This window comes from Gemmatimonadales bacterium (assembly GCA_019637315.1).
In the GTDB taxonomy this organism is placed as follows: domain Bacteria; phylum Gemmatimonadota; class Gemmatimonadetes; order Gemmatimonadales; family GWC2-71-9; genus SHZU01.
On sequence record JAHBVU010000013.1, the window covers coordinates 57,672 to 104,375 of the forward strand.

At 65.8% G+C, this 46,704-nt stretch carries 49 protein-coding genes (1 of these 49 cut by a window edge); 5 read left to right on the plus strand and 44 right to left on the minus strand.

Annotated elements, in window-relative coordinates; all coding sequences use genetic code 11:
* From KF785_12590 to KF785_12680, 19 genes are all read right to left on the minus strand, one after another.
* Nucleotides 1–509, minus strand: partial view of a chemotaxis protein CheC gene (locus tag KF785_12590; GenBank protein ID MBX3147594.1) — the 5' portion only. 112 nt of this gene lie to the left of the window's left edge; 509 of the gene's 621 nt are visible here — the first part of the coding sequence; its start codon is at nucleotides 507–509; its stop codon lies beyond the left edge, outside the window.
* A gap of 48 nt (nucleotides 510–557) precedes the next feature.
* The gene (locus tag KF785_12595; GenBank protein ID MBX3147595.1) at nucleotides 558–2,126 is read right to left on the minus strand and encodes a chemotaxis protein CheW; all 1,569 of its coding nucleotides are present in this window, start codon (nucleotides 2,124–2,126) and stop codon (nucleotides 558–560) included.
* 10 nt (nucleotides 2,127–2,136) lie between these two features.
* Complete coding sequence (locus KF785_12600; GenBank protein MBX3147596.1) at nucleotides 2,137–2,499, minus strand: response regulator; 363 nt, start codon at nucleotides 2,497–2,499, stop codon at nucleotides 2,137–2,139.
* A gap of 30 nt (nucleotides 2,500–2,529) precedes the next feature.
* Nucleotides 2,530–2,871, minus strand: a complete 342-nt coding sequence (locus tag KF785_12605) for a chemotaxis protein CheW (GenBank protein ID MBX3147597.1) — start codon at nucleotides 2,869–2,871, stop codon at nucleotides 2,530–2,532.
* Nucleotides 2,872–2,890: 19 nt separating this feature from the next.
* The gene (locus KF785_12610; protein MBX3147598.1) at nucleotides 2,891–3,955 is read right to left on the minus strand and encodes an RluA family pseudouridine synthase; all 1,065 of its coding nucleotides are present in this window, start codon (nucleotides 3,953–3,955) and stop codon (nucleotides 2,891–2,893) included.
* Entirely contained in the window at nucleotides 3,900–4,427 is a 528-nt protein-coding gene (lspA, locus tag KF785_12615) for a signal peptidase II (GenBank protein MBX3147599.1), read from the minus strand. Before lspA ends, KF785_12610 begins: the two co-directional genes overlap by 56 nt.
* On the minus strand, nucleotides 4,411–4,794 hold the full coding sequence (locus KF785_12620) for a TraR/DksA C4-type zinc finger protein (GenBank protein MBX3147600.1): 384 nt from the start codon (nucleotides 4,792–4,794) through the stop codon (nucleotides 4,411–4,413). The genes lspA and KF785_12620 overlap by 17 nt, the downstream gene beginning before the upstream one ends.
* Nucleotides 4,795–4,812: 18 nt before the next feature.
* Nucleotides 4,813–7,962, minus strand: a complete 3,150-nt coding sequence (gene ileS, locus KF785_12625) for an isoleucine--tRNA ligase (GenBank protein MBX3147601.1) — start codon at nucleotides 7,960–7,962, stop codon at nucleotides 4,813–4,815.
* A gap of 16 nt (nucleotides 7,963–7,978) precedes the next feature.
* Nucleotides 7,979–8,530, minus strand: coding sequence for a DivIVA domain-containing protein (locus KF785_12630; protein ID MBX3147602.1), 552 nt, complete (start codon nucleotides 8,528–8,530; stop codon nucleotides 7,979–7,981).
* Nucleotides 8,527–9,213, minus strand: coding sequence for a YggS family pyridoxal phosphate-dependent enzyme (locus KF785_12635; protein MBX3147603.1), 687 nt, complete (start codon nucleotides 9,211–9,213; stop codon nucleotides 8,527–8,529). The genes KF785_12630 and KF785_12635 overlap by 4 nt, the downstream gene beginning before the upstream one ends.
* 21 nt (nucleotides 9,214–9,234) lie before the next feature.
* Nucleotides 9,235–11,601 carry a DUF2723 domain-containing protein gene (locus KF785_12640; GenBank protein MBX3147604.1) on the minus strand — a complete coding sequence of 789 codons (2,367 nt, stop codon included), beginning with the start codon at nucleotides 11,599–11,601 and terminating at the stop codon, nucleotides 9,235–9,237.
* 96 nt (nucleotides 11,602–11,697) lie between these two features.
* Complete coding sequence (gene ftsH, locus KF785_12645) at nucleotides 11,698–13,689, minus strand: ATP-dependent zinc metalloprotease FtsH (protein MBX3147605.1); 1,992 nt, start codon at nucleotides 13,687–13,689, stop codon at nucleotides 11,698–11,700.
* On the minus strand, nucleotides 13,690–14,244 hold the full coding sequence (gene hpt, locus KF785_12650) for a hypoxanthine phosphoribosyltransferase (GenBank protein ID MBX3147606.1): 555 nt from the start codon (nucleotides 14,242–14,244) through the stop codon (nucleotides 13,690–13,692).
* Nucleotides 14,228–15,553, minus strand: a complete 1,326-nt coding sequence (gene tilS, locus KF785_12655) for a tRNA lysidine(34) synthetase TilS (GenBank protein MBX3147607.1) — start codon at nucleotides 15,551–15,553, stop codon at nucleotides 14,228–14,230. The genes hpt and tilS overlap by 17 nt, the downstream gene beginning before the upstream one ends.
* The gene (locus KF785_12660) at nucleotides 15,550–16,428 is read right to left on the minus strand and encodes a cation transporter (protein MBX3147608.1); all 879 of its coding nucleotides are present in this window, start codon (nucleotides 16,426–16,428) and stop codon (nucleotides 15,550–15,552) included. The genes tilS and KF785_12660 overlap by 4 nt, the downstream gene beginning before the upstream one ends.
* Before the next feature lie 95 nt (nucleotides 16,429–16,523).
* Nucleotides 16,524–17,159 carry a pyridoxamine 5'-phosphate oxidase gene (gene pdxH / locus KF785_12665; protein ID MBX3147609.1) on the minus strand — a complete coding sequence of 212 codons (636 nt, stop codon included), beginning with the start codon at nucleotides 17,157–17,159 and terminating at the stop codon, nucleotides 16,524–16,526.
* Entirely contained in the window at nucleotides 17,156–17,710 is a 555-nt protein-coding gene (locus KF785_12670) for a GNAT family N-acetyltransferase (GenBank protein MBX3147610.1), read from the minus strand. The genes pdxH and KF785_12670 overlap by 4 nt, the downstream gene beginning before the upstream one ends.
* 8 nt (nucleotides 17,711–17,718) lie before the next feature.
* Nucleotides 17,719–19,035, minus strand: a complete 1,317-nt coding sequence (gene fahA / locus KF785_12675) for a fumarylacetoacetase (protein MBX3147611.1) — start codon at nucleotides 19,033–19,035, stop codon at nucleotides 17,719–17,721.
* Nucleotides 19,032–19,922: a hypothetical protein gene (locus KF785_12680; protein ID MBX3147612.1), complete on the minus strand. Its 891-nt coding sequence runs from the start codon at nucleotides 19,920–19,922 to the stop codon at nucleotides 19,032–19,034. The genes fahA and KF785_12680 overlap by 4 nt, the downstream gene beginning before the upstream one ends.
* Nucleotides 19,923–20,185: 263 nt before the next feature.
* Here KF785_12680 and KF785_12685 point away from each other — a divergent pair, with 263 nt between their 5' ends.
* From KF785_12685 to KF785_12705, 5 genes are all read left to right on the plus strand, one after another.
* Nucleotides 20,186–21,175 (plus strand): diguanylate cyclase response regulator, encoded by a 990-nt coding sequence (locus tag KF785_12685; protein MBX3147613.1) that lies wholly within the window; start codon nucleotides 20,186–20,188, stop codon nucleotides 21,173–21,175.
* A 155-nt stretch (nucleotides 21,176–21,330) separates the two neighbouring features.
* The gene (gene motA, locus KF785_12690; protein ID MBX3147614.1) at nucleotides 21,331–22,191 is read left to right on the plus strand and encodes a flagellar motor stator protein MotA; all 861 of its coding nucleotides are present in this window, start codon (nucleotides 21,331–21,333) and stop codon (nucleotides 22,189–22,191) included.
* Between the two features lie 12 nt (nucleotides 22,192–22,203).
* On the plus strand, nucleotides 22,204–23,037 hold the full coding sequence (locus tag KF785_12695) for an OmpA family protein (GenBank protein ID MBX3147615.1): 834 nt from the start codon (nucleotides 22,204–22,206) through the stop codon (nucleotides 23,035–23,037).
* Between the two features lies 1 nt (nucleotide 23,038).
* On the plus strand, nucleotides 23,039–24,235 hold the full coding sequence (locus tag KF785_12700; protein ID MBX3147616.1) for a hypothetical protein: 1,197 nt from the start codon (nucleotides 23,039–23,041) through the stop codon (nucleotides 24,233–24,235).
* Nucleotides 24,236–24,343: 108 nt separating this feature from the next.
* On the plus strand, nucleotides 24,344–25,027 hold the full coding sequence (locus KF785_12705) for a HAMP domain-containing histidine kinase (protein MBX3147617.1): 684 nt from the start codon (nucleotides 24,344–24,346) through the stop codon (nucleotides 25,025–25,027).
* Here KF785_12705 and flgK read toward each other — a convergent pair.
* The 25 genes from flgK to fliJ all read right to left on the minus strand — a co-directional run bounded on the left by flgK (nucleotide 25,011) and on the right by fliJ (nucleotide 46,614).
* On the minus strand, nucleotides 25,011–26,483 hold the full coding sequence (gene flgK, locus KF785_12710) for a flagellar hook-associated protein FlgK (GenBank protein ID MBX3147618.1): 1,473 nt from the start codon (nucleotides 26,481–26,483) through the stop codon (nucleotides 25,011–25,013). The two genes, KF785_12705 and flgK, sit on opposite strands and share 17 nt — an antisense overlap.
* A 2-nt stretch (nucleotides 26,484–26,485) precedes the next feature.
* Nucleotides 26,486–26,995, minus strand: coding sequence for a flagellar export chaperone FlgN (gene flgN / locus KF785_12715; protein ID MBX3147619.1), 510 nt, complete (start codon nucleotides 26,993–26,995; stop codon nucleotides 26,486–26,488).
* The gene (locus KF785_12720; GenBank protein MBX3147620.1) at nucleotides 26,976–27,296 is read right to left on the minus strand and encodes a rod-binding protein; all 321 of its coding nucleotides are present in this window, start codon (nucleotides 27,294–27,296) and stop codon (nucleotides 26,976–26,978) included. Before KF785_12720 ends, flgN begins: the two co-directional genes overlap by 20 nt.
* Nucleotides 27,293–28,393, minus strand: a complete 1,101-nt coding sequence (locus KF785_12725) for a flagellar basal body P-ring protein FlgI (protein MBX3147621.1) — start codon at nucleotides 28,391–28,393, stop codon at nucleotides 27,293–27,295. The genes KF785_12720 and KF785_12725 overlap by 4 nt, the downstream gene beginning before the upstream one ends.
* Nucleotides 28,390–29,013, minus strand: coding sequence for a flagellar basal body L-ring protein FlgH (locus KF785_12730; GenBank protein MBX3147622.1), 624 nt, complete (start codon nucleotides 29,011–29,013; stop codon nucleotides 28,390–28,392). The genes KF785_12725 and KF785_12730 overlap by 4 nt, the downstream gene beginning before the upstream one ends.
* Complete coding sequence (gene flgA / locus KF785_12735) at nucleotides 29,013–29,675, minus strand: flagellar basal body P-ring formation protein FlgA (protein ID MBX3147623.1); 663 nt, start codon at nucleotides 29,673–29,675, stop codon at nucleotides 29,013–29,015. Before flgA ends, KF785_12730 begins: the two co-directional genes overlap by 1 nt.
* On the minus strand, nucleotides 29,659–30,450 hold the full coding sequence (gene flgG, locus KF785_12740) for a flagellar basal-body rod protein FlgG (protein ID MBX3147624.1): 792 nt from the start codon (nucleotides 30,448–30,450) through the stop codon (nucleotides 29,659–29,661). Before flgG ends, flgA begins: the two co-directional genes overlap by 17 nt.
* 20 nt (nucleotides 30,451–30,470) lie before the next feature.
* Nucleotides 30,471–31,163, minus strand: a complete 693-nt coding sequence (locus tag KF785_12745) for a flagellar hook-basal body protein (protein MBX3147625.1) — start codon at nucleotides 31,161–31,163, stop codon at nucleotides 30,471–30,473.
* A gap of 90 nt (nucleotides 31,164–31,253) precedes the next feature.
* Complete coding sequence (locus KF785_12750) at nucleotides 31,254–31,706, minus strand: hypothetical protein (GenBank protein ID MBX3147626.1); 453 nt, start codon at nucleotides 31,704–31,706, stop codon at nucleotides 31,254–31,256.
* Nucleotides 31,703–32,467, minus strand: coding sequence for a FliA/WhiG family RNA polymerase sigma factor (locus KF785_12755; GenBank protein ID MBX3147627.1), 765 nt, complete (start codon nucleotides 32,465–32,467; stop codon nucleotides 31,703–31,705). The genes KF785_12750 and KF785_12755 overlap by 4 nt, the downstream gene beginning before the upstream one ends.
* Nucleotides 32,464–33,306 carry an AAA family ATPase gene (locus KF785_12760; GenBank protein ID MBX3147628.1) on the minus strand — a complete coding sequence of 281 codons (843 nt, stop codon included), beginning with the start codon at nucleotides 33,304–33,306 and terminating at the stop codon, nucleotides 32,464–32,466. Before KF785_12760 ends, KF785_12755 begins: the two co-directional genes overlap by 4 nt.
* Complete coding sequence (locus KF785_12765; protein MBX3147629.1) at nucleotides 33,303–34,148, minus strand: hypothetical protein; 846 nt, start codon at nucleotides 34,146–34,148, stop codon at nucleotides 33,303–33,305. The genes KF785_12760 and KF785_12765 overlap by 4 nt, the downstream gene beginning before the upstream one ends.
* Complete coding sequence (flhA, locus tag KF785_12770; protein MBX3147630.1) at nucleotides 34,138–36,327, minus strand: flagellar biosynthesis protein FlhA; 2,190 nt, start codon at nucleotides 36,325–36,327, stop codon at nucleotides 34,138–34,140. The genes KF785_12765 and flhA overlap by 11 nt, the downstream gene beginning before the upstream one ends.
* On the minus strand, nucleotides 36,324–37,430 hold the full coding sequence (flhB, locus tag KF785_12775) for a flagellar biosynthesis protein FlhB (GenBank protein MBX3147631.1): 1,107 nt from the start codon (nucleotides 37,428–37,430) through the stop codon (nucleotides 36,324–36,326). Before flhB ends, flhA begins: the two co-directional genes overlap by 4 nt.
* Before the next feature lie 3 nt (nucleotides 37,431–37,433).
* Nucleotides 37,434–38,234: a flagellar biosynthetic protein FliR gene (locus tag KF785_12780; GenBank protein ID MBX3147632.1), complete on the minus strand. Its 801-nt coding sequence runs from the start codon at nucleotides 38,232–38,234 to the stop codon at nucleotides 37,434–37,436.
* Nucleotides 38,234–38,503: a flagellar biosynthetic protein FliQ gene (locus KF785_12785; GenBank protein ID MBX3147633.1), complete on the minus strand. Its 270-nt coding sequence runs from the start codon at nucleotides 38,501–38,503 to the stop codon at nucleotides 38,234–38,236. Before KF785_12785 ends, KF785_12780 begins: the two co-directional genes overlap by 1 nt.
* A 6-nt stretch (nucleotides 38,504–38,509) precedes the next feature.
* Nucleotides 38,510–39,694 (minus strand): flagellar type III secretion system pore protein FliP, encoded by a 1,185-nt coding sequence (gene fliP / locus KF785_12790; GenBank protein ID MBX3147634.1) that lies wholly within the window; start codon nucleotides 39,692–39,694, stop codon nucleotides 38,510–38,512.
* Nucleotides 39,694–39,996 (minus strand): flagellar motor switch protein FliN, encoded by a 303-nt coding sequence (fliN, locus tag KF785_12795; GenBank protein MBX3147635.1) that lies wholly within the window; start codon nucleotides 39,994–39,996, stop codon nucleotides 39,694–39,696. The genes fliP and fliN overlap by 1 nt, the downstream gene beginning before the upstream one ends.
* A 23-nt stretch (nucleotides 39,997–40,019) precedes the next feature.
* Nucleotides 40,020–41,009, minus strand: coding sequence for a flagellar motor switch protein FliM (locus tag KF785_12800; protein MBX3147636.1), 990 nt, complete (start codon nucleotides 41,007–41,009; stop codon nucleotides 40,020–40,022).
* A 13-nt stretch (nucleotides 41,010–41,022) separates the two neighbouring features.
* Nucleotides 41,023–41,547, minus strand: coding sequence for a flagellar basal body-associated FliL family protein (locus tag KF785_12805; GenBank protein ID MBX3147637.1), 525 nt, complete (start codon nucleotides 41,545–41,547; stop codon nucleotides 41,023–41,025).
* 301 nt (nucleotides 41,548–41,848) lie between these two features.
* The gene (locus KF785_12810) at nucleotides 41,849–43,201 is read right to left on the minus strand and encodes a flagellar hook protein FlgE (protein MBX3147638.1); all 1,353 of its coding nucleotides are present in this window, start codon (nucleotides 43,199–43,201) and stop codon (nucleotides 41,849–41,851) included.
* A gap of 14 nt (nucleotides 43,202–43,215) precedes the next feature.
* Nucleotides 43,216–43,866 carry a hypothetical protein gene (locus tag KF785_12815; GenBank protein ID MBX3147639.1) on the minus strand — a complete coding sequence of 217 codons (651 nt, stop codon included), beginning with the start codon at nucleotides 43,864–43,866 and terminating at the stop codon, nucleotides 43,216–43,218.
* Nucleotides 43,863–45,701, minus strand: coding sequence for a hypothetical protein (locus tag KF785_12820; protein ID MBX3147640.1), 1,839 nt, complete (start codon nucleotides 45,699–45,701; stop codon nucleotides 43,863–43,865). Before KF785_12820 ends, KF785_12815 begins: the two co-directional genes overlap by 4 nt.
* Entirely contained in the window at nucleotides 45,701–46,171 is a 471-nt protein-coding gene (locus KF785_12825; protein ID MBX3147641.1) for a hypothetical protein, read from the minus strand. Before KF785_12825 ends, KF785_12820 begins: the two co-directional genes overlap by 1 nt.
* A complete protein-coding gene (gene fliJ, locus KF785_12830; protein ID MBX3147642.1) occupies nucleotides 46,168–46,614 on the minus strand; it encodes a flagellar export protein FliJ in 447 nt (148 codons plus the stop codon). Before fliJ ends, KF785_12825 begins: the two co-directional genes overlap by 4 nt.
* Nucleotides 46,615–46,704 lie beyond the last annotated feature (90 nt).

A 46,704-nucleotide genomic window follows, 5' to 3' on the forward strand; every position in this document is an offset into this window, starting at 1 on the left:
TCGACGCAGATGACGTGGTCGCGGGAGTGGCCGAAGTTGAGATAGGCCGTCGTCAGCACGGCGCCGGCCTGATCGACCACCAGTGCCGGGACCGAGGGTACCAGCATCATTCCCATGAAATCCGAGAGCGCGTTGAGATAGGCGCTGCAAAGGATGTTGCCGGTTTCCATCACCGTGGAGCGTTCCATTTCCGTGAACCCCGGGCCGCCACTCGGCGAGCGCAGCAGGATGCCGCAGAGTGTGCGCGCGGAGCTTTCCGGAAAGACCAGCAGCGTCCGGCCGGTCAGGTCGCCCATCATGTGCATCAGCACTGCGGCAATGATCGTGTCGGCGGGACCCAGCAGCTCCGCAGCCTCCTCCAGCCGCTTCACATCCACCTGCGGGACGTCGATCATGATGGTCCGACCGGTCATCTGCGACAGTGCGGTCGCGGCATGCCCCGCGCCGATGTTGGCGATTTCCCGGAGCGCATCACGCTCGGCTGCGGTCATTTCCCTTGCATCGATCATCCTATCCTCCGCTCTGAGGCCGCGCCATCAGGTCCGCCGCCGACCGCATCAGAAAAACCCTGTCGGGTCCAGCACGAAGGCCGGAGCGCCGTCCGCCAGAATTGTGGCGCCGCTGACCCACCCGGGGAGGGAGTCAGGCGCCTCGATCCGTTCCAGCAGCACATCATGCTGACCAAGGAGCGCGTCGACCGCTACCGCGCCATCGCGACTGCCCCACTCGAGCACCAGCACCGGCCGGCGGTTCGGCGCAACGGTTTGACGCCGTCCGACCAGCTCGGCCAGGTCGACGAACGGCACCGACCGATCCCGAAACGCGAAACGCCCGTTCCCCGCAACGGTCTCGGTCCGGCCCGGCACGATCGCCTCGCGCACCAGGCGAAACGGAATGGCGTACCGTTCGCCGTCTGCGCCGACCAGCAGGACGCGCTGGACCGCGGTGGTGAGCGGCACCGTGATCTCGAAGACGGAGCCCCGACCGGGTTCCGACCGCAGCGTCAGCGACCCGCCCAGCCCACGAACCTTGGAGGCCACCACGTCGAGACCAACCCCGCGGCCGGACACCTCGGTCACCTGGGCCTTGGTGGAGAACCCCGGACGCACCAGCAGCTGCAGCACCTCGGCGTCCGACAGGGCATCCGCCCCTCCCGACAGGAGCCCGCGCTCCCGTGCGCGCCCGATGACCGCATCGCGATCGATTCCGCGCCCATCGTCCTCGAGTCGAATCACGATCCACTCACGCCGCCGTCCTGCACCCAGCCGGAGCCGCGCCTCGGGCGGCTTGCCGGCAGCAACCCGAGCGGCCACCGGCTCGACCCCGTGATCCACGGCGTTCCGCAGCAAGTGGATCAGCGGTTCGACCAACTCCTCCAGCATGGCTCGATCGAGTTCGATGCCCTCACCGCCGAGCTCGAGGCGGGCCGACTTTCCGAGGGATTCCGCCAAGTCGCGCACCACCCGGGGAAACCGGCCGAACAGCTCCGAAACCGGCGCCAGTCTGGCCTTGATGACGAGACTGTGGAGCGACCGGACCAGCGAATCCACCTGCCCCGAGACCACCTCCAGCTCCGGATCCGTCCGCGCCGCCACGAGATTGGCCAGGCGATTGCGCGCCACGACCAGCTCGCCGGCCGTCTGCAGCAGGTCGTCGAGACGATCCGGATCGACCCGGACCGGCCGACGGTCAGTGCGCATCGGCGTCGGGGCAGACGCCGCTTCCGCCGCGGGTGCCGCTACGGGGCTGCTGGTGGACACCAGCCGTGCCAGCGCCGCCACGATCTGGTCGGCTTCCGGGATCGGAACCCCGGCCGTTGCCGGTTCGAGCCCCTGATCGAGCAGATCCACCGTCCGAAACAGCGCCGCCACGGCGGCTCGCGAGGGCGCCAGCTCACCCCGTCGAATCGCTTCCAGCAGATGCTCGGCGCCGTGGGTCAGGTCGACCACGTCACCATAGCCCATCGACGCCGCCGCGCCTTTCAACGAATGAAAGGCCCGAAACAGCTCTGCCAGCGGCGCAAGGTCCGCAAGGTCCCTCTCCCAGCGCAGCAGTTCCGCCGTGGCCCGGCGCAGGTGCTCCCGGCCATCGGCCAGGAACAGCGCAGTGTAGCGGCGCAGGTCCACGGACCGAGCCTCAGCCCAGCAGTCGCTGAACGGCTTCGAGAACGCGGGAAGGCTGAAACGGCTTGACCACGAAGTCCTTGGCCCCGGCCTGAATCGCTTCGACGACGAGCGCCTGCTGTCCCATCGCGCTGCACATCAGGATTTTGGCGCCCGGATCTTCCTTGCAGATGGCGCGAACCGCCTCGATCCCACCCATCGTGGGCATCACGATGTCCATCGTGACGAGGTCCGGCTTGAGCGCAGCATACTGGCGAACCGCCTGCTCGCCGGTCTCGGCCTCGCCGACCACCTCGAATCCCGCTTGAGTCAGGATGTCGGCAATCATGGTTCGCATGAACATCGCGTCATCACAGACAAGCACCGTATGAGCCACGCGTTTCCTCCCCCTGCGACTCCGGGCGCGTCAGGCTGATCGGCCGAACACCGAGTCCAACGCACCATCGAGATCCAGCCGAGCAAACGACGCATCCGCCGCCGCCAGCTCGAGCACTGCTTCGACACCGAGCCCAACCCGCCCGCCCCGCGCCCGCAGCACGACCAGCCACGGCGAGGGTCCGGACCACGCGGTCCCGACCCCAAGCAGGTCGGCAGCGCGCACGATGGTAACGAGGGTACCGCGAATATTTGCGACACCCTCAACCGGAGGTGCAACCCCCGGCACTCGAACCAGCGTCGTTTCCGTGCAAACTTCGAGCACGGCCGCCACCGGGAGCGAGAACTGGTAGTCACCCACCCGACAGACCACGAGACGATCGCTCGTCGGCTTACCCCTCGGTGGCTCGATAGAATCCAAAATAGGTTAACCAATCAGGCGGATCAACTTGATCTGCAACGAGTTGCAGCGCCGGTACGAGGTCGGCCGGCCAGTCGCTCTGGAAGCTCATGGCCGCCCCGCTGATGGGGTGCCGGAACGCCAGCAGGGCCGCGTGGAGGGCCTGGCGCGGGGTCGCGGCATCGACGCGTTCCGCCAGAATTCGGCCAGACCCGGTAATCCGGCGCGCCCCGCCGCCCGCATAGACCGGATCACCCACGACCGGGTGTCCAATATGTTGCAGGTGGACCCGGATCTGGTGGGTTCGGCCGGTGTGGAGATCGGCCCGGATCAGATCGGCCACCCGAAGCCGGGCCAGGACCCGGAAATCGGTGCGGGCCGACCGGCCGTCGGAGCGCACCACCATGCGCTTGCGATCAGTGGCATGACGGCCAATCGGGGCGTCGACCCGCTCGGGCGACCGATCCAGGTGCCCCCAGACGAGCACGGCATACGACCGTTTCACCTGGCGGGCCGCGATAGCCGCTCCCAGGCGCCGATGGGCCAGATCGCTCTTGGCAACCACCATCAGGCCTGAGGTGTCCCGGTCGAGCCGGTGCACGATACCCGGCCGTCCCTCCGTCCCCGGCGACAGCGCGGTGCCCCGAGCCACCAGCGCGTTGACGAGGGTATCGTCCCAGTGGCCCGGCGCCGGGTGAACTACCAGGCCGGCCGGTTTGTCGATGACCGCGAGGTCCTCGTCTTCGTAGCAGACGGTCAGCGCAATCGGGTGTGGTGTCAGGATTCGCGGGGGAGCTTCGTCGCTCAAGTCGACTTCGACGAGTTCACGGGCCGCGAGCAGTCGCGAGGCGCGGGCCACACCGCCAGCCACGCGCACCTGTCCTGCGGCCACGATCCGTGCAGCCTGGGTTCGTGAGAGATTGAGCTGATCGGCCAGAAAGCGGTCGAGCCGCTCGGTGGCGGGTACGGCCACGGAAAACGTCAGCGTGGCCAGGCCAACCTCACCCGGACCGCTGCTCGGCCGTTTGGGCTTTGGCTTCGCGCGCCAGGCGCGCATCCTCGAGCCAGAAGGAAATCGCGAGTGCTACCGCACCGCAGCTGACCCCGATGTCGGCGATATTGAAGGTCGGCCAACGGGTCGCCCCAACGCCGATGTCGATGAAATCCACCACCCCGGACGCGTGACGGATCCGATCGACCAGATTACCGGCCGCACCGCCTACGATGAATGCGCAGGCGAACTGCCGCAGCCATTCGTTCCAGTCGGCCTGCCGGGCCTTCCAGCTGATGCCGACGACGGCCACGGCAGCGATGACCAGGAATATCCAGCGCGAATACTCCCCGAGATAGAGACTGAACGCCGCACCCGGGTTGTACGCCAACCGCCAGCGAAACCATTGCCCCATGACCTCGACAGGCACGTAGGGAACCAGGCTCGACTCCGCCCACTGCTTGGTGACGACGTCGAGCCCGAGCCACACAATGGCGAGTGGCCAGAAGATGCGGTGCGGATTAGCGCCGCTTCGCATCCTCTTCCTTCTCCTTGCAGCTGATGCAGAGCCTCGCATGCGGGAGCGCATCGAGCCGCTCAAAACTGATCAGTTGGCCGCAGGTGTGGCATTTACCGAAGTTGTCCGGCGCATTGTACAGGCGACGCAGCGCCTGGTTGACGTGCCAGAGATACCGCCCTTCCTGCGACGCAAAGAGGAACTGCTTTTCCCGCTCCATGGTATCGGTGCCCTGATCGGCCATGTGGAACGAGTACGACGAGAGGTCGCCGTCGGAGTTCTGCAGCGTCGAGTTGAAGGTGTCGTCGTAATGCCCCAACTCCTTCATCACGCGAGCTCGCTCGTCGAGCAGGCGTTTCTCGAGATGCTTGAGCTGTTCCTTGGTCATCGTGCTCCCTCGGTGCGACTAGGGCGCCGACTCGGTGAGTCGCCTCACCGAGAGCAGCGCCTGGTGATCATCGATGCTCGCCTCGTCGCGCGCATCGCAAGCGTCAAGAACCCGGCCGACCTCGAGGGTCCGGGTCAACGTTTCGTGCTGAATCAGTTCGGCATGCTTCTGGACGGCCGCAAGAACAGCCGGACTGCCGTCGACCGCCAGGGTGATCCGGGTGGTATAGTCGTACCCGGCGTCCTTACGGAGTCGCTGAACCCGGTTGACGACTTCCCGCGCGAGCCCCTCCGCCAGCAACTCATCGGTCAGATGCGGATCCAGCGCGACGACGAACGGTCCGGCGCTCTGGACCAGCCAGTCGGTGGTGACCTCACGCTCGACCACGACGTCTTCCGACAGAACCTGAACGGCCACGTCATCGAGCGTCACCTCGGCGGTTCCCCCCTCCTCCAGCCGCCGCAGCGCCTCCGATGGCAGCTGGCCGATCAGGGCCGCAACCTCGGGGGTCCGCTTGCCGAACCGCTTGCCGAGCGAGCGGAAGTTGGCTTTGGCCTTGAGGCGGACCAGGTCGGCATCGGACGACACGACGTCGATCCGCTTGACGTTGACCTCCTGGCTCAGCAGTTCGAACAGTGACTGGAATCGGCCGTTCGTGACACCCTTGGGCATCGCCACCCGCATGGTCGCGAGCGGCTGACGCACGCGGCGATTGCCGGCCTCCCGTGCGCTGCGACCGAGTGAGGCCAGCCGGCGTACGCCGGCCATGGCCCGCTCGAGGTCCGCATCGATGGCCGCCTGGTCCGCAACCGGAAAATCAGCCAGGTGCACCGACGTCCCTGCCAGGGCCCGGTGCAGCCAGTCGCTCGCAAAGGGGGCCGCAGGCGCCAGCAGGCGCGACACCACCACGAGGCATTCGCGGAGGGTGGCCACGGCCGCCGGGTCGGCCGTCCGATCGGGAGCCCAGAACCGGGACCGGCTCTGTCGCACATACCAGTTGGACAGTTCTTCGACGAAATCCATCACGGCACGAACCGCCACGGTCGCATCGTAGCCGTCGTAAGCAGCCGTCACGTCCCGAACCGTCGAGGCCAGCCGGCTCCGCACCCAGCGATCGAGCTCCGTTGCGGCGCCACCCTCGGCCTCGACGCCCTCGGCATAGAGTGCCAGGAAGTTGTAGGTGTTGCGGAGCGTATTCAGAAAGCCGCCGACCGTGTCCGGGATCTGGGCCCGGTCGAACGGTTTGGGCAGCCAGACCTGGCTCGACGCCAGCAGGTAGAGGCGGACCTGATCGGCGCCGAACTCGCGCACCGCTTCCCACGGATCGACCGTATTGCCCCGACTCTTCGACATCTTCTGGCCCTTGGCATCGAGGACCAGCTCGTTGACGACGACATTCCGATACGGCGCCTTGTCGAACACCGTCGTGGCAATGGCCAGCAGCGAATAGAACCAGCCGCGGGTCTGATCGATACCTTCGCAGATGAAGTCTGCCGGGAAATGGCTCTCGAACTTGTCCCGGTTCTCGAAGGGGTAGTGCCACTGCGCGTACGGCATTGAGCCGGAGTCGAACCAGGCATCGATGACCTCGGGCACCCGCCGCATGGTACCGCCGCCGGGGGCCGGCCAGGTATAGGCATCGATGAATGGTTTGTGCGGGTCGAAATCGTCCGGCAGCGGGCGCCCGACCTTCTCCGCAAGCTCCGCATAACTGCCGATGACTTCGACGACGGTCGGATCCGCATCGGACACCCAGACCGGCAACGGGGTGCCCCAATACCGGTCGCGCGAGAGCGCCCAGTCCAGGTTGTTGGCCAGCCACTCCCCGAACCGTCCCGTCCCGACCTCGGGTGGGTGCCAGGCTACCGTCCGGTTGAGTTCGACCAGTCGGTCCTTGACGGCCTGAGTACGGACAAACCAGGAATCGCGCGCATAGTAGATCAGCTTGCTCTTGCAACGCCAGCAATGCGGATAGCTGTGAACGTACTGTTCGGTCTTGAGATGGAGCCCGTCGGCCTTGAGCCGGCGAATGATCAGTTCGTTGGTCCCGTCGGCGGTGACCAGCTGGCCCTCGAGCTCAGGCCACGTGGTGCCCGTGAAGGTGCCGTCTGAGCCGACGGGACGGAGCAACGCCAGCCCCTCGCGCTGCCCCATGGCATAGTCGTCAGCGCCGAACGCGGGCGCGAGATGCACGATCCCCGAGCCGTCATCGGCGGTGACGAAATCACCACCCACGATGACGGAATGGATCCGATCGGTCGGGACCTCGACCACGTCGAGGGGCCGGCGATACCGCAGACCAACCAGGGACCGGCCAGGCACCACCGCGCCCGCCTCGAGTTTCCCGCCACCCCCCAGAATCTCATCCATGGCCGCTTCACGGGACGCTGCCGCAACGAAGCAGCGCCCGGGATGCTTGGGATGGCGGTACTCGCGGTACTCCAGGTCGGGATGCACGGCCGCGGCCACGTTCGAGGGCAAGGTCCACGGGGTCGTCGTCCAAACCACCAGTTCCCGCCCCGAGCCATCGTCCAGCGGAAAGGCGAGGTAGATCGACTTGTCCGCCACCTCTTCGTAGCCGAGCGAGAGCTCATGGCTCGAGAGCGTGGTGCCGCAGCGGGGACAGTACGGCAAGACCCGGTGGCCGCGCACCAGCAGCGACTTGTCCGACAATTGCTTGAGCAGCCACCAGACCGACTCGACGTAGTCCTTGCTGTAGGTGATGTAGGGCCGCTCGTAGTCGAGCCAGTAGCCGATGCGGTCGGAGAGCTGCTCCCACTCACTCTGATAGGTGAAGACGCTCTCACGGCAAAGCCGATTGAACGCCTCCACACCATAAGCCTCGATGTCCTTCTTGCCCGACAGGCCGAGCTTTTTTTCGACTTCGATTTCGACCGGCAAGCCGTGAGTATCCCAGCCGGCAATCCGGGTGATCGACCGCCCCTGCATCGAGCGGAAGCGACAGAACAGATCCTTGATGGTCCGCGAAAAAACGTGGTGAATGCCCGGACGACCGTTGGCCGTCGGGGGACCCTCGAAGAACACAAATGGCGGCTGCTCGGCGCGCAGCGCCTGCACGGACTGATAGAGCCCTTCGGTCCGCCAGGTTTCGAGCAAGGCGGTTTCGAGCCGGTCCGGCCCGCCTTCGGGCCAGGTGGGATACGTCACGCAAAAACCTCGTTGGTCAGGCAGGGCGCCGGAACGTCACTTCCGCATCGACCGAAGCCGGCGGGCGACTGTCCGTCGACGACACGGCCTCGAGCTCCGCCAGCTCGCGCTCCAGCAGGCGGCGATAGCTCGTGACGTACGCCAGAAACTGCCGGCGGACCGTCTCGTTGGCGTACTGAAGGCGCTGCTCTTCACTCTGAGCTTGATCGAGGATCCGTTGCGCCTCGGTGCGCGCCTCGTGGAGGATCCCGTCGGCCTGCGCCCGGGCGCGTTCGAGAATGACCTCGGATTCCTTGTCTGCATGCGACTGCATCTCGGCGCGCAGTTGCTGAGCAGCAATCAGTGCTTCGTTCATGGCGCGCTCACGGTCACGAAAGACCTTGAGTTGCTCGACCATGTTCTGCAGCCGGTCGCTCGACACGCTCCGATCGCGCCAGACCCGATCGAGCTCCTGGGCGATTCGCTCCTTGAAGTCATCCACCTGCACCGGGTCGTAGCCGCGGAGCACCCGGTGGAACTCCTGATGTCGCACGTCGTGTGCGCTCAGTTGGAAAGCATCATCGCTCATGGTTCCCGCTCCCCGAACAAGATGGTTCCGAGCCGCACATGGGTGGCGCCCTCTTCGACCGCCGCCGCGAAATCGCCGGACATACCCATCGACATGATGCCGACCGGAACGCCCTGCCGTTCGAGCGACTCCCGGATGTCTCGGAGCCGCGCAAACGAGGCCCGCTGCAGAGCCGGATCGTCGGTCAGCGGCGCCATGGTCATGAGCCCCGAGAATCCGAGACCCGGCATGGTACGCAGCTGGCCCACCAGATCGGCCGCCGCCTCGGGAGCAATGCCCCCCTTCTGCGCCTCACCACTGCAATTGACCTCGACCAGGACCCGCTGCACCTGCCCGTCGGGAACCCGCCTGGCAATCGCGTCTGCCAGCTCGAGCCGGTCGACCGAATGGATCACGGCAAACCGCCCCACGGCCTGACGAGCCTTGTTGCGCTGCAGCGAGCCGATCAGGTGCCAGGTGACTTCGAGCCCAGGCAACGCATCCTGCTTGGCAAGCGCCTCCTGCACCCGGTTCTCACCAACGTCGGTCAGCCCCGCGCCGACCGCGGCCCTGACCGCCTCAGGACCATGGCCCTTGGTCACCCCGATAATCGTGACCGGGTGCGACCACCCGCCAAGCTCCTGCGCCTCCGCGATCCGCTCCCGGACACGCGCCAGGCGATCCGTCAGCCCACGATAGGTCATAACCCCCAAAGATAAAAGGAGTTACTGCGGATTCGGAAGCGCTGAATCGCGACCAACAAGGGCCCGGGTCCTGGCGTCAAGCAGCGCCTGGCGCAGGGCCGGATTGGTCGAGAACCGGGTCGCCCGCTCCAGGAATCTGACCATGGAGGGGTAATCCTCCCGCGCCTCGGCCCAGAAGGCGAGCTGGGTGAAGGGCATCCCGAGCATCTGAGCAATACCGGCGGCGGTCGACTCGAGCCCTTCCGACCCATGCTCCAAGAGGCCGGAATACCGGTAATCCTGTTCGGCCAGCGCAATCGTCCCCGCAATGTCCAGCGGAACATCGAAGAACCGGCGGAAATCCAGGTTCGCGTCGGCGGTGTCCGGCGGGGCGGTCTGGAGCTCGATCCCGATCCCGCGCTGGACCAGCAACGGCTCCAGCCCGAAGTACTTCCCGCCCGATGTCAGCCCCCAGACGACCGCCCGGTGCCCGAAGTTTTGCTGCAGAATCCGGATGGCAACGATGTCCTCCGTGTACACCACCGTGTTGGCTTCGAGCGTGGTCCGGTACGGCCCGAAGGCGAGCGAAATTGGCTCCCGAATGAGCTGGGGTCGGGCCGCGGCAATTTCGTCATCCGTCATCGAATGGAGCGGCCGGTCCGGCTTGACCAACGGGTAGTTGCGCCAGAAAGGAGCAGCCGTCGCCGGGTCAAACTCCCGTTCGGGGTAGTCCCTAAGCTGCCGGACGTACCAGTCGGTCCGCGCCAGCGCCAGGCAAACGACCCGCACATCACGGCGAATGCCCTCGACTTCCTGAGCCCACCAGAGCGGGAACGTATCGTTGTCGCCGAAGGTAAAGAGCACGCCGTACGGCGGCACTGAATTGAGCAGGTTGTAGGCAAAATCAGCTGCCAAACGCGCATCGGGCCCATGTGCCCGCCCCGCTTCCTTGAAGTTCCCGATGGGCGGAATCAGGGCAAGCGCAAAGACCGATAAGGCCATCGGCCGGAGACCCGTTCTGAGTCGGACGGCCCACCGGCCCGCCAGCTGCGCCAATGCCAGCGCCGCCCAACACGCCCAAACCACGAAGCTGACCACAAAGAAGTAGTCCCGCTCGCGAACCTCGTGCTGATCGCCCCGCGGATACTGCTCCCAGCCCAGACTGTACCCGGGCTTGAAGTTCATATAAGCCATCAGGCCAAGGCCGGTGGCCACCCAGAGCACGAAGAGCAACCACCAGCTGCTCCGGTCGGTCCGCCGATGGGTCAGCATGCCCTGGAGGCCCAGCGCAAAGAAGATCACCGTCGGCACCACCTGCAGCGGGAACGAGCCGACCTTGGCGGCGATGGCCTTACCCCATTGCCAGCTGAAGTACTGGAGGTAATTGAGGAGCTGCAGCCCGATGATCGTCAGGTTGCGCCCCGGGTTGTCGGGCCCGTGTGGAATCGTCGGATCATCCAGCGGGCTGCGCGGCGGGTACTGCTCTCGACGGATCACCGCCAGAAGCGCATCGAGGGTGCCCGGCGCCGCTTCGTTGATGAAGGGATCCTGCTGCGAGCGCAGAAAGAGGAAGAGATAGGGAGTCACCCCGATCAACGCCACCAGCAGCGAGGCCGCGGCAAACGGCAGCGTTCCTGCCGTGATGGCAAAGACTGCGCAGCCCAGAAAGATCAACAGCCCGACCGCGGCAATCGTGGTGCTGCCGAGGCCGATGCCGAGGAGCAGGACCCAGAGTCCCGCAATCACGGCGGCCTGGGCCCATTCGCGACGCCGCACCGCAGCGTCCTCAGCCGGGTTGGCCAACAACTCGGCCAGCAAAAACGCGATTACGGCCGGCCCGGCCAGGAGCGCCAGGAGGTGGTTCGCAATCGAGACGCCCAGCAGGTAGGCAATCAGCAGCAGTGCCCGGGGGCCGCGTTCGGTGGACCGCGCAGCACGCCAGCGAAGCGAGAGCCAGGTTACCGCCCCGATGATAAAGGTGGCAACGCAGTAGACCTCGGTTTCGTTGGAGTTGAGCCAGTTGGTGAAGACGAAGGCCGACAAGACACTGGCCGTGCCAGCGCCCAGCAAGCGAACCCAGCGCTCCAGCGTGGTGTCACCGGGAATCAGACGGGCCAGCACCTCGTGCATGACGAGAAACCAGAACCCGGCGGCGCCCGCACTGAACACGGCGCTCATCAGGTTGGTGCGCCAGGCAAACTCGCCCAACGGAATCAGGGTACCCCAGACATGCCCCATCATGATGAAGAGCGGAGTTCCCGGCGGGTGCGGGATACCCAGAATCTTCATGGAAGCGCTGAATTCGCCGGCATCCCAGAACGTGACGGTCGGCGCCAGCGTGAGGACGTAGCCGATCAGGACGACGAGGGCAGCGACGAGCGCGGCGCGGTAGGGAGGCCGTGAAGTCATGAGATACGGTGATGAAGGCGAACCAACTCAGGCGGCGACGAGCGCCGGGCGAACACAGTCGGGGCGGAGAGATTCCCCGCCCCGACTGTGATACGATCAGGCGCCGGCGGGCTCCGCAGGTGGCGACCCCAGCATGCCGGGCGCGGGAGCCGGCTTGGCCACCTTAGCCGACGCCGTCGCGGTTGGCGTCGTCGGGGGCGGCGGCGGGACCGGACGGGGCGGCAGGGTCTCGCCCCGCACCAGCAACTCGATCTCATCCCGATCGAGCGTTTCCCGATCGAGCAACGCATCCGCCAACCGGTCGAGCAGTTCGCGATTGCCGTTCAGGATGATGCGGGCGCGTTCGTAGGCCTCATCGATGAAACGCTTGATCTCGGAGTCGACGATCTGCGCCATCTGATCGGAGACCTCGCGACGCTGCGAGAGTTCACGACCGAGGAAGATCTCCTGCTCCCGGTCGCCCACCGCGATCATGCCGACCTTGTCGCTCATACCCCACTGGGTCACCATGCGGCGCGCCAGCGAGGTGGCCTGCTCGATGTCCCCCGCAGCACCAGTGGTGATCTTCTCGGCGCCGAAAACGATCTCTTCGGCCACGCGACCGCCGAAGCTGCAGGCGAGATTACCCTCCAACCAGTGGCGGGTCACGTTGCGGCGATCCTGCTCCGGCAACCACATGGTCAGGCCCAACGCCCGCCCGCGCGGAATGATGGTGACTTTGTGGAGCGGATCCAGCCCCGGAATTTTGAGTGAGACGATGGCATGCCCCGCCTCATGATAGGCGGTGAGCTTGCGGTCGTCCTCGGTGAGCTGGAGGCTCCGCCGCTCGACGCCGAGCATGACCTTGTCCTTGGCCTCCTCGAAGTCGAACATGTCGACCAGCGACTTGTTCTTCCGCGCAGCCAGCACGGCGGATTCGTTGACCAGGTTCGCCAAATCCGCACCGCAGAGGCCTGGCGTGCCCTTGGCCAGCACGTCGAGCCTGACATCCGCAGCAAGCGGAATCTTACGGGTGTGAACTCGCAGAATTCCTTCCCGCCCCCGCACGTCTGGCGCATCGACGACGATCTGCCGATCGAACCGACCGGGCCGCAGCAGCGCCGGATCGAGGACGTCGGGGCGGTTGGTCGCCGCGATCAGGATGACACCGTCGTTGGACTCGAAGCCGTCCATTTCGACGAGAAGCTGGTTGAGCGTCTGCTCCCGTTCATCGTGACCGCCGCCGAGCCCGGCGCCGCGATGGCGACCGACCGCGTCGATCTCGTCGATGAAGATGATGCAGGGCGCATGCGCCTTGCCCTGCTCGAACAGGTCACGCACCCGGCTCGCCCCGACGCCAACGAACATCTCGACGAAATCCGAGCCTGACATCGAGAAGAACGGTCGCCCCGCCTCGCCCGCCACGGCCTTGGCCAGCAGCGTTTTGCCGGTGCCCGGCGGACCGACCAGCAGGGCGCCCTTGGGAAGGCGTCCGCCCAATCGGGTGAACTTCTGGGGGTCTTTCAGGAACTCGATGATTTCCTGCAGCTCGACCTTGGCCTCGTCCGCACCGGCCACGTCCGCAAAGGTCAGCTTGGGTGTATCGCCGGCGAGCAGTTTGGCTCGCGACTTCCCGAAGGAAAAGGCCCGATTGCCACCGGCCTGCATCTGTCGAAGGATGAAGAACCAGAGGCCGATGATGACGATCCAGGGTAACGCCTGGAGCAGCAGCATGGTAAAGCCGGCCCGGGGCTCCTTCGCGGTAATGACGGGCACCGAGCTTTCCAGCCGCTTCATGAAATCTTCGCTGTTGGCCACCGGCAGCAGCACCGTGAACTCTTTGACGGTGATGTTGTCCTTCGGCACCCCAACCCGGAACTCGCCCTTGACGAGCTTGCCTTCGACGACCTCGACCTTGGAGACGTTCCCGGCGTCGAGCTGTCGGCTGAAGGTGGTGTAGTCGATTTCCGCGCTGCCCGAACGCTGCCGATCGACATACTGGTAGAGCATGAGACCGAGCAGGGCCACCACCGCCCAGAGGGCGAGGTTCCTGCTCAAGCCGCCCCAGTTCTGGGTCGGAGGCCGCGGCGGGGTCGATCGCTGTGACATCTACATCAAGTCCGCAATAAAAGGGAGGTGCCGATAATTCTCGGCGTGGTCGAGTCCGTAGCCGACGAGAAACGCCGGTGGCGCCTCGAAGCCGACGAACGCGAGCTCGGCGAAGGGAGTGTGGTTGTCGACCTTGTCGAGCAAGGCACAGATGGCCAAGGACTGCGGCCCGCGCTTCTCGAGCAGCGCAAGCAGGCGTCGCAGTGTGTTGCCGCTGTCTACGATGTCCTCGACGAGGACGATGTGCTTGCCCTCGAGCCGGGTCTCCGGATCGTAGAGCAGTTTGACGTCACCACTCGAGACTGTGCCGGATCCATACGAACTGGCCACGACGAAATCCACCTGGAGGGGTCGTTCGATCCGGCGGACCAGGTCGCTCAGAAAGATGAAGCTGCCTTTGAGGAGCCCAAGCACGAGCAACTCACCTTCCGGGTACGCCGCCGTGATCTGCGCACCAAGCTCACGGACCCGCGCCTCCAGCGTCGCCTCGTCGAACACGATCGACTTGACGGGCTGGCCTCCAGTGCGTCGCAGCGTCTCAGCTTGAGCGGACATCAATCCTCACCACGTTCTGTCGCAAAGGCAGCATGCCGTCACTCCGGCAGACGCCCGGTACCCAGATGACACTGTCATCGTGCACCAGGACCGGCCATCCTGGCCGACGGTGCCGAGAAATCTTCCTGTCCTGCATGCATCGCACCACCAACCGCCGCCCGGTACCCCCGAGCGGCCGAATCCGATCGCCCGCCATCCAGGGACGAAACCGAAGCGCAGACGACCACTCCACCCACGTTGTCCAGTCCGCGCGAGGGATCCGCTCTGGCGGTGCCTCTGCCCGCACCTCGACGTGCCAGCCCGGCAGGACAAGGTCCTGTCCAGCCGATGGAAGCGCAACGTCGTAGTGTTCTGGATGACCGATCGGGTGAAAGAGCCGCAACCGATCGAAATCCAGCTGTGCCACAGCGCCTCCGCGCAGGTCGACTGCCTGCCCGGAAACTCCTTGTTCCAAAAGGACTTGCACCCGCGCAACTTCACGGTGGCCGATTCCGAGCCGGAACCTGGCTCCCAGAGCGCGGAGCACCCCCCGAACGATGGCCGAACTATACCCGTTGAGCGGAGCGACAGCAACGGAAGCCCCACCTGGTTCGTGGCGCAGATCGAGTCCCGGAAGCTCCTCCAGCAAGGCCATCCAGGCCTGGCGATCCTCGGCGGCGGCGCGGCCGAGGCGGACCAGCCTGGCATCGACGCTTGGCAGGCGAGCGCGAAGTGCGGGGAGCACCTCACCCCGCAACCAGCCGCGGTAATGGCGGGGGTCCAGATTGCTCGGATCGTCCCAGATGTCGAGCCCCCGCGCTGCGGCGTAGCGCCGGAGTTCGTCGCGCGCCACACCGAGCAGCGGTCTAACCCAAGGGCCTCGGCGGTCCGGAATGCCGGCCAGCCCGGCCGGCCCGGTCCCCTCGAGCACGCGCATCAGCACGGTCTCGGCCTGGTCGTCCCTGTGGTGGGCCGTCAGGATCCACGATGCACCCGCCTCGGCGGCGGCGCGGTCGAGCCAGGCCAGCCGGGCCCGCCGGGCCGCGGTTTCGCTGGCCCGGGCGCCTAGCGAGCCCCGCTCGGATACGAAGGGCAACTGGCAGCGCGCCGCCATGCTCCGGACCAGCTCAGCCACCCGTGCGCTCTCGACGGCGATCCCATGGTCGAAGTGCGCGACGGTGAGGGCAAGTCCCCGGACGGGTGCCGCCTCTGCCGCGAGCGATAGCAGCGCCATCGAGTCGGGACCGCCCGATACGGCCACCAGGGCGACTCCATCCCTGACACCCAGCTCGTCGAGCGCTGCGTGGAATCGAGTCAGGAGGTCGCTCATTCCTCGAACGGCTCCATATGCACCAGCACATCGTGCGCGGCCGGGAGGTCGCGACGAATGGCGCTCTTGACCTTGCCGCTGACGATGTGTGCCTCGTGAAGCGAAAGGGCGGGATCGCTCTGCACGTGGAGTTCGATGGCGAGCACGGTACCAATCTTCCGGGCCCTGATTTTCTCGGTCGCGAGCACTTCAGGCACTGTGCGCGCCGCGCGGTCGATCTCGGCCAGCAACTCATCGCTTGGTGCGCGATCCATCAGCTCGGCCACCGCAGGCCGAACGATGCCGAGCCCGTTCCAGAAGATCAGGCCCGATGCCAGCAGCGCGGCATAATCGTCTGCCGACTCCCAGCCTTGGCCACCGATCAATGCGATCGAAATACCCAGAAATGCGGCGACCGATGTGATGGCATCGCTCTGATGATGCCAGGCATCGGCCGCGACGAGGCCGCTGCCCGCCTGGCGTGCGACCCGCATCACGTGGCGAGACCAGGCCACTTTCACCGCCACCACGGCCACCAGAACCACCAGCGTAAACGGAGCGGGAGCATGGTGCGGCGTCCGGATTTCGCGGACGGCTTCGATGGCAATACCGACCGCGGCCGCGAGGAGCATCAGTCCGACGACGATCGTCGTCAGCGCCTCGATCCGGCCATAGCCGAACGGAAAATGGCGGTCGGCCTGACGTCCGGAGATCCGGAGACCGCCCCAGACAATGGCAGACCCGACGAGATCCGTGATCGACTCGACCGCGTCGGCGACCAGGGCGTACGAGTTGCCGAGGATCCCCGCCGTCAGCTTCACAACCGCCAGCCCGGCGTTGAGACCAAACCCCTGGCGGGTCAGCCGTTCGAGCCTCGCTACTGCGGGCGCAGCCATCGTTCGAAGAGCGCGGGGATGCGCCGCAGTTGCGACGGGCTCGTCATCGCCAGGCTCCGATCAGAGATGGTTGCGGGGCTTGCATTCGTTTCGGGTCAGGGAGACAGCCGCTCCCGTTGCCACCCGGCATCCGTGCGCCGATACCGGATCCGGTCGTGGAGCCGGTTCGTCCGGCCCTGCCAGAACTCAACGGTGTCTGGCACGACCCGGTAGCCGCCCCAGTGCTCGGGATACGGCACCGCCCCACCGGCAAAACGCGCTTCCGTTGCAGCGAGGTCGGCCTCCAGCGCGGCCCGATCGGGCAACACGCTGCTCTGCCGGGAGGCCCAGGCGCCCAGTTGCGAGCCGGGCGGTCTCGAGTGGAAGTAGGCGGCGGACTCGGCGGGCGCCACCCGTTCGACCCGTCCGTTGATGCGCACCTGGCGCTCCAACGGCTGCCAGAAGAAGACCAGCGCCGCGGAGGGATTGGCTTCGAGCGCAACCGCCTTCGGGCTCCGGTAGTCGGTAAAGAAGCTGAACCCCTCTGCCGTAACGCCCTTGAGCAGCACGATGCGCGCCGAGGGCGCGCCATCCGGTGCGACCGTTGCCAGCGTCATCGCGTTCGGCTCAGGAACCTGGGACGCCATCGCATCGGCGTACCAGCGTTCGAACTGAACGATGGGATCCGGATCGACCGCAGCCTCATCGAGCGCGCCCCGGCCGTAGTCGGTCCGCTGATCGGCAAGACTCATTGCTCCTCCCAGGAACGAGCAGCACCGGGCCACGGACCAGGCGGGACGGCCGCCACGGCGCGCTCCATCTCCTCGACGCGAAACGGCACCATGCCGCGGGCCAGATAGTTAGCGAGCGCCGCCGGACCGTCGAGAGAACAGGTATGAACCCAGACCCGACGGCCGAGTTCGAATCCTCGACGCAACATCCTCTCCAAAAACCAGCCGCCCAAGCCACGGCCGCTGTACCGACCGATCAGACCAAAGTACCCGATCTCGACCGATCCGTCGGGATCCGCGTTGAGCTCGCACCAGCCGGCCGGCAGGCCACCGACAGCCAGAGACCAGGTTTCGACCCCGGGCGAAGCAAGGTACGCATGCCAGGTTTCCCAGTCCCACGCCAGTCGGTCGGTCCAGTGCCAGCGACCGCCGATGGCGGTGTAGTAGAACCGCGACAGTTCCGGCCAGGGTTCCTCGACGCGGACGAGGGCCGCATCCGGAGCTGGCGTTCGGCCGGCCACGATCGTCCGCGGGTCGGTCAGCTCGAGATACGTGGTTCGCACGGGCGGCATGACACTCCTCAGGCGGGCTGCACCACGCCGGCACATTCTCCGAATCCGATCGAAGCGGCGCCGGGACGTTCACAGTAGGCACGCATCACGACTTCGTCGCCGTCCTGAAGAAACCGCCGGACCTCACCCGTTGGCAGCGTGAGCGGTTCGGTGCCCCGCCAGGTCAGTTCCAGCAGGCAGCCTCGGTTCTCCCGATCCGGACCGGAAATGGTTCCGCTGCCGAGCAGGTCTCCCGGCCGCAAGTTGCAGCCATTGCTGGCGTGGTGCGTCAGGAGCTGGGCCATGGTCCAGTACATCGATGCGAACGAGGCGCGGCTGATCGGCTCGGGCTCGAGCTGCTCGGCGCGCATCTGCGCCGTCCTCAGAGCGACCACGACCTGGATGTCGAAGCCCCCGCCCCGCTGGTTGGCCTCTGACGCCAGGTACGGAAGCGGATCTGGATCGCCGGCCGGGCGATCGAACGCCGGCACCCGAAACGGGGCCAGCGCATCGGTTGTCACGACCCATGGCGAGACGGTGCTGGCAAAACTCTTGGACAGAAACGGACCGAGCGGCTGGTACTCCCAGCGCTGGATGTCTCGTGCGGACCAGTCGTTCAGGATCGACAGTCCAAAGATCTGCTGCTCGGCTTCCGCCAGCGGAATCACGTTGCCGAGGCTGTTGCCCGGCCCGACCCAGGCCCCCAACTCACACTCGTAGTCGAATGAGCGGCTCGGCCCGAAAACCGGCTCCGGCGTCTGATCATCCTTGATCTGTCCCATGGGACGGCGGATGGGCGTGCCGCTGGGCACGATGGAGGAAGCCCGGCCATGATAGCCGATGGGAACGTACTTGTAGTTCGGCAGGAGGGGATTCTCCGGTCGAAACATGCTGCCGACATTGGTGGCGTGATGGATCGAGGCATAGAAATCGGTGTAATCGCCGATCACGGCCGGCAGCAGCAGCTCGACATCATCGGCTCGAAACAGGCACCTGCCGACCAGCTCCCGGTCGGGCGCGTTCCGTTCGAGCAGCGCAAAGAGGCGGTGCCGAAGCGAACGGGACGCCTGGCGACCCAGCCCCATCAAGCCGTTGAGAAACGCGCCACCGACAGCGTCCAGCACGGGACCTTCGACCCCGGTCAGCAGTCCCGCCTGCCTGAGAGCCGAAAGGTCGACTACCTCGCGCCCGATCGCGACCCCGACACGCCCGGGCTGCCCGGACCCGGAGCGGCGAAAGACACCGAAGGGCAGATTCTGAATCGGAAAATCGGTCCGCGATTGCTCGGCAGACTCGACCCACGACGAGGCGGCGGGGTCGTGCGTATGATCTGTAATCCTGGTCATGACAGCACCGCTGGCTCAAGTTCGTCGACCGGCTCGCGGAAGGAGCAAGACCCAAAACCGTCAAAACGATCCGACAGGCCGGTCAGATCGATCCGACGGTTGCCCCACATCAGCTCATCCGCAGCAACGCGAAAGGCTGCCGGCGGCTCTGCTTCGAGCGCCGCCCGAACCAGCGCGAGGTCCTCACCCTGCAAGGCAAGCGCTGCAGCCGCCATCAGATTGAGATATCCGAACATCACTCCCGAGGGACCTCCCGACTCATAGGTCAGCCGGAACCGGCCGCGCACGGGATGATGAAGTCCGGCGGTGGCCTTGAAGGGCAACCGGCGAGCGCTCACGGCAACCAAAAAGGCCGCCACCGCGGTTGCGTCGGGGAAGGTCTCGGGTGTCACGCCGCCCATCCGGATCTTGGCGCGGGCCCCAGCCCGAACCAGCGCATCCAGCACAGCATCCCGCCCTGTGCCGAGCGGAACCTCGCCGTAGCAGCGCCTCCCAGCCAACGCCCGGGCCAGACGCTGGACCGCATCGGCGCTGTCGACCCGCCCTTCGAAGCAGTCCAGCGCGATGCCGAGGCGGGCCGCAGATAGCTGCTGCAGATCCGCCGCTGCCAAGTCGACCACAGGATCAGCGCCGAGAGTCACGCTCAGTTGCCAGGCTGACCCGCCGACGGCCGCGATTGCAGCCAGGCACTCGGTCAGCCGTGCGGCGGGAACCACGAACCGTCCCAGCGCCCATGCGTCGGTCGAGCCACGGTAACTGGCGTAGTTCGCAACCGCCTCAACCATGGGAAGTCCCGCCGGCGGAAACAGCCCCGCATAGTCGATCCGCCCCGCGAGCAAGCGCGAGCGTACCGAGTCGGACAGCGCCGACCCGTCGGGTCCAGTCACAGTCTCACCCCGATCGGAGCAAATCGCTCGGTTGGCGGAAAATCGTTCCGGCCAGGGCCATAACCGAGGTCCGGATCGACTGTGGTCTCACACGGCAAGTACTTACAAATCAACAACATGGAAGAGTCCTATCCCGATGGCACAGGCCCTGCTAAATGGCCGTGCGGGGCGGCAGGTTTTTTCCGCCTCGGCTGGCGGCCGAGCCCCGATGTTGAGGCTGGTCCGACCGATGAAACCCATTTCCGGGAGAGCCCGAGTTTCACGTGACGACGTTTACTGCTGCGTCCCCACTGACGTCCCCAGTCCCGTTCGCCGGTTTCGGCGCTGCGGGCGCTGGCAACGCGCTCCCGGCTTCCCCACTGATTCATGTTCTCGTCGTCGAAGATAATCCGGTCGACGCGATGCGAATTCGTCAGCTGCTGGCCCGCTCGCGCACGGCGCGTTTCGTGGTCGAGTCGGCGGCGACCCTCGCAGCGGCGGAAGAACGGGTCACGACCGGTTCCGTCGAGGCAGTGCTGCTCGATCTGGATTTGCCGGACAGCCTTGGCTTGGCCACGTATACTGCGCTCGCCGGACTGGTACCGCACCTGCCCGTCGTGATCCTGTCCCGAAGCAGCGACGAGGCCGTTGCCCTGCAGGCAATCCGGCTCGGCGCGCAAGACATGGTTTTCAAATCCCATCTGAGCGCCGAGAGCCTGGCGCGCGCGGTGCGATGCGGCATCGAACGGCAGCAGATCCTGACCTCTCTCCGGGGCCAATCGCTGACCGACGAGCTGACCGGTCTGCTCAACAGGCGCGGCTTTACCACCATTGCGCAGGGCCATCTCAGGCTCGCGACCCGGACCGGGAACCGTTTCCTGGTCTTCTTCTTCGACGTGGACGACCTCAAGACCATCAATGACGGCTTCGGGCACGAAGCCGGTGATCACGCGATCCGTGCGATCGGATCCGTGCTGCGCCAGACCTTCCGTCAATCGGACGTGGTCGCCCGACACGGGGGCGACGAGTTCGTCGTACTCGCGCTCGATACCTCGGGCGACGAGGGAGCCACCATTCGCCGGCGCCTCGATGCCAACCTGATCCGCGCCAATGGGGAGAGCAACCTGCCCTTCAACCTGGCCGTGAGCGTCGGAACGGTGTCGTACGACGGCCGTGAGCAGGAACCGCTCGGGTCGCTGCTGGCGCGCGCTGACCTGGCACTGTACGCCGACAAGCGCCGCCGGAAGCTCCAGCGCGTCGGACCGGACGCTTGACTGTGATCAGATCGGTCCACCGACCAGGATTCAGCCACCGATCGGCCTTCCGGGTCGGCCGGCTCCCTGCCCTCAAGATGGCCCCCACAGCCGCCGATACTTGGCCGGAGCCAGGCGGCTGTCCGGCACTCAGGAAGGGTTGATCAGAGTCCACCATGTTTGCGATTATCGGGGTCGTCGTCGTACTCGCATCCGTGCTGGGCGGGTTCTCCATTGCTGGCGGCAGCATTCCGTCGCTGTTCCACATCTCGGAAGTCATCATCATCCTCGGCACCGCTTTCGGTACCATGATGATCTCAACCCCCGTTCCTGTGCTCAAGGGAATGATGGGGAAGATCGGCGGCATCTTCAAAGGCTCGGGCATCAATGCCGACGTCTATCTGGACACGCTCAAGATGCTGTACGAGCTGTTTCAGATTGCCCGAAAAGACGGCCTGGTCGCGATCGAGTCGCATATCGAGGGTCCGGACAAGAGTGCGGTGTTCAAGCGATACCCCTCCGTGCTGCACCATCACCACGCCATGCAGTTTCTCTGCGACAATCTGCGTTTGGTGCTGGTGGGCAGCGTACCGCCGCATGATCTCGACGGGCTGATGGATTCCGAGATCGAGCTGCACCACCACCACGAAGAGGCCATGGCAAGTGCGCTCCAGAAGGTCTCAGACGCGCTCCCCGGCATTGGCATCGTCGCAGCCGTGCTCGGCATCATCGTCACGATGGCGGCGATTGCGGGCCCGGTGGAGGAGATCGGCTACAAGGTCGGCGCTGCACTGACAGGTACGATGCTCGGCGTCTTCTTCGCCTACGGTCTCTTCGGGCCGATGGCCACCGCCATCGAGCATGCGAATGCCTCGGAACAGAACCTGTACCAGGTACTTCGCGCCGCCGTGGTCGCTTTTGCCAAGGGGCTGGCTCCGATCGTGGCTGTGGAGTTTGCGCGCCGAGCGGTACCTGCCGACGTGCGTCCGACGTTTGCCTCGATGGAAACTGCCTGCAAGTCCGTTAAACCGAAGTAAGCGGGCGGGCCCATGGCAAACAAAGACCGCGAACAGCCCATCATCATCGTCAAGAAGAAAGTCGCCGGGCACGGCCATCACGGCGGCGCCTGGAAAGTCGCGTTTGCCGACTTCATGACGGCGATGTTCGCCCTGTTCCTGGTGCTCTGGCTCGTCAATCAGAGTTCGGACGTCAAGTCCGCCATCGCGGGCTACTTCCAGGACCCGCTCGGGCGGGCCAACGAGTTCGGCTCCTCGATCGTGCCGGGTGAGGGAGCGCAGACCCAGATGGCACGGCCGCTTGCTCCGACTCAGATCATCGACATCCGGGTCGACCGCCTGCTGCGTCTGGCGGAGGACATTCGCGAGAAGCTGGGCAAGGTTCCGCTGCTCGACTCGCTGCGCAACCGGATCGAGATCACCCTGACGGACGATGGGCTGCGGATCGAGCTGCTCGAAGACTCGACCGCCCAGTTCTTTCAGTCCGGCAGCGCCGCGATGAGCCCGCACGGGCGCGAGCTGATCACACTGATCGGCCGCGAGCTGGCCCGGGACTCGAACCAGATTCAGATCGAGGGCCATACCGACTCGCGCCCCTACGCCTCGACCACCGGTTACTCGAACTGGGAACTGTCGGCCGACCGAGCCAACACCGCCCGACGAATCCTCGGCGAAGGCGGCGTACCCAGCAACCGGATCTCTGAGATCCGGGGCATGGCCGATCGCGAGCTCCGCTATCCGGACGCGCCATTCGACCCGCGCAATCGCCGGGTCACCATCACCGTGCTGCTCGATCGCTACCTGTCCGGCCCATCTCTGCCGCAGCCTGCTCCCGAACCCAGCGGCTTCAGGCCCGGAGTACGTTGAGATGCAGCTGACCGGCCGCCTCCTCCTGGTTGTTGCCGACGAGCAGATCGCGGCGCATTACCGCGAGATCTTCGAGCAGGTCGACGGTCTGGCTCTGACTGTCGCGACGACCCCCGACGAGGCCATGAGGCTGTCCGGGACGGCACCGCCTGACATGGTGATTGCCGAGCATAGCCCGCCGGCGCTGGACGGACTGGCGCTGACGAGCGCGATGCGATCCGAGGAAGGCCTTCGCGGAACGGGGATGGTCCTGATCAGCCCGGAGCTCAGCCTGGCGGATCTGGCGCCGACCGCACGAATCGAAGATGTGATTCCGCCGGGTATTTCCCGGGGCGAGCTGCTCGGCAAGGCGCACGTCTGGTTCCGGATCAAGAGCATTCACGACGAGCTCCGAGCCGACAAGGTCGAGCTCGAGCGGCTGCATCGTCAGGCAGAGCTGCGGCTCCATCAGCTGCTCGACCTGCTCGTACATATCATCGACCTCTCCGTGCCCGGCAGCGCGACCCGCGGCCGTGAGATCGCCCGCCTTGCGGCGCGGCTGGCGGAGCGCTTCGAAGTTCCGACCACGCTCGAGCACGATCTCGACGTCGCGGCCCGCCTGCAGGAACTCGGCAAGCTTCTGCTCCGCGCCGACCGCACCGATGCGGAGGGACCGGAAGACCTCCGGGAGGGCGATGCCTGGCGCTACGCAGTGGCAACCAAAGAGCTGCTGGAACGCACCGAGGGTCTGGGCGGCGCCGCCGAACTGATTGGCGCGATGTTCGAGAACTGGGACGGAACCGGTCATCCGGATCGACTCCGCCAGGGGCAGATTCCGCTGCGCTCTCGCATCCTCCGCCTGGTGATCGACTACCTGCGGCTGCTCGACTCGGGGGAGGTTGCCGATGCCGACGCGGCGCTCGAGCAGATGCGACAGCACTCCGGCACCCGGTATGACCCCCTGGCCGTCGCGCACTTCGACGCGATCCTGGCGGCCCCCAGTCAGGGCGGCTGGCGGGAGACCCGGGTTCGGTTGCCGGTCCACAGCCTGGCCGAGGGTATGGTCGTGGCTGAGGACCTGACAACGAGCGCGGGCGTCAAGCTGATGGCGCGAGGTTCGGTCATCACCTCAGCCATCCTCGATACCATTCTGCGCCGCCACCGCAGCGACCCTATCGTTCCGGGTGTCTGGGTGGAACGGGCGAGCATGCCGACGTAGCCGCAGGTCCTGCGCTGCGGATTTGCCGGGTTCGGGTTTGCGGGATAAGCTTTAGCGCTATTCCTAAACCGTTATCTCATGAGCCCGCATTTGCCTTCCGAACAACCGGTGCCCTCTTCGGTCCTCGCCGACCGACTGATCAAGCTGAATCGCGCCGACGTGATCCAGCAGCTGCTGCGGGGCATCGCCCACGATCTTCGCAACAACCTGCAGGTCGTCGCGCTCGGGTCGAGCCTGGGCGAAGAAAGCCGGGGAACAGCGATCGGGTTTCGAATCGAACGGGCACTCGACGACATGGTCGGAGGTCTCGACCTGCTCGCGATGCTGGGGCATCCCTCTCCCGCAGCGACCGCTCACACCGACATTGCCGAGGTAGTGATTGCGATGCAGCAGCTGACGGACCTGCAACGCAACCTTCCCACGGTGCCGCTGGCGGTCGAGCCTCCCGCCACGATTGTCGCCGCGATTCCGCGCACCGCGTTGCTGCAGATCCTGCTCAACCTGGTTGCGAATGCCAAGGAAGCGACCAATGGGGCCAGCACGCCGATTGCAATCACTGTCGAGCACAGCGGCAATACCGTGTCGCTCAGTGTGGACAACGATGGTGAGTCGATTGGCCCCGATGCCGGAACGGCCTTCGTGACGACCCGCGATCCGGCCACCCACGCCGGGATCGGCCTGTTCGTCAGCCGATCGCTGGCCGAGCGCTCGGGCGGCACGCTGAGCTGGGAGCCCCGCACCGGTGGCGGCACGAGAGCCCGTCTTACCTTACCCGTCAGCGACCTAAGTTGATCAGTTCCCGAAGCATTTCGTCGGCGGCTTGCACCAGGCGGGCGGCCGCGGCGTAGGCCTGCTGGTGTTGAATCAGCGCAACCATCTCCTCGTCGATATTGACACCGGACACGGATTGACGCTGCGCCGTAATGTTGCCAACCAGGACACTCTGAGCTACTGCGCGATTGCCGGCGTCCTGTGTGACGACGCCAAGCGCAGCAACCACGCCGGTGTAGTAGTCGGCCAGAGCGGCCGCCGGACCAGCCGCGACGGCCGGAGAGTTGCCGTTGGCGGTGGTGGTGCCGGGAATCGGCACGGCCAGATAGCGCAGTTCACCCAGGCGCAGCGCGATGCTGTTATCGCCCGGGGCGGTGCTCCAGCCTGCCGCAATCTGCGTCGGATCGGCCTGAATGCTCGGGTCGAGCCCAATCGACGAGGCGGTGACGCCGGTCGGGTTGAAGAATGGCCCAATGGCGCGGAGCGGCGTCGGAGCCGGTGTCAGCGTCGGCTGGAGCGGATTGATGGTCGGATCGTAGCTGGCGTGAATTCCGTTGACGGCAGAGACGATACCCAGCGCCAGATCGTCGAGCTGGCCACGCAAGCCGGTAGCGCGGGCCACCGAGGTTCCCCGTACGCCGATCGTCTCGGCAGCATCGAGCAGGCCTTTGAGCGAACCGCTCTTGGGAGCGATCGCCGCGGGTGGATTGCCTAACTGCAGCTGATAGGGTCCGGTTCCTCCGATCGACAGGGGTTGAACCCCTCCCCCGCTGCTGACCAGCTGAATGCCACCGAGCAGCACGTCGACCGTACCCGCATCACGTCCCACCACCCGGATATCGAAGTTCTGGCTCAGTCGGTCGAGCAGCACATCGCGACGGTCGAGCAGATCGGGGGCATTGCCGCCCAGTTTGCGAATTTGGCTGTTGAGGGCGTCGACCTCCGCGAGCATTCCGTTGGCTTCGCTGGTGGTCTGCCGGAGTTCCGCGACGATGTTCTGGGAGATCCCATCGAGCCGGGTATCGATGCTGCGGAACCGATCTGCCAGGACGGTTGCGTTCGCGACGACGACGGCACGCGCCGTGGGGTCGGCTGGGTTCGACGCCAGGGTCTGGAAGGAGTCGATCAGCGCATCGAGCGCCGCCGTGATGCCAACATCACTCGGTTCGCCCAGCACGCCGGAGACTTGCTCGAGCGCCTGCCGCATGGCATTGTAGCGAGCGCCGGCGCCGGCTTCCTGTCGCCAACTGGTGTCGTAGAAGGCATCACGAACGCGATTGATTCCATTGACATCGACTCCACGGCCGATCTGAAGCAGATGTCCGAGGGTCTGCGGCGATGCAGCGGTCAGCTGCACCTGCTGCCGACTGTAACCAGGAGTCTGGGCATTGGCCACATTGTGGCCGATGGTGCCGATCGCGCGCTGGTGCGCCTGCAGGGCGCCGCTGGCGATCGAGAGGAGGTTCCCGAGTGACATGGTCAGGCTCGCTCGTTGAGCAACATGCCACGCTCTGCTTCCGGGTCGGGCGTCATCGTGCCCGGCGTGGTCAGCAGCCGCTGGAGAAACTGCTCACCGAGCCTGATCGCCTGGCGGAGCGCGAGCTGATTGACCTGCAGTTCCTGACTGGCCATCAGGGCGACAGCGTGCAGTTCCCGACAGATCGCTCGAAACGGATCGGCCACGGACCCGGGGAGTTGGGCCGCCACCTCGGACAGCGTCGTAGCACCCTGCCCGCCGATCAGTTCGACCAGCACGGTTCGCTGCCGACGGGCCTCGCGGATCGTCAGCAGGGTCCGACCGATCTGCTGTACCACCTGCTCGAGCAGGGCGGTGTCGTTGACGGCCAGGCCGGCGCGTTGCTCGACCAGCTGCGCCTGCAGCTCGACCAGCAAATCCTGCTCAGCCCGCAGGCTGCGCACCAGCGAGCCCAACCCGTCGACCGCGTCCCAGGCGAGGTCTACCTGCCGATCATCGACTGCCGTCGCCATGTCCCGTTCCCGTTTCCGTTACGTTGGGCGCCAGCCGTGATGCGAGCTGACGATATAGGGCGTCTCCGAGGCCGCGCTCCGACCGTGCCGCGGCCGCACGGGCCAGCGTTTCATCGAGCATAGCCGTGAACATCTCCTGACCCGGGCCCTCGTCCTCGGTCGGGACGGTGGCGCGCATCTCCTTGAAGAGCTGGGTCAGGAATACGCCTTCGAACTCCTTGGCCGCGGCGCGAAGCCGCTCATCCTGGTTTCTCTGACCGTTGCCAGGCAGTCCCGGCGTTCCGATCCGGATATCCGTCATCGGACAATCACATCAGCCCGAACAGCGCCGGCGGCGCGAAGTGCCTCGAAGATCGCGGCCACTTCGGGCGGGCGGGCGCCGGCCGCATGCAGCCCGGCAACGAGCGTCTGCACGCTCGATCCAGGATTGGCGCGAACCAGGCCGGCTCCGCTGCCACCGCCAGTTGCGGCTTCGCCTGCGGGAGCGGCTGCAGGCTCACCACCAACCTGCACGGTGATGCCGCGATGGCTGACCGTCGCTGCACCCAGCCGGATCTCGCCCCCCACGACCACGGTGCCGTCGCGACCGTCGATCACGATGCGCGGCGATTCGGACAGGGTGACCGTCAAGGTATCCACGGCCGCGAGCCACGCACTCAGACTATCGGCACGTTCGGCTCCAGGGTTGAGCAGGATGCTGCCAGGATCTTCAGCCCGTGCCGTGCCGGCTCCGAACGCGGCAGCAATCGCGGCCGCAATCCTGGTGGCCGTGCGCAGGTCGGGCTGCCGCAGCGCCAGGCGGGGCTCGCCCGCGAAGGCCACGACCGGCTGATCGACCTCGAGCACGCCACCATCGGCAATTCGGCCCGCATTCCCCTGCCGGGTGCTGATGCGGCCGCTGCCATCGGTCGGAACGACGATGGCGCCCTGGGCTGTGGCAAGCGGCGGCTGGTTGGGATCGGCAACGAGCGGCGAGATCCAAAGCACTCCGCCGCGCAGTGAGGTCGCGTCGCCCATCGCGGCAACCTGCACCTCGAAGCGACCGCCCGGGCGAAGGTAGGGCGAGAGTTCTGCCGTAATCAGCACGGCCGCTACGTTGCGCAGCCGGAGCTGTTCCGGCGGCACCTCGATATTGAAGCGGCGGAGCAGATTCACAACCGAGCGCACGGTCATCGTCGAGGAGCTTCCGGTTCCGAAGCTTCGGTCGCCGGTACCGTCCAGACCGACGACCAGGCCGTAGCCGACCAGACGGCGTGGCACGACACCCTGCCGAACGGTGAGATCGCCGATCCGCGCTTCTTGCTGCGCAGCGGCGGAAGAGTCCAGTCCGGCAATCAGCCCGAACAGGATCAGCAAGACACTGGCGCGACGGATCGCGCGGCGGCGAGTCGAGATCATGGCCAGAGAATCGAGAGGATCTTGCCGAGGATACCGCTGCGCGGCCCGATCTTCTTCCCGTTATAGGTGATTACGGCATCGGCAATTCGCGACGACGACACCAGATTGCGGGACGAGACATCCTCGGCGCGCACCAGCCCCTTGAGTTGCACCTGCTGGGTCCGGCCGTCGACCACGACGTTCTTGGAGCCCTCGATGGCGGCGATTCCGTTGGCGTCGATCGACAGCACGCGGACGGTGAGCACGGCGGTCAGCTGGCCGCGTCGGCCGCTTTCACCGACATCGCTCGACGAGGATTCGAGACCGGTCGAAAAGTCCTTGGCCGGACCCAGTCGATTGGCCGGATCGATCCCGATTCCGAGCTTGGCGCGCTGACCGCGGTCGGCGGAGGCGCGGGTCGAGACCCGCTCGCTGGCCGCGGTCGCTTCATCGACCACAATCGTCAGCAGGTCGCCGGCACGGAGCGGGAACCGGTCGGAAAACCAGCCTGCGCGCTGGGTGGTCATGGCGGCCGGCACGGCGGCAAGCCGCGTTGCCGTATCGGCGGCAGGCGGCGGGTCCTGCGCAGCAAGATTCCCGGTGATGACGGCCAGCAGGCCGGCAGCTGTCAGCAATCGCATCAGCGACGTCCCTTCCCTTCCAAACGAGCGGTCCCCGGCCCCGTTGCGGTACCGGTGAGTTGTTGGCGTCCTTCCAGATCGCGCCCGACGACCCGCTCACCGCGCCGAGCGCGGGTAGCGGCCACCGCTTCACGAACGATCCGGAAGCCCTCCTGTTCCCAGACGAAATCGATGCGATCGCCGGGCTCGATGACCGCCGGCTCGGCAACGTTGGCCCCGGAGGCCAGGTCGCCCGCGGCGAGATTGCGGCGGGTTTCCCATCCGATGGGTGTCCCGCCGCTGTCCGAAGCTGGCGGCCCCCACACGGCGCGCTCCTCTCGCGCCAGGTCGGCAGCAGCAAGCCGCTGGCCGGTGGACACCGGTCGCGTCACGACCCAGACCGAGTCGGCAACCCCGGCACGCACCGAGACGGCCGCCTCGCCTGCTGGAAGCCGGATCGCCACGACGTAGCGACCATCCCGTCCGCTGCCGAGCACCCTGACGGGCGCGGAATCCGGCAGCGCCGCGCGCGAGGCCACCCGCCCCCAGCTGAGCACGACGCGATCCGCGGGAACCTTCCAGTCAGACGCGAGCACGGCGCGCACCCGCCCCGCAATACCGTCGGGCACGGAGTCGCCCGAGGCCGCGGCGAGCGTCAGCAGGAGACTACCGAACCAGATCATTGGTGATCTGCATCATGTCGTCAGTGGCCCGGATGGCCTTGGAATTGATTTCGTAGGCGCGCTGGGCCGCGATCATATCCGTCATTTCGAGCACGATCTCGACGTTGCTCGCTTCGAGCGAGCCTTGCACGATCCGGCCGAAGCCGCCTTCCTGCGCCTGGCCCAGCACCGGCTGGCCGCTCGCGACCGTTTCGCCGTAGAGATTCTCACCCAGGCTTTCCAGCCCGGTCACGTTGGTAAATCGGGCCAGCTCGATCCGACCCACCTCGACCGGCATAGCGCCCGCCTCGCCGGTACGCACCGACACGATGCCGTTGGCCGAGATGGTGACCTCGGTGGCGTCGGCCGGGATGGTGACGCCCGGCTGCAGGAGATACCCGGCACTGGTGATCATGGCACCGGTGCTCGACAGCGTGAAGCTGCCGTCGCGGGTGTAGCCCAACGATCCGTCGGGACGTTGCACCTGAAAGAAACCGTCGCCCTCGATGCCGAGATCGAAGGGGCGACCCGTTTCAGCCAGGGTGCCCTGCTGGTGAAGGCGGAGCACGTTGGCGACCCGGACACCCTTACCCACCTGGATCGGGCCGACCGTTTCCGCACTCTGATAGTTGACGAGTGACTCGCCCTGGAGCGTTTCGTAGAGCACGTCTTCGAAGGAGGCGCGGCTCCGTTTGAACGCAGTCGTGTTGACGTTGGCCAGGTTGTTGGCAATCACGTCGATGGCGCGCTGCTGGGCAATCATGCCGCTCGCGGCGGTCCGTAGTGCGGGATTCATGCGATTCGCTCCCTGTTATCCTAGACCCTGGCGATGTCGCGGGTCACCGACCCGAGCACCCCGTCCATGGTCCGAAGTACCGTTGCACTGGCTGCGTAGGCGCGCTGAATTTCAACCAGCGACACCATCCCGCCGATCGAATTGAGATTGGCTTCCTCGAGCTGCCCCTGGCGGACCTGAACCGACTCGGCCTGGGTCAGTTCCGTCGGTGGGACGACGTAGCGGGACGAGCCTTCTTTCATCAGGGTGACCCCCTCGTTCGGCACTACCAGGCGGAGGCGATCGACCGGCTGGCCGTCGCTGCGCACCGTACCGTCCGGATCGATCTCGATCGTGGCCCCCTGCAGCAGAATCGACCCCTGCTCGCCAAGAACGGGATAGCCTTCGTCGGTCGTGAGGCGACCCTCGCCATCCAGCTTGAGGCTGCCCCCCCGACTCAAGCGATCGCCCCAGGGGGTCTCGATGGTCAGATAGCCGCGCCCTTCCAGAGCGATGTCGAGGGTCCGACCGGTGGTCCGGAGGCTGCCCTGCGAATGGTCGGTCGCCTCGACCGGAACCGGCGAGTCATAGTCCCCCGGTCGATGCGCGACCAGCCGGTCGGCTTTGAAACCGGCAGTGCCCGCGTTGGCGAGGTTGTTGGCTGTGATTTCCTGACGGCGGCTGTAATACGACATCGTCTTGGCTGCGGTCAGTATCCCGGTAAACGTGTTCATGGTCGACCTCCTGTCTGGCAAGGGAGGCAACCGATGTGCCGGGCGGACGGAATCAGGGGGCTGCAATGCAACCCCCTGTATTTCAATGGGTTAGGAGCGGACGGCTGGTTGGCGGTCGGCGACCGGCTGGGCGGCGTCCGGCTGGGATGACCGGAAGGACTTGCCACCTGGAAAAGTCGGGTCGACGGCAATCGGGCCAAGCATGATCCGGACCGCATCCTGAGGCAGACCGGTCGCCTGGGCAATGACCGACGCGCCCTGGCCTTTTTTCGACATCTCGATGACGGTGCGCCACGGCTCGGCAAATCCGCCCCGGGCCTGACGCCGCTTCCGCCACAGCGTGGCAGTGACACCGATGGCAAGAAGGGTCGCAGCAGCAAGCAGCGCAGGCCAGCGCGCGGCACCGAGCCCCTGCTCGATCGCAGCAAGCGCCGGTCCGGCGCCAGTCCACCATTGGGCCAGCTCGTTCCACCGACTCGCAACCGAGACGACGCCCAAGCCACCCGCCACGGTGCCAACACTGATCCAGAGTCGCTTGTTCACAATCCACCCTCCTTGACGAGCGGTAGTTCCCGCAACCGCTTGAGCGCCTGAGTCCGGATCTGACTGATCCGCGATTCGGTAACGTGGAGCACCTCGGCGATCTGCTTCAGATTGAGTTCCTCGTAGTAGTACAGCGACAGCACCGTCCGTTCTCGTGGCGGCAACGCGCGAATCGCGAGTTTGAGCCGGCTCAGCGTTTCCTGGCGCCCGATTTCCTCGACGACAGCGCCGGTCTCGGGATCCGCGAGGGTCTCCTCCAAGCGAAGAGCGTCGTCGCCCCCGCGCGCGACCGAGCCGGTGAGCGAGACCATGATGCCGCCGTCGACGTCTTCCTTCATCCGGAAGTAGGTGTCGAGTTCGATGCCCATTGCCGAGGCGACTTCCTCCGGCCCGGGCGGGCGACCGTACTTGGTCTCGAGCGCCTGGACGACCGCCGCGAGTTGCCTTCCCTTGGTCCGGACGCTTCGGGGCCGCCAGTCGCGGCTGCGCAACTCATCGAGAATTGCCCCCCGAATCCGCCGCATGGCGTAAGTACTGAACGCCAGGCCGCGAGTGGTATCGAAGCCCTCCAGCGCTTGAACCAGGCCCAAGGTACCCGCGCCCAGCAGGTCGTCGAAATCAACCGCGTGGCCAACCCGGGTCGCCATGTCGCGCGCGCTGTGATGCACCAGACCGAGATACTGGTCGAGCAGCTGCGCCCGCGCCTCAGGATCCCGGTGGGTGACGTACCGTTGCCAGAGGGCGTCGGTCAAGGCCGTCATGGTGTCCCTCCAGTTGCCACCGCAGCAGGCGACTCTGCCGCCGGCAAGAGGGCCGCGAGCTCGCGCACCTCGCGACGAAGGTCGGCCAGTTGCGGATCGCTGAGAATGCCGCCGGGCCGCCGCATGGTATTCCGCAAGGCGCCCGTTTCGGTCAACCCACCGACCGACTGCAGCGTCCGCCCGAGAAACCGGTCGGCCGCGATGGCCAACCGATCGAAGGCCTGATCGACCTCCTCAGGCGCTACGGCGCGGTTGACCAGAACATCGATCGGCAGGGTCGGCAGCTGAGCATGAACGAGCTTGATCAGCGCATACGCGTCGGTCAGTGCCGACACTTCGGGCACCGTGACGACGAGCAGCTTGGTTCCACCCATCGTGGCCAGGCGCACAGCGGTTTCGACGCCCGGGCCGGCATCGACCACGACAACATCGAAGTCGTCATAGAGCGCCAGCAGCCGATGGTGCAAGCGGGCCTGGTCGACCGCCGGAAGGGCATACAGCGACTCGGCGCCGGAATCGCTCGGCAGCAGCCAGAGGCCTTCGGACACCTGGCAGACGAGCTGCGCTGGTTCGACCTCTCCACGCAACACCTGCTCCAGGCGGGCATCGATGGCTACACCAAGCAGCACATGCAGGTGCCCGAGGTTTTGAGAGCCATCGACCAGCAGCACCCGACGACCAGACTCAGCCATCGCTTGCGCCACCAGCACCGCCACGACCGACTTCCCGACGCCGCCCTTTCCGCTCCCGACGACGTAGACGGGCTTGGGCGGCGTCGGCTCAGCCTCGACGACGACCTGTGCCGTCATCTGCCTCAACTGCAATGCTTGATCGTTCATGCCACCGCCTCGTAGAGCGTGCTGCCGCTTTGCCGGCTGATCCGTGCCGCGGTCAGGCCCTGATCGGCCGAGCCAAGATCGAAGGGCACATCCTGGCCATCGGTGGTCCAGCGAATCGGAAGATTCTGGCTCACGGCAAGCTCGAAGAGCCCCGCTTCGTCCGGGGCCTCGTCGCGCTTGGTGACGAGCAAGTGTGTCACTGCCGGCGTCCGCTGCTCCCGTATCAAGTTGCGGACCAGGTGCGTCGGCATCGACGCCGGCACGGTCAGGTGCACCTCGCGGGGCTCGAGCATCCGCAGCAGCTCGGCGGTAAACTCGCGATCCTGACGGTGCCGCGGGCTCCGTCCGGGGCTGTCGACGAGCAGTACATCGCACCCAGCCAGCCGCTGACGCGCGCGACCCAGATCATCGAATCCCCAGACGACTTCCATCGGCAGGCGGGCAATCTCGGCATAGGTCCTGAGTTGCTCGACCGCCCCGATCCGATAGGTATCGAGTCCGATCAGGCCGACCTTGCGATTGCCGAATACGCGCGGATGTGTGGCTAGCTTGGCAAGAGTTGTGGTCTTGCCGGCACCGGTGGGTCCGACCAGTGCAATGACCAGCGGGCCTTCCGGCGGCTGCGCCGGCACCATCAGCTCGAGGGCAGCGACCGGAGCGGACCGCGCCACCAGGTCACCTCGGGCCGCCGTATCCGGATCGGCCGCGGCCACCTCGAACATGATGCCATCTTCGGTGCGGAAGCGCCGCACGTGGAGAATCACCGCATCGGCGCCGATGGCCGTCTGTGCTTGCCGAAGCAGCACCGCGACGTTTGATCCGACCAAGGTTTTAACTGGCACGGGGCAACTCCCAGGTAGCGAGACTCAGAATCGGGGCCTGCGTCGGCAGCTCACCGAGCGACAGCACCGGAAGCTTGGGCAAGACCGGCTCTACCAGCCGCCGGATTCCGGTGCGGAGGCTCGGCGGCGCGATCAGCGCCGGCCAATGTCCGTCATGGCGATGCGACACAACGAGTTCGTTGAGACGGCGCAACGCGTCGGTCAGTTCGTCGGGATCCATGGTCCGCGCCCCGCCCTCACGAAGCGGACGCGGACTGAACAGCTGCATCAGGGCGGCTTCGAGCCTGGGCCCCACCGTGATCCCGCGGATGCTGCCGTCGCTCTGCGCAAAGAGCTGCAGGATGATCGACCCCATTGCCCGGCGCACGTGTTCGGTCAGGGTCTCGGGATCCTTGGTGGTGTCGGCACCGTCCGAGAGTGCTTCGAGGATGCTGACCAGGTCGCGAATCGGCAGGCCCTCGCGCAGCAGGCGCTGCAGCACACGATGGATGGCTCCAAGCGACAGCTTGCCTGGTACGACATCGTCGACGAGCGCCGGATGGCTTTCCTTGACGCCGTCGAGCAGTTCGCGGGTGTGCTGCCGAGTCAGCAGATCGGCTGCGTGTTCGCGCACCGTCTCCATCAGATGGGTCGACAGGACGGTTGCCGGCTCGACCACGGTATACCCGCTTGCTTCGGCCTCGATGCGGAGGTCGGGCGAGATCCAGACGGCCGGCATGCCAAAGCTCGGATCGGTCGTCTGAATACCCTCGATGGGGGCGGCGCCCCCGCTGGTATCGAGGGCCAGCACGAATCGCGGCATGACCTCGCCGCCGGCTACCCGAATGCCTCGCAGCTTGATGGCGTACTCCGTTGCCGGCAGCTGGATGTTGTCGCGGATTCTGGCGGAGGGCACGATGATGCCGAGCTCGAGTGCCAGCTTCTGGCGGGTCAGCGAGATGCGCTTGAGCAGGTCACCATTTTGCGCCTCGTCGACGAGCGGAACCAGTGCGTAGCCGATCTCCACCTCAAGCGGCTCGACTGCCAGCAGATCCTTGATGGGCGCTGCGGCCGGACCAACGGAGGTGGGCGAGGCATCCTCCCCGGCGCGGCGATCAGCTTCGGCCTCCTCCAGATTCGCCTTCCGGGCAAACCAACCGGTTCCGCTGGCGCCAGCGGCCAGCAGCAGGAACGGTATAGCCGGCAGTCCCGGCACCACGGCAAACATGGCGAGAATGCCCGCGGCAATGAACATGACACGCGGCGAACGAAGCAGCTGGCGGTTCATCGCCATGCCCATCGCCGGATTGTTGGCGCCGTAGGTCACGAGGATACCGGCCGCCGTACTGACGATCAGTGCGGGAACCTGGGTGACGATACCGTCGCCGACCGTGAGCCGAGTGTAGGTCGTCATCGAGTCCATCGCGGACAGATCCTGCTGAGTCACACCGATGACGAAACCGCCCAGCAGATTGACAGCCGTGATGACCAGGCTGGCGGCCGCATCGCCCCGAACGAACTTCGCGGCGCCGTCCATCGACCCGTAGAAGTCGGAGTATCGGGCAATCTCTTCGCGGCGGGTCCGCGCTTCGGTCTCATCGATCAACCCGGCCGACAGGTCTGCATCGATGCTCATCTGCCGTCCTGGCATGGCATCGAGGGTAAACCGAGCCGCGACTTCCGCGATGCGACCGGCACCCTTGGTGATTACCATGAAGTTGATGGCGACCAGAATCAGGAAGATGACGAGGCCGACAACGTAGTTTCCGCCGATGACGAACCCACCGAACGCGTCGATCACGCGGCCGGCCTTTGCCTCACTCAGAATCAGCCGCGTACTGCTGACGGTGAGTCCAAGCCGGAACAGCGTGACCAGGAGCAGCACGCTCGGAAAGACGCTGAAATCGAGCGGGTCGTTCGACGACACCGCGACCAGCAGAATCAGAATCGACAGACCGATGTTGAGCGCCAGCAGCGCATCGAGCGCGACCGGCGCCAGCGGCACGATCAGGAGCGCAACGATGACCACCACGCCGATGGCGAGATAGGTCTCGGCGCCCAGACCGCCGCCGCTGGCGCGCCCGGTCGCGGGTGGTGCGCCTGTAGCCCGCGGCGCCTTGATTGCGGCAGCGCTTCCGGGCGAGGGCATTCCCCCGCCTTGCGGACGAATCGGGGCGCCGGCCAGTGTCGGCGCGGTCATGTGCGGCTCCGTTCAGTCGGCGCCAATGCGCTTGGCATCTTGCGCCGGGTCCGATACACGAACGCCAGGATCTCCGCGATCGCCACGTACAGAGCGGGCGGAATGGGGGCCCCGACGACGGCCGTTGCCAGCAGTGCTCGGGCCAACGGCTTGTTCTCTATGGTTGGCACCCCAGACTGTTTGGCAATCTGTTTGATGCGCTCAGCCAACTTGCGCTGTCCCATGGCGAGCACCATCGGCGCACCAGAGACGCTGGGGTCGTACTTCAGCGCGACGGCAATGTGGGTCGGGTTAGTGATGACCACGTCGGCCTTGGCCACCTGTGAAAGCATCCGCTGCCGAGTCCGCTGCCGACCGAGTTGACGGATCCGCGCCTTGATGTGCGGGTCGCCCTCCTGCTCGCGGTGCTCCTGAATAACCTCATGCCGCGCCATCTTGAGCTTCTGTTCCATTCGGTAGAACTGGACGCCGTAGTCGAGCACACCGATGGCGAGAAAGGCTAGCGCGATCGTCGCGCTGAGCCGAAAGGCGGCGGAGCCGATGACGTTCCCGATTTCCCGCGGCGTTTCGTCGACCAGGCCAATGAAGTGCGGCCAGGCCGCACGAAAGACGAGGTAGCCGACGAGACCCAGGACAACCAGTTTGAGGGTGGACTTTACCAGATTGATCAGCGCCTCGGCGCCGAAGATGCGGCCGAAACCCTTGATCGGATTGATGCGTGACAGATCAGGCGCCGTTGGCTTCCATGAGACCACGCCGCGCGACTGCAGTACACCCACGGCAACCGCTACGACGGCCAGGCCGATGCCGAGCGGAGCCAGCATCGCCGCCATCCGCAGCACTACGATCCGGATCAGGGCCACGGCGCCAAGAAAACTCGGCTGTTCGGATGTGATCCAGGTCGGGCCGGTGCGGAAGATGTCAATGATGCCCCGACTCATGAAATTGCCGGCAAAGGTTGCCAGCATCGCGGCCCCGGCCAGCAGCATCACAGAGGCGCTCAGCTCCATGCTCTTGGCAACCTGGCCGTCTTCGCGCGCCTTCTCTCGGCGCCTCGGTGTTGGCGCTTCGGTTTTGTTGTCTGAGCCCTCGTCCTCGGCCATGACTCACTGAGCTCCGCTGCGGATCATCAGATTCAACAACCCATCGGCGCTGCCGATCGAGGTCGCATACCACTTCGTCAAAGCACGGACCACCAGCGACAGCGACAGCCCGATCATCAGCAGCCCGATGCTCAGGGTCACACCGAATGCCATGGCCATGGCATTGAGCTGCGGCACGGCACGGCTGAGGATCGCCATCAGAAGATTGGCCAGGGTCAATGCCACCATGACTGGTGCGCAAATCTGGATCGCATACCGGAAGACCGATCCCGTCAGGTTCAGCACGGCCATCGGACCCTCCGTGAACGTGATCGACGACGACCCGGGCGGATAATCGACGATGCTCCGCGCCAGCGCTTGAAGCATGACCGTCGGCCCGTCGATGCCGACGAACACGGCCAGGCCAAGCAACCAGTACAGCTGGCTCAGTGCCGGACCGCCGGTTTCGAGATTCGGTGTCAGCACCTGGCCGAGTGAAAGACCTGTCTGCATCGAGATGACTTCGCTCGCGAGCATCAGCGCATGCGCAACCACCGCGGCGCACAGACCGATCACCAGACCGATGGTGAACTCCATCATGAGCGGCATCGGGATGCTCAGCACCCGATCAGGAAACGGCACGGTCCCGGCCAGTGGCGTCAGAATCGCCGCCAGCACCACGATCAACGCGCCCTTGCTGGGCCGTGGAATCGAAACCAGCGACCAGAACGGCGACAGGATCATCAGGCCGGAGATCCGCGCTGAGATCAGCACGAAGGAGGGCCAGACACCCGGTGCAAAGAGGCTGGTCGCCGCGGCGTCCATCAGCTCGCCACCGACGGCAGAGAGCGAATCGCCACAATCACGAACTCGCTCAGCTTGCGGATCATCCAGGGCAGCGTCAGTACGAACATGATCGCCATGGTCAGCAGCTTGGGCAGGAAGGTGAGGGTCTGTTCCTGCAGCTGGGTGACGGCCTGGATCAGCGTCACGATCAAGCCGACGATCATGGCTGACAGCAGCAACGGTGCTGCCACCACCAGTGTCAGCATCACGGCCTGCCGAATCAGCTCCGACGCCTGAATCGCACTCATCGATCGTTACCGGTTGAAGCTCGCGACCAGGTTCTGGCCCACCAGGGACCACCCGTCAGCGAGCACGAAGAGCAAGAGCTTGAACGGCAGCGAGATCATGACCGGAGGGACCATGAACATGCCGAGACTCATCAGGGACGTGGCCACGACCAGATCAACCACGACGAACGGAATGAACAGGACGAACCCCATCCAGAACGCTGTCGTCAGCTCACTCGTGACGAAGGCCGAGATGATCGTCATCAGCGGAATGTCGTCTTCGGACTGCGCCTCGGAGGCGCCGGTCATGTCCGTGAATGCAGCAAGGTCCTTTTCGCGCACGTTGGCCAGCATGAATCGCCGAAACGGCACCGCCGCTGCCTGGTAGGCCTCGTTCTGGTCGATCCGGCCTTCCAGGTACGGCTGAATGGCTGTCTGATTCGCCTCAGTCAACACGGGGTGCATCACGACGCCGGTCAGCAGCACCGCAATTGCCACCATCAGCTGTCCGGGAGGGCTGCCTTGGGTACCCAGCGCCGACCGCAGGAAGTGGAGCACGACGAGGATCCGGGTGAATCCGGTCATCAGCAGCACCACCGCCGGCAGCAGTGTCATGGCGCCGAGGAAGACAACCAGTCCGACGGTTCCGCTCAGCCGCAGCTGCTCGTTTCCTTGACCGATTCTGACGTCGATTGCCGGCGCCTCGGGGGCTTTGACCTTGATGTTGTCGGGCACCCGCGCCGCCGGCGCAGCGGGGCGCGGAGCAACCGACGTCGGGGGCGTAATCGGCAAAGGGCGGCCCGCCTCCTGCGCGCTGACGGCCGAGCCGCCGAGCGCCAGCGCCGTCAGGATACTGAGCGAGAGCCGGGAGAGCAGACGCTTGAGCTCGAGGTCTTTCCGCGCGGGAATGGGCGCGGCATCGGGATCGGCCGCTGGCAGATCCCCGATGGCCGCCAAGCGGTCCTCGCCCCGCAGCTCGGTCAACAGCGTCGGTCCCTGCTCCGAGGTACCAACCACCAGCACCCTGCGCCCCAGGCGAACCAGGGCGACACCCTGTTTCGGACCGAGAGGCAGGCGCTGCACCACGGACATGGGGACCTTGCCGCGGGTAACACCACGACGATCGAGCCGCTGCAGCAGGCGAAGCGCCATCAGGAGCAGGCCGATCGTGATCGCCATCGCGCCCAGCAACCCGGGCAACCCGTCTCCCATCACGCGACCTCGTCCTCCTGGTCGGCGAGAATCCGAGTAATCCGGACGCCGAAGTGCTCGCCAACGACGACGACCTCACCTTCGGCCAGCTTGCGGTCGCTGACGTAGATGTCGATCGGTTCACCGACCATCCGTTCCAGCTTGATCACGGACCCGACGCCCAGGCCAAGCACGTCCTGGACCGTCATGGTGGTTCGACCGAACTCGATCGACACCGGCAGTGACATGTCGAGCAAGGTATCGAGCGATGTCGGGGCCGAGGTCGTCGGGGGGACACCGGCCAGGTCTTTCAAAGGTTCCATGCCTGCTTCCGAAGCTGATTGGGTCACTGAATCCTCCCTCGTGTCGCGCGTGAGGCGGGTGCGGGAATGGCTGGAGCCGCCCCGGCAATCCGGAGCCCCAGGGCACGACGGTACTGTCCGAGATGGGCGAGAAAACGACGGGTGCCGTTGATGTGCAGTTCGATCGGCCCATCAACAGGATGCGATGTCTGGATGACCTGACCGACCTTGAGCGAGGCAACTTCGCGGGCCGCGAGTTTGAGAAGCGGCAGCCGCGCAACGAGGTCGACCTGGGCGCCACGCACCGCGGTTTCGACGGCTCGCTGCTGAACCGGGGGCACCACCTGGCGGGTCGGCTGCCGGCTGGCACTGCTCTTCTCAGCCAGATAGTTCTCCAGCAGACCAAGCGGGATGCACATCGAGATCGCCGCCGTCGCGCTGCCCGCCTGAACCTCGAGGTTGGCGGCCAGAACACTGTCTTCCGGGGTGGTGACCTGCAGCATTTCCGGAGTCGATTCAAATCCCACGACTTCGGGCGAGAGAATCAGGTGGTCCTGCCACGCTTCCTTGAAATGCATCACCATCTTGTCGGCAATGCCGCGCGCCACCGTGCGTTCCACTACGGTCAGCGCGCGCTGGAAACCGCCCATCTCACCGGGGCCACCGAACAAACGGTCGAGAATGAAGAACGCCAGATCGGTACTCAGGTCGAGCACGCAGAGGCGCGGGTCATCCGGATACAAGGAGAAGGTGAAGGCCGCGCAGGGGTTGCCAATCGAGAGGATGTACTCCGAGAAGGTCGCCTGCTCGAAGGTGCAGGTGACGTCGACCGGGATGCGGAGCCGGGAGGATAGCGTCGACTGAACCGACAGCGCGAACCGCGAGAAGATCGGCTCCAGCTGAAGTCGGTGATCTTTCGAGATGCGCGACGGGCGCAGAAAGTTGTAGGGCGCGACGCCCCAGAGCAGCTGATCGACGTCGCGCTGCGTCAGGGTGTTTCGCCCACCCGCCCGTCCCTTGATGCCGCTCGTCATAGTGATCGACCGGCTACTGAATGACGAACTGTGGCAGGAATACCCGCAGCTTCGAGCGGCTGCCGGTGATCACTGACAAGGTGTCCGCCAGCCGGTTCTTGAGGGTGTCGCGAATCCCGACCTGGCTGAGCGACTCCATCGTTTCGCGCTCGAGCAACGAGATGGTCACGTCGCGAATCTGCGCTTCCTGCCGGCGCAACTGTTCCTCGTGCGAGGCACTACTGGTCTCGACGGCAACCGAGACCATCAGGAAGCGGGAGCCCTGCGATCCGGCCGGATTAACGATCAGATTGTCGATCCGGAACATCGGGCCCCTGGACTCCTTGCCAGTGCTCTTCCCCGTCGCTGAGTCGGTACCCAGCGCCGGATCCAGCGCGGCGGTCTGATGCGGGGCGAGCATTGGAGCGATGACCATCACGCCGACCGCGCCACCCGCGATCGTCATGATTGCCACGACCAGGGGAAGGATCAGCTTGTTCGGGGCTTTGGGAGCCTCTGCCCCTTGGGCACCCGTTTCTGGCGTTGCTGCGTCGGACATAATTCCCCTGCGTTGACTCGGAGGACAGGAACTACCCGCCGAGTGGCAAAGGCAACGCACATACCACAGAATGGCAGGCTGGTCCCAGCCGGAACCCTAGACGCCATCTCATTTTACTTGAACGACTTACAGAAACTGTCAACAGGGGCGTGAATCCGGGGCGATTGCCCCTTAACGACCGAGGAGGAATTCCTTGCCGTGCGGGGCTCGGCGGAAAATGCCGAGCCGGGGGGGCGGAAACGGCGGCGCGGGGGTGCGGTCAGACGACCTCACCCCCGAACCCGACCACCTGAACCCAGGCTTACCGCTTGAGGTTGACCATCTCCGAAAGCATATCATCCGCCGTCGTAATGACGCGGGCAGCGGCCTGGAACCCACGCTGCGCCACGATCATTTCGGTGAACTGCTCGGACAGGTCAACGTTCGATGACTCGAGCGCCGATGCCGTAATGCTCGAGGTGTTGCTCGACCCCGCGAAGCCCAGCACGGCAACGCCCGAGTTCGGCGACGCCTCGAACATGTTGTCGCCGCGGCGCAGCAGCGCGGTCGGGTTGTTGAACTGCGCCAGCGACAACTGGGCAACCGGCCGGCTCACGCCGTTGGTGTAGAAGCCTGTCATGACGCCGCTCGCGTCGATCGAGATGTCGGCCAGGTCACCGCTGCTGTAGCCGTCCTGCGAGGTAAAGACGGCGTTCGACGGGTTCGAGAACTGCGACAACCCGTTGATGTCGTTGATGCTGCCCGGATCGATGGTGATGTCGAACGGGGTCCCACCGGACGCCGGCGTAACCCGAATCCGCACCGACTCGGTCGACAGATCGGTGATGCCGTTGCTGAAGTCGACCATCTGGCCACTGGCGTTGAACGTGACCAGACCCTGATCGGCGTCGAGCGCCGCCGTCGCGGCTGGAGACGCGTTGTCGATGGCTTCGACGGTACCGGTCTCGGTCGTGATGGAGAAGCTCCAGGTGTTGTTCGACGCCGGCGGCGTTCCCGCAAAGACCTGGCGGAACGTCATCACCAGATTGTGCGCCTGTCCAGCGGTGTCGTACACCGTAATCGACATCTGGTGCGGCTCGGACACGGTGGTCGGGGATGTTTCCGTGATCTGCTGATTGAGGTTCAGATTGCCAGCGAGCCGAACCGCGTCGGTCGCGCGGGCCGGCGACTTGAGGTTGAGCGACAGATCGATTCCGGTCACCGCCGAGGACGAGGAGAAGTTGCCGTTCGGGTCAGCGTTGATGCCCTGGACGATGAAGCCGTTCGACGGCGACACCAGCCGGTTATTGGCATCGAACTGGAAGTTACCGGCCCGTGTGTAGAGGGCCCGACCGTTGCCGGCGACGACGAAGAAGGCGTCGCCCGAGATGGCCACGTCCGTCTTGACCCCGGTGGACTGCACCGTTCCCTGGGTGAACTTGGTGTCGATACTGGCCACCCGCATACCGTTGCCGATCTGCATCGGATTGCGCCCGCCTGAGTTCTCGGGCGGTCGGGTGGCGCCTTGGAGCAGCTGGTTGAAGGACTCGGCAAAGGTGATACGCGACGACTTGAACGCCACGGTATTCACGTTTGCGATGTTATTGCCGATAACATCCATCTGCACCTGTTGATTCTTCAAGCCGGACACACCGGCAAACAGCGCGCGCATCATTGGAGCGTATCTCCTTACGTCAGGGGGGTAATTTCAGAAAGTCTGTCGAGCGGAACGCGGATGCTGCCGATCCGGAGCAGCACCTGGCCGCTCTCGAAAGAGACGCCATCTACGACGCCCTGTGTATAGGTGCGAACGGCGACATTCTCGCCGGTTGAGTTTTCGACCTGCACCGAATAGCGGTGAACGCCGGACGGAAGTCCGCCCGGGGGAGTAACCGTCTGAACCCCACCGCGCAGTGTTCCGAGATCGCGCGTTGCCACCACATTCCCGGCCGCGTCATAGAGGGTCAAGGTGCCGCGTCCACCCGGGCTGGCCACCTCGGCCTGGAACGAGGTCGACCCGCCGCTGACCACCAGCTGATTCCCCTCCGCAACGACGTGACGGCCAATCAGCGAGGCGCCAAGATTGGTCTTGTCGAGCAGGGTCCGGGCAATCGACTCGGCTTGCTGCGCGTCAAACGCCTTGTTGAGCTGCGTCAGCTGCTCCACCGATGAAAACTGTGCCAGCTGCGCCGCAAATGCGTCCGGCGCCAGCGGGTTGAGCGGGTCCTGATGCCGGAGCTGGGTTACCAGGAGCGACAGGAACTGGTCCCGTCCGAGTTCCTGGCGATCCCGCACCGGTGCAGTCGGGCTTCCGCCCAGGCCCGAGAGCGGTGATGTCATTCCTGTCCTCCTCGTTTGTGCTGCTTCTGATCCCGCGACCGATGGGATGGCCGCTGTTCCTCACGCTCCGGGTCTCGCGGATCCCGCGGCGATTCCCGCCGCTGGTCCTCAGCCCGGGGACGATCCGTCATTCTGGTCTCGAATCCTGTGGTGTCGACGACATCGCGCACCAGCAGCGTCGATGACGAGACGCCCCCGTCGACCGCCTTCGGCGCCTGCACCGTTACGGTCGCGTCGGCAAAGCCGCGATCGCCGAGTTGCTGACGAAGCTGACGCAGGTCGACGGTCAGTCGTTCAGCCAGCGCCGGGTCGTTAGGCATGATCGTGGCCCGGACGGACGTACCGGTTACCGATACCTTGAGTCGCCCGTAGTCGCCCTGCTCATCGGCGATGTTGAGCATCAGATGCTCGACCCGCCGGGCAATCCGATCGCCCGGATCCGCGGGAGCTGATCCGGCCGCCGGGCGAGCCACTGGGACGATCTCAGGTCCATCAGAGTCGACCGACTGTGGCGCCGTGGTCGGCGCGGCGAGCAGCACCGCTTCGCCAGTCTCCCGTCGCACGGCGCCCGCTGCGGGTTCTGCCAGCGGGGCCGGAGCCCGGGCAACCCGGAGATCGTCGAGCGCACGGGTCGCAGCAACCGCACGCTGCTCGGCGGCCTGGCCGCCTGACTCGCGCCCGTTGCCCTCCGCACCAGGATGCCTTCGGCTGCCTGCATGTCCCTCACCCTGCCCGCCAAGTACCTGGCTGCGCAAGCGCTCGTACGCGGAGACCTCAGCCGACTCGGCACGCCCGCGACCCGTTGCGGGGGCTACCGCTTCCTCTGCGACCGTTTCGGGGAGGTCGAGCGGAAACGCAAAGCCTCCAATTTCCACGGCCGGATGGCGCGCCTGATACCGTGCCAGCAACGCATCGGGATCAAGCCCTTCATCCAGGTCCATCGGAGCGGTGCGCTGGTCGTGCAACCCCGGGTTGCCCGCTGCGGTGCGGGAGCCGAGCCGTTCGCGCCCCGGACCGGAGTGCGGCAGTGCCGGCTCCTCGTCGGCGGCCTCATTGCCGAGCAGTCGCTCGTGGTAGACGGTCGTGACCGACTGGTTCGATGACGCTCCCCAGCCGCTGCGGTTCGGAACCTCCACCGCTTCGGTCGCGACCGTCAGGGGGTCTCCCGCCAGGCCGTCAGGCGCAGGGTCGACCGACGAGTCGCCACGAGGTACCCGCCCGGGCGCACCCGGCAGCGGCAGCTCACCAACGACCGGGTCCTGACTTCCCGCCACGCGTCCGGGCTCTTGCGCGATCGGGACCGCAGGCGGCCGAGACCTGTCACCCAGTTGGTTAGCGGCACCAGTCGGTACGGGTGCCTCGACAGCTGCGCTCTCAGGTGACGATCGATCAGCATCCAGCAGGCCGGTCGAGATGCCAATCGGCACCAGGTCGATCATCTCTTCGGCTGCCCCGTGACGCACCTCCGTCGCAACCGGAGCCGATCGGTGTCCGGCAGCCGCAAGCCACGTCTCGAGACTCTTTCCCAGCGGGACGACGACACCATCGTCGCCATTTGCGGCCTCGGCGACCTCAGGGCTCGTCGCCGGCAAGCCTGCGGCTTCCTCGGCGGACGGTTCCGGATCGACCCGCCATTCGCCGTCGAGCACCAGCTCGATGGAGCTGTCAGCTGGAGCATTCCGAGCCGGCGTCGACGCGATCATGGCGCCAAAGGCCAACTCGAACGATCCGTCGATCTCGCCCGCCGCGGCAGCCGCGCGAAAGGCGCGCGAGGTCGCTGTTCCTGGAGCTGATTCGCCCCGCAACGGCACTGCAACCAGCATCGGCAGTGTCATCAGGTCCCCCCCCGAGTTGGGGCCGTTGGTGTCAACAAACGCCGGCTCAGCATCGCGGCCCGCTCGTGCGGTAGCGACCCCAGCAGCGTTGCGACCTGCTTTGCATTGAGTTGCCGCACGATTGTCTCGACCTCGTCATCCGTCAGCTTCTCGATGATCTCCGCTGCAGCCTTCGGCTTCATCGTGATCAGGATCTTGGCCACCTCCCGCGCCCCGCGGGAATCGACCACTGGCTCGGTCGCGGACGATACGACGGTTGCCGTCGGCGCCGAATCGGCCCGGGTCATCAGCGCCGCAACCGATGCCGCAATGGAGGTATCGCCGACGGCAGCACGGCTCGTCGGAACACTGTCCGTCGGCGCCTCAGCAACCGCTGGGGGTCGTTCCGGCGCGACGAAGACCGAGAACCAGGTTGCCCCGGCAATGGCCATCAGGAACGCGAACAGCGCGAGAATCAGATTCTGCTTCATGGCAACGAGCTCCCGCGACTCCGTCCCGCAATCTCGTCCATCGTCTTCTGCTCGTCGCGATCGACTTCGCCGCGCCAGGCGGTGCGCTGATTCTCCTTGAGGCGTTCCAGGGTCTTTCGCTCGCGCCGCGCTTCGGCGAGGCGTTCCCGCTCCGTGTCGGCCCGCCGCCGGGCTTCATCCCGCTCCTGCTCGGCCTGCTCGAGCTGATTGGCAGCCGCAAGCCCCGTCAACTGCAGCGTTCGCATCATGCCGGCGCTCGTCACCTGTCCAACCGTCGGCTGCAGGCGATCCGACATCCCGGCCAGATAAGTGTGCTGATCACGGCAGAGCCCTTCCATCTCCGCCTCCGCTCGCGCCGCCTCACCGAGCACCACCGCTTGCCGCTGCTCGGCGTCGCCGCGGAGTCGGAGCAAACGCTCCAGCCTAAACGAGAAGGCTTTCATCGCGGCGCTCCGGCTGCCGGCTTGGCACGGGCAGCAAGCTGCCGAACCTGATGCCGGGTATCAGGGAGAGTGCCGCCCTCGTCCGGGCGC

Excerpts from the sequence above, each read along its gene's own strand:
- KF785_12610 (MBX3147598.1), bottom strand. The coding sequence starts at position 3,955 with ATGCGCGCCTGGCGCGCGAAGCCAAAGCCCAAACGGCCGAGCAGCGGT.
- lspA (MBX3147599.1), bottom strand. The coding sequence starts at position 4,427 with ATGCGAAGCGGCGCTAATCCGCACCGCATCTTCTGGCCACTCGCCATT.
- KF785_12620 (MBX3147600.1), bottom strand. The coding sequence starts at position 4,794 with ATGACCAAGGAACAGCTCAAGCATCTCGAGAAACGCCTGCTCGACGAG.
- KF785_12630 (MBX3147602.1), bottom strand. The coding sequence starts at position 8,530 with ATGAGCGATGATGCTTTCCAACTGAGCGCACACGACGTGCGACATCAG.
- KF785_12635 (MBX3147603.1), bottom strand. The coding sequence starts at position 9,213 with ATGACCTATCGTGGGCTGACGGATCGCCTGGCGCGTGTCCGGGAGCGG.
- KF785_12640 (MBX3147604.1), bottom strand. The coding sequence starts at position 11,601 with ATGACTTCACGGCCTCCCTACCGCGCCGCGCTCGTCGCTGCCCTCGTC.
- ftsH (MBX3147605.1), bottom strand. The coding sequence starts at position 13,689 with ATGTCACAGCGATCGACCCCGCCGCGGCCTCCGACCCAGAACTGGGGC.
- hpt (MBX3147606.1), bottom strand. The coding sequence starts at position 14,244 with ATGTCCGCTCAAGCTGAGACGCTGCGACGCACTGGAGGCCAGCCCGTC.
- tilS (MBX3147607.1), bottom strand. The coding sequence starts at position 15,553 with ATGAGCGACCTCCTGACTCGATTCCACGCAGCGCTCGACGAGCTGGGT.
- KF785_12660 (MBX3147608.1), bottom strand. The coding sequence starts at position 16,428 with ATGGCTGCGCCCGCAGTAGCGAGGCTCGAACGGCTGACCCGCCAGGGG.
- pdxH (MBX3147609.1), bottom strand. The coding sequence starts at position 17,159 with ATGAGTCTTGCCGATCAGCGGACCGACTACGGCCGGGGCGCGCTCGAT.
- KF785_12670 (MBX3147610.1), bottom strand. The coding sequence starts at position 17,710 with ATGCCGCCCGTGCGAACCACGTATCTCGAGCTGACCGACCCGCGGACG.
- fahA (MBX3147611.1), bottom strand. The coding sequence starts at position 19,035 with ATGACCAGGATTACAGATCATACGCACGACCCCGCCGCCTCGTCGTGG.
- motA (MBX3147614.1), top strand. The coding sequence starts at position 21,331 with ATGTTTGCGATTATCGGGGTCGTCGTCGTACTCGCATCCGTGCTGGGC.
- KF785_12695 (MBX3147615.1), top strand. The coding sequence starts at position 22,204 with ATGGCAAACAAAGACCGCGAACAGCCCATCATCATCGTCAAGAAGAAA.
- KF785_12700 (MBX3147616.1), top strand. The coding sequence starts at position 23,039 with ATGCAGCTGACCGGCCGCCTCCTCCTGGTTGTTGCCGACGAGCAGATC.
- flgK (MBX3147618.1), bottom strand. The coding sequence starts at position 26,483 with ATGTCACTCGGGAACCTCCTCTCGATCGCCAGCGGCGCCCTGCAGGCG.
- flgN (MBX3147619.1), bottom strand. The coding sequence starts at position 26,995 with ATGGCGACGGCAGTCGATGATCGGCAGGTAGACCTCGCCTGGGACGCG.
- KF785_12720 (MBX3147620.1), bottom strand. The coding sequence starts at position 27,296 with ATGACGGATATCCGGATCGGAACGCCGGGACTGCCTGGCAACGGTCAG.
- KF785_12725 (MBX3147621.1), bottom strand. The coding sequence starts at position 28,393 with ATGATCTCGACTCGCCGCCGCGCGATCCGTCGCGCCAGTGTCTTGCTG.
- KF785_12730 (MBX3147622.1), bottom strand. The coding sequence starts at position 29,013 with ATGCGATTGCTGACAGCTGCCGGCCTGCTGGCCGTCATCACCGGGAAT.
- flgA (MBX3147623.1), bottom strand. The coding sequence starts at position 29,675 with ATGATCTGGTTCGGTAGTCTCCTGCTGACGCTCGCCGCGGCCTCGGGC.
- flgG (MBX3147624.1), bottom strand. The coding sequence starts at position 30,450 with ATGAATCCCGCACTACGGACCGCCGCGAGCGGCATGATTGCCCAGCAG.
- KF785_12745 (MBX3147625.1), bottom strand. The coding sequence starts at position 31,163 with ATGAACACGTTTACCGGGATACTGACCGCAGCCAAGACGATGTCGTAT.
- KF785_12755 (MBX3147627.1), bottom strand. The coding sequence starts at position 32,467 with ATGACGGCCTTGACCGACGCCCTCTGGCAACGGTACGTCACCCACCGG.
- KF785_12760 (MBX3147628.1), bottom strand. The coding sequence starts at position 33,306 with ATGAACGATCAAGCATTGCAGTTGAGGCAGATGACGGCACAGGTCGTC.
- flhA (MBX3147630.1), bottom strand. The coding sequence starts at position 36,327 with ATGACCGCGCCGACACTGGCCGGCGCCCCGATTCGTCCGCAAGGCGGG.
- flhB (MBX3147631.1), bottom strand. The coding sequence starts at position 37,430 with ATGGCCGAGGACGAGGGCTCAGACAACAAAACCGAAGCGCCAACACCG.
- KF785_12780 (MBX3147632.1), bottom strand. The coding sequence starts at position 38,234 with ATGGACGCCGCGGCGACCAGCCTCTTTGCACCGGGTGTCTGGCCCTCC.
- KF785_12785 (MBX3147633.1), bottom strand. The coding sequence starts at position 38,503 with ATGAGTGCGATTCAGGCGTCGGAGCTGATTCGGCAGGCCGTGATGCTG.
- fliP (MBX3147634.1), bottom strand. The coding sequence starts at position 39,694 with ATGGGAGACGGGTTGCCCGGGTTGCTGGGCGCGATGGCGATCACGATC.
- fliN (MBX3147635.1), bottom strand. The coding sequence starts at position 39,996 with ATGGAACCTTTGAAAGACCTGGCCGGTGTCCCCCCGACGACCTCGGCC.
- KF785_12800 (MBX3147636.1), bottom strand. The coding sequence starts at position 41,009 with ATGACGAGCGGCATCAAGGGACGGGCGGGTGGGCGAAACACCCTGACG.
- KF785_12805 (MBX3147637.1), bottom strand. The coding sequence starts at position 41,547 with ATGTCCGACGCAGCAACGCCAGAAACGGGTGCCCAAGGGGCAGAGGCT.
- KF785_12810 (MBX3147638.1), bottom strand. The coding sequence starts at position 43,201 with ATGATGCGCGCGCTGTTTGCCGGTGTGTCCGGCTTGAAGAATCAACAG.
- KF785_12815 (MBX3147639.1), bottom strand. The coding sequence starts at position 43,866 with ATGACATCACCGCTCTCGGGCCTGGGCGGAAGCCCGACTGCACCGGTG.
- KF785_12820 (MBX3147640.1), bottom strand. The coding sequence starts at position 45,701 with ATGACACTGCCGATGCTGGTTGCAGTGCCGTTGCGGGGCGAATCAGCT.
- KF785_12825 (MBX3147641.1), bottom strand. The coding sequence starts at position 46,171 with ATGAAGCAGAATCTGATTCTCGCGCTGTTCGCGTTCCTGATGGCCATT.
- fliJ (MBX3147642.1), bottom strand. The coding sequence starts at position 46,614 with ATGAAAGCCTTCTCGTTTAGGCTGGAGCGTTTGCTCCGACTCCGCGGC.